This window comes from Bradyrhizobium sp. 87, assembly GCF_023073015.1.
Lineage (GTDB): Bacteria > Pseudomonadota > Alphaproteobacteria > Rhizobiales > Xanthobacteraceae > Bradyrhizobium > Bradyrhizobium canariense_D.
The window spans coordinates 111503-168675 of the sequence record NZ_JADPIQ010000018.1; the positions used below are offsets into that span (position 1 = coordinate 111503).

A 57173-nucleotide genomic window follows, 5' to 3' on the forward strand; every position below is an offset into this window, starting at 1 on the left:
ATGGCGTCAGTGTCATCACGCCGATGGCACGGCCGACCCAATCGTTGGCAACGCGGCCGCGGAAGAACGAGCCGTGTCCGCAATCGTGTTGGATCATGAAGAGGCGGACCAGCAAACCCGCCGCGGGCACCTCGAGCAGGAGGGCAAACCAATAGCCCTGGTCAAGAGCGACCCAGATCAGAGCCCAGATGACGACGAACGGGATCGCCGTGATCGCCAGTTCGAGGACACCCCGCGTATTGTCAGGCTCGCGATAGCGGGCAAGCAACTGCGCCGATGCGCGGATTTCCGGCGTTCCTTGGGTCATATCTGCTCTGCTCCCGACATGCCGCCCAAGAAGCACAGTTATGGCCACGGACGCAACAAAATCGCCCTCCGCCCTAGACCCGGGCGGCTGTGCGCTTCCGGTCGGAACCGAGCCATCGCCAGGCCAGGCGGCGCTTTCAGAGCTTCAGACGCTGAGGCCGAGCCTCGTCAGGCATCGCGGCTTAAACGCCCAGCGCCTTGCGGTTGAAGGTTCGCAGGAAACGCAGCGACAGCGTCCGGACGTTTGCGATGTTCAGCAACCACGCGGCAGCGGCATAAGCGAGCCCGCCGGCGAGGCTCACGAGCATGAGCGGGACGAGGCCGATGCCATTGACCTGGGATCGTGCCACGAGGATCGCAGCCGCCATCGCCGCGGCGGAGACCGCAACGCCGGCGAGGCGGTGGAGGTCGAACGGGACCGGATGGGCGCGATGCATCAGCACGACGGCAACGAGGAAACCGATCGCTTCGGTTGCAAGGGTCGCCAGCGCCGCGCCGTAGAGACCATGGCCGGCCACCAGCACGAACATCAACGCCACGCTGACGACCAGCGTCAGGAACGACTGCGCCGCCAGCATGAACGGTCGCTCGGCAAGCTGGAAGCTGATCTGCACATAGAACTGATTGGCGATGCCGAACAAGCGCGCGAGCACCAGGGTCGGCAGCAATACCGACACGCCGGCGCGGAAGTCGACGCCGACGAGCGTGCCGGCGACCTGGTCGGCTACGAGCGCGAGCCAGACCGCGACGGGCGCAACTACGACGAGCAGAAGTTCGAGGCTCTCGGTCAGCCGCTCCCGCGTCGTCTCGATGTTCTTGTCCGACAATGACCGGAACACCAACGGCACGGTCGCCGCGGCGACGCTGGAGGCGATCATGACCATGAACTGTCGCGGCAGATCGGCGGCGACGCCAAAGATTCCGGCGGCGTCCTTGCCGAGCAAATAAGCCACGATGAGGCGGTCGCAGGCCGAGTAGACCGCAACCGACAATCCGGCCAGCGTCAGCGGCAGGCCGTAGCGCGCGAGCTGCACGAACTGGCTGCGCTGAAAGCGCGCGATCCTGGTGCGGTCACCGAGAAGGTTCAGGATGATCCCGGCGAGCGAACCCAGGCCGAATGCGGCGAGCAGTCCCAGTCCACCCCAGCCGAGCCAGATGCCGAGCAGGCCGAAACCGACGCTCGACACGCTGCGCACGATCGAGATCGCCGCGAACCTGTAAGGGCGCAGTTTTGCGCGCTCGAACTCCTGGCCGACATCGACGGCATTCGCCATGATCGCGACGAACATGCTGGCAAGCAGCAGCCCAACGCTGAGATCATTGCGGAACAGGAAAACCAGCGGCGTGGTGGCGCAGAGGACGGCAACGGTGAGCGCGAAGGCGACAATCGCTGTGCCGCGAAAATCGACCTCGGCCGACATCGCCTGATAGCGCGACACCGACAGCTTGATCCAGGCGAAGAAGATTGCGCCTAGAATGCCAGCCAGGCTGATGCCGACGACATAAACGCCGTACTCCGCCGGCGTCAGCAGCCGCGTGTAGGCCGTGACGGCAAAGAAGCCCACCGCCGCAGGCAGGATGTAGGCGACGAGATAAATCGAGAAATGGCGGTTCAGCATGCGAGCACGGGACCGGCAACGTTGTTGCGAGTGTGACGGCCGTTCATCAATTGGACCATGGCGGGGCCAACGAATTGCGCCGCAACATCTCTCAAGAGTGTCACATAAGTCTGGAGATCGGGCGGCGAATCCGGTTTTGAAGCCGCTTTCGCGGGTTAGCGTTAAATTTGCCCTTCCCTGACGGCGCCACGGCCACCGAAAGGAACCGTGATTCGCACTGGCAAAGTTAACCCAACGAGGGAAATCCCCGGCGTTGCAAGGCGTCGCTTGGTACGGTGGCGCGTTGGCTCCGATAAGGAATGCCGTGACCAGGCTCGACAGACGCGAATTTCTCCTCGGCAGCGCCGCAGCACTCGCGGCAGCCGCATCGGCGTCCGCAGCGCCGGCGTCGAAACTCGCCCAGCGCTATCAGGGATTTGGTGCCGCGGCCACGCTCTGGGATCTGCAAGCGGATCCCAGGCTCGGCGAAGCCATCAGCACCTACTGCACACAAGTCGTGCCGGTGCTCGAGCTGAAATGGCCGATGCTGCGTCCGGACGCGCACACCTTTGCCTTCGAACGCGCCGACGCGATCCTGGATTTCGCCCGGCAGAACGACCTGACGATGCGCGGCCACGCGCTCGCCTGGTATCACGACATTCCGGACTGGACCAAGCAGATCAAGGATACCAAGGGCGTCGAGCGCGCTTATGTCGACCACATCGGCACCGTCGTCTCCTATTACAAGGACAAGCTGACGTCGTGGGACGTAGTCAACGAGCCGATCCCGGACAATCCGCACAGCCCGAAAGACCGACGCGAGTCGTTCTGGACGCAGCATCTGGGCAACCGCTGGATTCCGCTGGCGTTCCGCACGGCGGCCGCGGCCGATCCCTTCGTCAAGCTCGCGATCAACGAATACGACATCGAGTCGGCCAAGGACACGTTCGTCGCGAAGCGCGCTGCCTACCGCCATCTCATCATGGAGCTGCTCGACCAGGGCGTGCCGTTGCACGCCGTGGGACTGCAAGCGCATCTGCATGCCGAGCTCGAGATCGACACCCATGGGCTTGCCGAATTCGTCACCGAGCTGCGCGCCTGGGGCCTCGAGGTGCTCGTCACCGAGCTCGATGTCGACGACCAGAAGCTGACGGGGACGCCGGCGGAGCGCGATGCCATCGTCGCCAAGCGCGTCGATGATCTCTTGACCGCGATCTCGACCAGCGGACCGGTGCGCTCGATCCTGACCTGGGGCCTCTCGGACCGCTACAGCTGGATCAACGGCACCTTTGCCCGCGCCGACAAGCAGCCGAACCGTCCTTTGCCGCTCGACGGCGAGTTCAAGCCGAAGCCGTTCATGAACGTGATCAGCAAGTTCACGAGAGACGTGTAAGGTCTAGCGAGCTTTCGGCACTTCGAACTGAGCCTCGTCGCCCATGTGCTCGGGCGAAAGACTCGGACCGCGACGGTCGCGCGAGCTGAGGCGGAACACGTCGCGGATGTCGTCGATCGAGGTCGACGAATAGGACTGGATGCACAGCGCGACCTGGTCGGGCGAAGCGGCGCGCATCATCGCTTCGATGGCGGGACGGTCGAGGCGGGTGTCGTCCCAATGCGAGACCGCGATGCTGTCCTCGGTGACCCGATGAGTGGCCAGATGCGCGGGCGCGTTCGCGACGAAATGGCCGTACATGAGATATTCCGAGAACTTCTTCTTCCGGCACAGTGCCAGAACCCAGTTCAATCCCGTTGCCGACTTGATCGAATCGGTCATCGCGCGCGCGGTGTCCTTGTCCCAGACCAGCGCGTTGCCGACATAGTCGTCCGCGGGGAAGGACCGGTCCTTGATGCCAAGGAGCTGATCGACGGTGCGGAGCCACAGGACATGCAAGGGGTGGGCGGCGTCGATCCCGTTGCGCGTGACGAACAGCGGGGTCTTCTCGGCGCCGGCATACTCACCGACGTCGAATTCGCGGAAGAACAGATTGTCCGAATCCAGGATGCAAACGCGCTGCTCTGGCGCGTTGAGGACGCCGGCGATCTTGAGGATCTGCTGAATGTGCCAGCCATGAACAGGTGACGACAGCAGCGACAGCCAGACGCGCCGTTTGCTGATGAACTGCAGAGCCGGCGGCAACGCCCACAGCCATTTCGGCAAATAGCGCGAGGCCGGAACGATGACGCGTTTGTCGGAAGCGAACCGCGCGAACAGCGGCAGATCCTCATCGTTAACGAGAACATAATGCCGTGTGTAGCCCGTCAACCAGATGTCGATGCTCTCGCTGAGCAGCGAAAAGCGCTCGATATCCTTGGCGTAGCTGGCGGTCAGCAGGGCAACGGAATGCATGGCGCGCGCTCGTATGGCGATCAGGCCGCAGTCATAGCGGCGCCGAGACGCGTTGGATACTTACATTCGCAATCAAGGTAAAATGAAACGAAGCATTAGCCATCCGACGGCAACCCCTGCGCGATGCCGCGAAAGCGCAGCGGCGCCAGCGCGGAGGCGCGCTGCCACCAGTCGGCGACGCGGTCGTCGAGCGCGGTCAGACCGCGGCCTTGGCCGGGAAATATCCGGATCTGCTGCACCGCCTCGGCTTCGAACCCCCTGCCCTTGCGGGTGATCTTGAGGGCGGCGCCTTCGCGGTCCCGCTGGGTCAGCGGCACCAGAAGCCGGCCGCGCGGACGAAGCGACCGAAGCCAGAGCGGATGCGGCTGCGAGAAGCCGGCATGAACGATGATCACGTCGGCGGGTTCGCCGATGTCCTCGCATCCGTCGCCATGGACGACCGCGACGTTGCGATAGGCGCCAAGATAGGTTGCGGCGCGCGCCGCAAGCCGCTCGTCGCATTCGATTGCCTGCACCCTGCCCTTGGGCCCCACGATCTTCGACAGCACGGCTGAGAAATAGCCGAGCCCGCAGCCGATCTGGACCACACGGTCTTTTTCCCCGACGTCGAGCAAATCGATGAAATGCGCCCACAGGCTCGGAAGTCCGGTATCAAGCTTGCGGCGCGCATCGATCGCGACCAGCACATTGTCCTGGAGATGAACGGGATCAGCATCCGGCGTCAGCCGATAGTTGCGCGCCGCCTCGGTCTTGATGCGCCACGGCCCCTTCGCCAGAAACTTTTCGCGCGGAACAGTGCCGAGGGCTTCGAGCAGGCGCGTTGAAGAGATCCGCTCGCGTTTTGAGATCAGCTCCACGTAACGCGCACGCGCGGCGGCAAGATCGCTCATCTCACGGAATCGGCCTGTTTACGAACAAGCGCGTCCACGCCGAGCTCGTCGATCAGTTGCATCGCCTGTTTCAGGTCCGGCGTGGAAAAGCCCTCGCTGAACTTGGCCACAATCGGTACGAGCAGGAGACGAGCGTGCTCGCGCTTGCCGGCTTGGTGCGACAGGCGCGCGAGGCTGACGGCGGTGCGAAGCTCCCAGGACAGAGCGCCCTGCTTACGCGCGATCTCCAGCGACAGGTTGAACAGGTCCTCGGCCTCCTGCACCGAGGCCGGATTCTCATCCGACAGGGTGATCTCGCCTTGCAGGCGGTAGACTTCGGCGAGGTAGGAGTGGTCGCCGGTCCGTCTTGCGGTCGCGAGCGCACCGTCCAGCGCGCGCAAGGCGGCATCGCGCATTCCGACCTTGGCGTAGGCCTCCGCGAGCAGGCAGCGGAACCAGCAGCCGGCGAGCCAGGAATCCATCGCTTCGTATTCGTCGAGGCCGAACCGCATCTGGCTGAGGCCTTCGTCGGCCTCGCCGAGCTGCGCCAGCGCCCAGCCGCGCAGGATCGCCGCCTGCTGCTTCCAGTGCAGGAAATTGTGCTCCGTGGCGATGATCATGGCGCGGTTGGCATGGTCGCGCGTGCCCTCAACATCGCGCAAATGCTGGCAGAGATAGGCGCCGAACACGAGCGCGAAGGCGAGCGTGAATGGGTGGCGGATCTTCTCGGCGTTCGCGATCGCCTGTTCGCTGTGCTGGCGCGCCGCGTCGGGCCGGCCGAGGAACCACAGGAGGTAGCCGAGATAGGACAGCGAGACGACACCGGGATCGGTGCCGTGCCGCTCCATCAGATCGGAGTGCAGGTCGGGGCTGTAGAGGTTGATGCAGCGGTGCAGATGATGCTGGGACGCGGCAAAGCGCCCGCGATAGAGCATAGTCATCGCGATCGAGCGATGCGCCTCGATCAGATAGCCGGTCTGCTGCGCCGGTTGCGTCCCCTCGTTCAGCCGCTCGCGCTTGGCGAACTTCAACAGCTCGACGCTGAGATCGTGCGCGCGGGTCAGATCGGCGCGGATGAAATGACAGACCCAGAGCCCGCGCGTGGCGGCGAAGGCCTTTTCGTCGTCGTCGAGCTGCTGGCCGAGTTCGAGGGCGCGGACGTAGTTCTCCTCGACCTCCTGCACGGCATAGCCCTTGGCGGCGATCAGCGCGTTGCCGAGCGCGATGCGCAATTCGAGCTCCATCTCATCGGCGCCCTGCATGCGCGCATTGGCCTGCACGACGCCGAGGCCGCGGCCCAGATGCCCGATCGCCTCTAGATTGGCGCCACTCTTGGCCGCCTGCTTACCGGCCTTAAGCCAGAAGCTGGCGGCGCTCTCGCTCTGGCCGGATTCGGTCATATGATGGGCGAGCAGTTCCGGTTCGCGCTCGGTCTTCTCGGGATACATCTCGGCCAGCACCTGGGCGATCCGGGAATGCAGCTTGCGCCGCTCGCTGTGCAGCAAGCTCGCATGCGCGGCGTTCTGAATCATCACGTGCTTGAAGGAGTAGAGCGCATCGGGCGGATGGCCGCGGCGCATGATCAGTCCGGCCTCCTCCAAATGATTGAGCGCGGCCTCGATCTGTTCGGCGGGTGTGTTGGCGACCGCGTGCAGAGTCTCGTAGGAGAATTCGCGGCCGATGGTGGCACCGATTTGCGCGATCCGCTTGAACGGCCCCATCCGGTCCAGCCGCGCCATCAGCGAGTCCGTCAGCGTCGCCGGGATCGCAAGCTGCCGCCACGGACCCGACAGCACGTAGCGCCCGTGCCGTTCGGTCAGGAGGTTGGATTCGAGAACCGTCTTGGTCAGCTCCTCCAGGAACAGCGGCACGCCGTCGGTCTTGACGATGATCTCCTCGATGACCTCCTTGGGAAGCTCGCGTCCCGCCACGCGCTCGACCAGCGTCGCGCGCAACTGCCGGCTCAACCGGTTCAGCACCAGGGTCGTGATATGCGAATGGGCGTTCCAGCTCGGCTGGAATTCGGTGCGCGCGGTGATGATGACCAGGATTGCCCGGTTCTGTGCCCGGTCGACCAGGAGATCGATCACCTCACGGGACGTCGGGTCGATCCAGTGCAGATCCTCGAATGCGATCACCAGCGGCTGCTCGCGCGCAAGGCCGAGGAAATGATTGACCAGCGCCGCGACGGTCGCATCCTTTTGCTGCTGCGGCGACAGCTCGAGCGGCGGATAGCGGTCGCCGGTCGGAATGGACAACAGCACGGCAAACAGCGGCGCAACCTGCTCGATGTCGCCATGAGCGGCGGCGATCGCGGTCTCCAGGCTCGCCAGCGACTGAACGGACGCATCCTCGCGATCGAGACCGAGAGAGAATTTGAGCTGCTCGGCGAACGGATAGAACGCCGTGGAGGTGTAATAGGGCGAGCACTGGAACGAGACCTGTCCATGGCGATCGCCCGCGATCCGGTCGAAGATCTCCTGGATGATGCGCGACTTGCCGATGCCGGGCTCGCCGAACTTGACCACGACCTGGCCCTCGCCCTCCTTGGCCTGCTGCCAGCGCCCCATCAGCAGCGCAATCTCCTCCTCCCGGTTGACGAGCGGGGTCAGCCGCGTGCCCATGGCGGCGGCGAAGCGGGTCTCCACCCGCGAGGCGCGCATCACGTGCCAGGCCTGGGCTTTCTCCGAGATTCCCTTGAGCACGTGGACGCCGAGATCGCGGTAGTCGAACTTCCCCTTCAGCAGCGACTGGGTCGACGTGGAAATCACCACACCGTTGGGCGGCGCCAGGCCCTGCAGGCGCGCGGCGAGATTGACGGTTTCTCCGACCGCGGAGTCGCGCTCTTCGGTGCCCTGTCCGACGAGGTCGCCAACCACGACGAGACCGGTTGCGATGCCGATGCGGACGGCGGGTGAGTGGCTGAGCGCGCCACGCGGCTCGATCGCGCGAGCGGTCGACAGCACCCGGACGATTTCCAGCCCCGCACGCACGGCGCGCTCGGCGTCGTCCTCATGTGCGGTCGGATAGCCGAAATAGACCAAAATACCGTCTCCGACGAAGCGGGCAGCAAAACCTTCGTAATGCTTCACGACGCGGACACAGGTTTCGCGGAAGCTCGCGATCATGTCGCGCACGTCTTCCGGATCGAACTGCACCGAGAGCGAGGTGGAATCCACCATGTCGCAGAACATGGTGGTGAGCTGACGCCGCTCGGCGCCGACCTCCGTCCGGATTTGCGGGCGCGCCGTCGCGTCGGGCTTCTCCGCGGTTTCGGCCCGGAACAACGCGGTCATGGCGCGCTGGAGCCGCTTCCGATCGCCGAGCGGCAATCCGAGCTCGACCAGATCGGATTCGGTCAGGTCCGCCATGACGTCGAGATCGAGACGGTGCTGCGCGAAGAGATCGGTATAGTGGCTAAGACCGATACCCTCGAGCCAGCGCTTCAGCCCGCCTTCCGCTCCCGTGCCCGGCTCATTCTCCAGCATGGTGATTCCGCCCGACCAATCACTCCGTCGAAGGGCTTAGGGCCCCGCAACCACAGATTTTGGGGCCAAAACTTCACCTCAGACTGGACGCCTTTCCTAACTTCTTGGAAGAATAGCCCAATCGGATCAAAAGGGAACGGAATTGTCGGACGCCACACGCCCAGCCCCGCGGGAAGCGAGCACGACGGCCGAAGCGAAGATATTCGAGGATATCGGCGGTCTTCTCGATTTCCATGCCCGCAAGATGCCGGTGGCCCCCGCCCTCCTCGCCCCCGGCCAGCCGGTCCTCAACTACGGCGGGATTGGCGCGCGGACGCAGGATCTCGTCCGCACGCTGCGCGGGCTCGGCATCGCTCCTACCGACCGCATCGCGGTTGCGTTGCCGCGCGGTGCCGACAGCGCACTGGCCCTGATCGCGGTAGCCTCGAGCTGCGCTTGCGTTCCCGTCAATCCCGATCTGACGGCGGACGAGCTGCAACGCTATTTCAGCGAATTGAAGCTGACGGCGCTCGTCACCCGGGCCGACACGAACTCGGCGGCCCGCGATGTCGCCAAGGCGCTCGATATTGCGGTGATCGATTTCGTGCCGGGGCCGCAAGACGATCTCGGCGGCTGCGCGTTGGTCGGGCCGGCGGTCGGACCGGCGAGCAGCAGCGGCGCCTCGCGCGGCGACGACGACGCGTTCATCCTGCTGACCTCGGGCACGGCGGCGCGACCGAAGATGGTGCCGCTGACGCATCGCAATGTGTGCCTCTCCGCCTACAATGCCGGCCGCGTGCTCTCGCTCGCGTCCCACGATCGTCTGCTCAACGTCCTGCCGCTGTTTCACGCCCATGGTTTGATTTCCGGCCTGCTGACGGCGCTGGCCGCGGGCTCCAGCGTAGTCTGTACCGAGGGTTTCGACGCAGCCTCCTTCTTCGGCTGGATGCGGCAGCTGCGACCGACCTGGTACACGGCAGTGCCGACCATCCATCGCGCGCTGCTGACGGCGGCGGAAGCCAACCCGGATCTTGCCCGATCGTCGTCGCTGCGCGTGATCCGCTCCGCCTCGGCCTCGCTTACGCCTGCGATCCTCGACGGGTTGGAGGCGACGTTCGGCGTTCCCGTGCTCGAAACCTACGGCATGACGGAGGCGGCCTCGCAGATCGCGGCCAACCCGTTCGAGCTGCGCAAGGTCGGATCGGTCGGCCGCGCCGCGGGCCCCGAGATCACAATCATGGACGAGACGGGCCGCGCGCTCGCCAGCGGCCAGCACGGCGAGATCATGCTGCGCGGACCCAACATGAGCCGCGGCTACTATAATGACGAGGCGGCGACGCAGGCTGCCTTCCGCGACGGTTGGTTCCGGACCGGCGATCTCGGCTATCTCGATGCCGACGGCTATCTCTTCATCGTCGGCCGCATCAAGGACGTCATCAACCGCGGCGGGCAGAAGATCTCGCCTCTGGAGGTGGAAGAGGTTCTGCTCAGCCATCCGGCGGTGCTGGAGGCCGGCGTGTTTGCCGTCCCGCACCCGAAGCTCGGCGAGAACGTCGCCGCAATCGTGGTGCTGCGGCCGAATTCCGAGGCGACTTCGGACCAGTTGCGCCAGTTCGCCCGGAAACGGCTCGCGGCCTACAAGGTGCCGAGCCTGATCCGCAGCGTCGCGACGCTGCCGAAAGGCGCCAGCGGCAAGGTCAAGCGCAATGCGCTCGCCGAATTGATTGCAACGGACGGCGGCGAGGAGGAGGCCCGTCTGCCGCGCAACGCGCTGGAGACCGAGCTCGCCGGGATCTGGGCCAATCTGCTGGAGCTGCCGCAGGTCGGGGGCGATCAGGACGTCTTTGCGCTCGGTGCCGACTCGCTCGCGGTGACGCAGATGCGTTCGCGCCTGCGCGAACGCTTCAATGTCGATTTCTCGTTCGAGGACGTTTTTGATTGCGCCACGGCCGCCGCGCTTGCGGCCCGGATCGAGACCGCCGCAATCCATCGCGAAACGATGCTACCGGCCTGGCGCCAGGCCGGGGAAGCAGACGCGCCGCTGTCGTTCCAGCAGCAGCGGATGTACGTGCTCTCGCGGCTCGACCCCACGCGCTACAATTATAACGTCGTCGAAGTCGCGCTCCTCAAGGGTGGGCTCGACGTCGCCGCACTTTCTGCGAGCCTCACCGCCGTATCGGCGCGCCATGAGGCGTTGCGGTCGGTCATCGTCGAACGCGAGGGCGAGCCGGTGCAGCTTGTGCTGCAATCGCCACCGCGGTTCGAGCGGATCAAGCTCAAGCCCTGCCCCGCGAACAAGCGGGTCGCTGTTGTCAGGCGCGAAGCACTCCGGCTCGCGCAACATCCGTTCGACCTTGCGAACGAGGCACCGCTGAAGGTCACGCTGCTCTCGTTCGACAAGAGCAGCCATGTGCTGGTGGTCAACGTCCACCACCTCGTCACCGACGGCTGGTCGCAGCGGCTGTTCTGGGAAGAACTCGCCGCCCATTATTCGGCAGCGCGCAAGAACGACGTGGCAGCACTGCCTTCGCCCGCCTTCCAGTATCGCGACTTTGCGCTCTGGCAGCAGAGCTGGGCGCAGACGCCGGCGGCCAAGGAGCAGCTCGATTACTGGCGGGTGCAACTGGACGGCGTCATCACGCTGCCGCTGCGAACCGACCGCCCAAGGCCGGAGGTCTGGAGCGGCCACGGTGCCCGTCACTATCTCGAATTCTCCAAAACCCTGTCGGCCGACCTGCGCGCGCTGAGCCAGAACAAGGGCGTCACGCCCTTCATGACCCTGCTCGCCGTGTTGCAGTGCCTGCTGTTCCGTCACACCGGACAAGAAGATGTCGCGACCGGATCGCTGATCGCCAACCGCAATCAGATCGAGAGCGAGCGCCTGATCGGAGTGTTCGCCAACACCCTGATCCTGCGCAATGATTTTGGCGGCGATCCGAGCTTCGGCGACATGTTGCGCCGGGTACGGCAAGTCACGCTCGATGCCTATCGCAATCAGGATCTCCCGATCGAGGAAGTCCTGCGCTCGCTTCAGATCGCACGAAGGACGGACGGCAATCCGCTGTTCCGGATCATGTTCATCCTCCAGAATGCCTCGATCGAGGCGGCACGATTCTCCGGTCTGTCGACGCGGCGGATCGAGATCGATCCAAAAGTGGCGCGATTCGACATCACGCTCGAACTGGTCGAGGCCGACGGCCGTTTCACCGGCTTCTTCGAATACGCCACCGATCTGTTCGACGCGGCGACGATCGAGGGCATGGCCGCTCAGTTCAAAACCCTGCTCAAATCCGTCATCGCCGATCCGGAGCAGCGCATCTCCCGCCTGGCACTCCTGACTGAGGCCGAACGCCGGCAGCTGCTGGCGCAGGGCCGGGGCGTGCCGGCCAATTTCGTCGCGCGCGGCAATTTGAGCGAAGGTTTCGATCGCCAGGTCAAGAAGACGCCGAACGCGATCGCGGTGTCGGACGGCCGCACATCCCTGAGCTACCGCGAGCTGGCGCGCCGCAGCCAAGCGGCTGCGCGCTGGCTCACTCTCGAAGGCGTCGGCGCCGAGGCCGTGGTCGCCTTGCTTGCAGATCGCGGGCCCGACCTGCTCGCCGCGATGATCGCCGTACAACGCGTGGGCGCCGCCTTCCTCAATCTCGATCCCGACCAGCCGCGGGAACGGCTCGCAACCATCCTCGGATCGAGCGGGGCCCGCATGCTGCTGATCGAACGGGCGCAGTCATCCATGGCGGAGGCGCTGCTCGAACCGCTGGTCGAGCGCATCCAAATGGCCGAGCTCGAGGACGCGATCGCGCCAGCGTCGGCCAAGCCGGCCCCCGCAAAGCGGCGCGCGGCGTCGAGCCTTGCCTATCTCATCTACACCTCCGGGTCCTCCGGCGCGCCCAAGGGCGTCATGATCGAGCAGCGCGGGCTGTCAAACCATCTGGCGTCGCTCATCTCCGAGCTGAACCTCTCGTCCCGGGACGTGATCGCGCAGACCGCGCCACAGAGTTTTGTCATCTCGGTGTGGCAGTTCCTCGCGGGGCCCATGGTCGGCGCGCGCGTCCACATCTGCGGGACCGCGATCGTGCAGGACCCGATTTTGCTCGCGCGCGAGATCGAGCGCGAGGGCATCACGGTGCTCGAGATCGTCCCATCGCTGCTGCGCGTGATCCTCGATCGCATGGACGAGGCACAAATCCGACGCGCCTTTGCGAGGCTGCGCCTTCTGATCTCGACGGGCGAACCGCTGCCCGTCGATCTGTGCAAGGCCTGGTTCGCCCGCTGTCCGAAAGTGCCGCTGATCAACGCCTATGGTGCCTCGGAATGTTCCGACGACGTCTCGCTGCATCGCCTGACCAGGGCGCCCACGACCACGACGGGCAACGTCCCGGTCGGCGCGCCGCTGCCGAATACCCAGCTCTACGTGCTCGACGCAAGCCTGCAGCCGCAGCCGGTCGGCGTAACCGGCGAGCTCTGCATCGGCGGCGCCGGCGTCGGCCGCGGCTATGTCAACGATCCCGCGCAGAACCGGCAGCGCTTCCTGCCCGATCCGTTCTCGCGCAAAGCTAGCAGCCGGCTGTACCGGACCGGCGACCTCGCCCGTCGCCGTGCCGACGGCACGATCGAATGCCTCGGTCGCGCCGACCATCAGGTCAAGGTCCGCGGCTACCGTATCGAGCTCAAGGAGATCGAGAACGCGCTTACCGACCATCCCAGTGTGTGCGCCGGCATCGTCGAGCCGCGTCGCGAAGCAAGCGGCGATATCAGGCTGATTGCCCATATCGTCGCGAGATCCGGCAGCCGGAGCAGCGCCAGCGAGCTGCGCGATTTCCTGAAGAGCCGGCTGCCGGGCCATGCCATCCCGTCCGCGTTCCTGTTCCTGGGTCAGGTGCCGCTCAATGCCCATGGCAAAATCGATCGGGCCGCGCTGCTGGCGTCGGCGCAGCAGGAAACGTTCGGACCGGATGCGGCCGTGCCGGCGCGGCGCTTTACCGAAAAGGTGCTGTCCGACATCTGGATCGACCTGCTGAAGGTCGAAAGCCTCGGCGTCACCGACAATTTCTTCGACCTCGGCGGCCATTCGCTGCTGGCGGGCCAGGTCATGGCGCGCGTCGCTCGGGCGCTCGGCGCGTCGCTGCCGATCAAGACCATCTTCGAGGCACCGACGATCGACGAGCTTGCCCGGCGGGTCGACGAGGCCGTGGCGGCAAAGCCGCGCAAGCCGGCCCCAACTGTAGCGAGGTTGGCTAGTGCGAGCCTGGCCGAAGGCAGCCCTCTCTCGATCGCGCAGGACCAGATGCTGCGGATCGAGCAGAATCTTCGCGGACTGCCGCTGTTCAACCTGCCTTTCGCTTTCCGCCTCCAGGGGCCGCTGAATCCGGCCGCCCTGGCGCAGGCGATCGACGACATCGTGCGCCGGCACGAAGCGGACTCATTTCGGCTGGAGCGGCGGGGAGCCCGTCAGCCGCATCGCCGCGCCCGGCGCCCTCGGCCGTGTCCTGACTGTCGGGACGATCGGCGACGGTCAGCCCCACAACAACAAGCGGCGCAAGGCGCTGGAGCTCCGCAAGATCAATCTCCTGATCGAACAGGAGACCTATGTCCCGATCGACACCACGCGCGCGCCGCTGCTGCGCGCCCGGCTGTTGCGGCTCCACGATGGCGATCACGTGTTGCTGCTGACGCTGCACCACGCCGTCGTCGATGGCTGGTCGATCGGCGTGCTGTTCGAGGAATTGTCCTACCGCTATGCGGCGCTGGCCGGATATTCGTCGGTGCCGCTGCCGAAACCGCCGCCGGCCTTTTCGGACGTGGCGCGCTGGCAGCGCTGGTGGTGCGGCACCGATGCCGCCCGCCGTCAGGCGGCCGACTGGACCGAGAATTTGCGCGGGGCGGCTCCCCTCTTCGAGGGCGAATCAAGGCCGGGCCCGTCCAGGGGGCACCATCCGGTCAGTCTCAAGCGTGAGCTGATCGGCCGGCTCGCGGCTTTCGCCGGCCAGCACAATTGCACGCTGTTCATGTGCCTGCTGACCGGCTTGAAGGCCGTGCTGCTGGGCGCGGACCGGCCGCGACGACATCTCGATCGCCACCGCCATGGCCAATCGCGCCCAGCCGGACACCGACCGGATCGTCGGTCCGTTCGAGAACACGGTGATCGTTCGCACCAAAATCACGCCGGAGCTGTCGTTCGCGCAGGCCGTAGTCCGGGTCCGCCAGAGCGTGCTTGACGCGCATGCGCGCCAGGAGCTGCCTTTCAACATCCTGGCCGATCATTTGGAGCAGGAGGGGGTCAATCCAGCCTCGCTGCTCCAGGTCTATTTCACCCTGCAAAATCCGCTGCGCCAGCCGCTCGATCTGCCTGATCTCACGACAGGATCGATCGGCAACATCGCCCGCGAAGGCCAGCCGGTGCTGCCGATCGACCAGACATGGCTGTCGCTGATGCTCAAGGAGCGGCCGACGGGAATCACCGGTTCGTGCAATTACAAGAGCGAGCTGCTCGACGGCGCTACGGTCGGCCAGTGGATGGAGGATCTCCTCGCGCTGCTCGCGGCCGCCCTCGCCCAACCCAACACACCGCTCGGCCGATTGCTCAATCGCAGGGCGGCATGACCGGCCGTACATCACGGATGAATACGGGGTCACTCGTCAAAGCTGTGAATGACCAAGTTGCATCTTGATTATTTGGCGCCATCGCGCAAGATTATTCTCGCGTTTTGATTTGGACGAGTATTTTCAACCGGGGAGTTCGTTATGGGTTTCATCAAATTTACCAAGGGCACCTCGTTGAGCGACAAGGACCGCAAGGCCCTGCAGAAGTTGCTCGGCGCCGAGAAGAAGAAGCTGCAGTCCGCGCTGAAGGACGTCGACGCCAGCATTTCGATGTTGGGCAGCTCCAAGAAGTCCAAGAAGAAGAAGAAGACGTAAGACTCGTCGGCCGGGACGCCGCACGAATCTTCAGGCTTCAGTTTTCGGGCTTCATTTTTCACATTTGGCCGCTCGCGTGTCGAGTTGGGGTCTCGCACAAGCTTGCGCCCGTAAACCGGCCAGCAATCGACAAGGATTCGCCCGAGTGGACCGCTAGAAGCGGTCCGCTTAGTTGATTCTTGCTCAGTTGATTCTTCCGTCATGGCAGGGGATTTGGCCCCGGCCTGGCGCCATGGGCCCAATTGATGGCAGACGACAGAATTGAACTGTTTGTCGGATTGATCGAGAATTTTGACACGCCAGGTGCGATCGATACGTGCCGGCGCCTGCTCTCGGTCGACGAACGGGTACGAGCCGACCACTTCGTGTTCGAGCGGCACCAGCGACAGTATATTTTCGCGCACGCGATGTTGCGCCTTGCGCTCTCGCACGTCGCACCTGAGGTCGCACCGACCGACTGGTCATTTGCGGCCGGGCGTTACGGGCGGCCGTTTGTCGCATCACCCAGGACATCGAGCACGCTGCATTTCAGCCTGTCGCACGCCGACGGCTGCGTCGCCTGCGTCGTGTCGGGGCATGAGACCGTCGGCGTCGATGTCGAGACCGTGTCGCGTCGGGTGGCGCCGCTGTCGACCGCGCTTCGGTTCTTCGCGCCGGAAGAGGTCGAAACGCTGCGCAGGCTGCCGGAGCCCGCCGCGACCGAGCGCTTCTTCGACTACTGGACGCTGAAAGAAGCCTATCTGAAGGCCAGGGGTTTCGGCCTCAATTTGCCGCTCGACGCCTTCGCGATGCAGGTATCGCGCGAGGCCATCGAGATCAGCTTCAAGCCCGATATCCCCGACGATCCGCAAGGCTGGCGATTCCAGCTGATCTCGCCGTCGCCCTCGCATCGTCTCGCGATCGCGGACGGCTCCCGCGCCACCGGCGGCCTTCCCATCACCCGCAATGGATGGCCGCTACAGGAGGCGGCTGAATGACGCCGCGGCGGCTGCGCGTCTTTCCCGCGATTTCGCGCAACCGCGACCCCAAGAAATATGTCGACGAGCTGATGCGGGTGGCGCAGTTCGCCGATCGCAACGGCTTCGAAGGCATCCTGCTATTCGAAGGCAACGACGTGTTCGTCGAGCCCTGGGCGATGGCCCAGCACATCATCGGCGAGACGACCCGATCCTCGCCGCTGATCGCGGTCAATCCGGTCTACATGCACCCGTTCACGGCGGCAAAATTCGTCTCGTCCTTTGCGCAGCTCCACGGCCGCAAGGTCTATCTCAACATGATCACGGGGACGGCGGTCAGCGATCTGCAGGGGCTCGGCGACGAGCAGTCGCACGCCGATCGCTATGTCCGGCTCGGCGAATTCGTTGCGCTGATGCGCCAGCTGCTGGCAAGCCCGCGTCCGACGACTTTCGAGGGCCGGTTCTACCGCGCCAGCAACCTGCAACTTCGGCCGCGCCTGCCGCCGGAGCTGATGCCGGAATTTCTGGTCGCAGGCCAGTCCGAGCCGGCACAGCGCGTCGCAAAGGAGACCGGCTGCATCAAGATGCAGATGTTGCCGCCGGATCTCGACCGCGGCCTCGATGCGCCGGGCATGAATTTTGGAATTTTCGCCCGCGAGGGACGCGACGAGGCGCGGCAAGCGGCAAAGGCGCGTTTCCGCGATAATGCCGACGATCGCGAGCTGCTCGCGCTCACCGTGGAGAACAGCGATTCCGTGTGGAAACGGCGCCTCTACGAGAGCCAGAGCGGCGAGCTCGCGGACAATGGCTATTGGCTGCTGCCGTTCCTGACCTTCCAGGCCGACTGCCCCTACCTCGTCGGCAGCTACGCGGAGATCGGCGCGAAGCTGAAGGAGTTTGCCGCGAAGGGGCTGACCACGATCATGCTCGACATGGTCGCGGACGAGACCGAGATGCAGCACGTCTGCAAGGCGCTCGCGGCAAGCGGGATGTTTTGAGTTGTGGATGAAGTCGACCTAACCATCCACATCGTCATTGCGAGCGTAGCGAAGCAATCCAGAGTCCCTCCGCGGAAAGATTCTGGATTGCTTCGCTGCCCTCGCAATGACGGAGAATGATGGGCTACTCAGCGAGAATCAGCGCGCCTCTTCGAAGCCGGCCAGCACCGAGGTCAGGTTCGCGCCGAGGATGTCCGAGAGGTAGCCGCCCTCCTGCACGAACACGGTCGGCAGGCCCATCTTCGCGATGGCCTGTCCGATGCGGCGGAAGCCCGGCGTGGTGACGGCGAGACCCTTGAGCGGATCGTGCTCGGAGGCGTCGAGGCCGAGCGCGATGACGAGGGCGCCGGGCGCAAAGGACTCGATCGCCTTGCGCGCGACGTCCATCGCCTGGATGTAGCCGTCATCGCCGGTGCCGATCGCCAGGGGAATGTTGAGATTTGTGCCAAGGCCGGGACCTTCGCCGCGCTCATGCGCATAGCCCCACACGTAAGGATAATACGCGACGGGATCGGCATGGATCGAGACCGTGTAGACATCCGGCCGCGCGTAGAAGATTCCTTGCGTGCCGTTGCCGTGATGGACGTCGACGTCGAGGATCACGACACGCTCGTGCCTCTGCCGCAGATGCGCCGCCGCGATCCCGCTGTTGTTGAGGAAGCAGAAGCCGCCGGCCATGTCGCGATAGGCGTGATGGCCGGGCGGCCGGCAGAGCGCATAGGTCGCATCCTCGCCGTCCATCACCATCTGTGCCGCGGTGACCGCGACGTCGGTCGCAGCGCAGGCCGCAGCCCAGGTGCCCGGGCCGATCGGCGCCGCGGTGTCGGCGGTGTGCCAGCCGAGCTTGCCGGTGATATGGGTGGGATAAGTCGCGGCATGGCGCACCGGATGGATATTGCCGATCATCTCCGGGCCGGAATCGCCGAGCGCGGTCCAGGCCTCCCAGGCCTCGCTCAGGAACGACAGATATTCCGGACTGTGGATGCGCGCACGCGGTCCCTGCCCGAATGTGGTCGGCTCGACCAGTTGATGCTTGCCGTCCTTGAGCCCTTTGAGCAGGCGGTCGGCACGTTCGGGCTGCTCGGTGGTGCGCTTGACCACACCGCGAACCAGGAAGAATTGCGGATCGTGGCTGCGATGCAGCTCGGTATGGACGGCTTTCACTCGAACACTCCGTGGTCGCTTTGAGGGTGCCACAGATGTCTAAATCCCCGCGGCGGCGAGATGCAAGCAAGAAGAATGCCGCCCCTGTCGCACCGCCCTGCGCCGGAAGCAGATCCCTCGTGAAGCTCAGCAGCGCCCGCGCTGAAGGCAGTGCTCGCGGCCCTGCTGGTCGGTGCGGAAGGACTCGACGAAGCCGCCCTGACGCTGAGTGACGAAGATCGTCTTGCCGTCGTGGCCTCCGAAGGCGAGGTTGGTCGGCTCCTTGGCTCTCAGCGTGATCTCCCGCTCCACCGCGCCATTGGCCTTCATCAACGTGATCGTGCCCTTGAGGATGCGCGCAACATACAGGCGGCCAGCGATGTCGGTGCGCAGGCCGTCGACAGTGTCGGGCTGAAATGCCTTGACGAGTCTTGGACTGGTGAGCTCGTTGCCGGCGACCGTATAGGACCAGATCTGACCGCTGCTGGATTCCCCGACATAGAGCGTCTTGTCATCAGGGCTGAGATCTATGCCGTTGGTCGTGCCCATCGCGCGCGGCGCCGACATCAGCTGTCCCTGCACCGTTCCGTCGGCTCCCTTCGCGATGCGCCAGATGTGGCCTTCGCGACCTTTCCAGTTCGGATCGCTCGCGTAGATCGTGCCGTCGCGGGCGATGGTGATGTCGTTGGGCTGGTTCATCTCGTCGGAGTGAAACCAGATGGCGGGCTCGGTCGATCCCTTCGGGATCGCGAAGATGTTGTGCTTCTTGTAGTCGGCGATGAACATGGTGCCGTCGCGCGCGAAGCGGATGGCATTGCCGACGCTGCCCTCGGGCAGCGCCGTGAACGGCTCGGACGCCGTGCCGCCGACGGGCAGCTTGCCGATGGTGCCGGGCTTGCCGAAATTGACGACGAAGAGATTGCCGTCGAGATCGGCGGCCGGCCCTTCGATGCCGAACGTGTATTCGCCTGATGGCGTCACCTGCACGCTTTCGAACAGTTTCGTTTCCGCTCGGGCCGGTGCCGTCGCAAGGACGAGAACAACGCTACTGCACAGGCACCAGAAATTCCTGCCGGATGTAATAGCCATCGCCGTCGCTGCACTCGCCATTCAGATAGGCATCGGCCGGTCGGAAGAAGCGGCTGAAACCGGGTTTGTCTACAGCGTTCCTTTGTGTCACGACGACGACCTTGGCAGCCGGTATTTCGCCGCATTCCTTGTTCGTTTTGCCAAAGAACTTGCGCTGCGGCGGGCCGGACTTGATCCGCATCCGGATGCCTGGAACCATTCTTGACACCAGCAGATCCGCCGTGTCGAGCAGGCGCGTGTAACCGGGTTCGGCCTTCGGCAGGCCGTCGCCACCCGGCGGCATCAGTTTCTCCGCGCCCAACCCACGAAGCCGCGTGCGCAACTTTCCGGAATCGGGATCACCAGGATAGATCCAGCCATCCTGCGACAGCATGAAGCGAAGCACCGTCGCGTCCTTCTGAGCGTCCGATAGGCCCGGCTTCAGGCCGAAATCCGAGTGACAGCCGACGCAGTGCTTTTCGACGAGGCCCTTGCGCAAATTGGTGAGCCGGACGCTGTTCTGCGCGTCCCTGGCCACGAAGACCGCCAGTTGCTCGATCAGCGCCTGGCTACGCACGTCGCAGGGCAGCGGCGACGGCGCATCGCCCGCGGCGCGGTCGATCCGGATCACGGTCTGGTTTTTGTCCTCGACCAGCCAGATTGCGCCGTCCTCCGCGACCGTCATGCCGACCGGCGCACCTTGCGGCCGCGCGCCGTTGACGCGGTGCCAGCCTGCGATCAGCTCCTCGAACGGCGCGGCGGCGACGGCGCCGGCCTCGGTCTGAAAGCTGTGGGTCGGATCGGCCGCGCAACTGACATGATAGCGTACCGGCGCCGGGGCGGGCTTCGGGAAGCCGTGATCGTCGACGTCATAGACGATGACGCGGCTGCCGGTCGGGCGATAGCCATGCAGGCCGACCAGCAGCTTGCCCTCGAGCTCCGGAAATTTCGCGCCGCGATAATAGAGCATCGCGAGCGGCGCGCCGTGCGGCGGCAGCAGCGAGAACGGCGCCTTGTAGAGAGCGTTGGCGGTGCACAGCGATTTGTAGACCCCCGACCGCAATACGATCCTGAATTCTAGACTCGGCGTCGACAAATCGTAGCAATAGGGCCAGCCGTAATGCCTGCCCTGCTCGATCGCGTTGATCTCCTCGTTCGGCTTGAAAATGTCAGGCAGGTCGCGGCCGTTCTCGCCTTGCAGAAAGGCATAGCCCGCATCAGGGAAGTTCGGATGCAGCGCCAGCGCCATCGAGTTGCGCAGGCCGCGCGCATAGACACCGTGCGGCGGGTCGGGTTCGCCAGGCTTCAACGCCGGGAAGATACCGCCCGGGGGCGGCGTGAACAGCCAGATCGACGCCATTGCGGAAACGCCCTCGGCCGCCGCGCAAGGTCTCGTGATCGGCGCCGGCGTGATGCAGTCGTCGCTGTGCGAGCCGACATTGACGAACAGCCGGCCGTTCTTATCAAAGACAAACTGCTTGAATGGATGCGCGCTCTCGTCGAGCTTTTTGCCGTCGGGCAATGTGATCCGGCGGCCGGGCATGTGACGGACGACGGTCTCGACCGTGTCGCGCGGATTGTCGGCGAGCGGATCGAACCGGAAGATCGTCTCCGCGCTCGAGGCATAGAGCTTCTTGTCCGGGCCGATCGCGAGGCCGAACGGATATTCGATTGCAGTCAGCAACTCCTTGAACAGCTGTCCCTGGGGTGCCCGCGGGTCGAGCAACAGCAGCCGGCCAACGGTATGGCCCCAGCCCGCCATGTCGGCGACCACGAACAGGTCACGACCGGGCACCTGGATGATCGAGCGCGGGAATTTCAGCCGATCCTCCTCGCTGGCGACGAGGCCAGCGCAAAATCCCGCCTTCATGTCGATCTGGATTCTGGGAAAGGCGAGATCGGCGCTGCCGCAGGTCTCCGTGCCGATCGCATAGCCGCTCTTGCGGACCGGTTCTGATGAGCCTACCGAGGCGAGGGTCAGGAGGACCACCAAGGCGCCCGTGCATGCGCGCAGGCTTCGGCTTTCACGCCAAAATGTGAGGTGGTTCACGGCGCCTCCCGGACGTTCCGTCCAGGGTTGTTCCATGCCGCGGGAACGCCGTCCAGTTGATCAACACCCCCTTGTGATCAAACCAGCAGGGGGCTTGGCGCCGACCAATCTCCGTAGATTCCCTTACCGGGCTCGACCCGAATGTTTCGCGAAGGCTTGGAATGGTATCGGTTTGCCGTCCCAATCGCTCCCAATAGGAGACGCATATGGTCCAGGTCTATTTTCACTGCTCCAACTTGGACGGCACGCTGATCGATCGCAGCGGCACAGCCGTGACCAACCTGACCGAGGCGCGCGACCGTGCCGCCCAGATCATGAACGCGATGATCCTGACGCCCGGCGCTGAGGATTGGCGCGACTGGGTAATCCATGTCAGCGGCTCCGACGGCGAGGAGATCTTCGACCTCCCCTTCACTGCCATGCTCGGCAAGCCGCACTGAGGTGATGCCATGTTGCTCGCGTCACTGACCCTGCTCCGCCAGCCCCTGAACTTCATCGCCAGCAAATGGCTGACGCTGATCCGGATCGCGGGCAATCCCTACCGCCCCGAGCTCCACTACATGCGCGGGCCTGGCCCGAAATGGCACGCCAGGTATCAGGCCAGCCGGCTGGATCGCGCGCGCTGAGCCCTGCGGCTTCCGCTTCCCACTGATCGGTCTCATAACTCGTCATGCCCGGGCCTGTCCCGGGCTTTCTCGTCTTGGCATCTACGTCTTGCCGACTGCGCCACCCCCGCTGTTACACACCAGCCATGCCGCGTCGCCCTTTCGATGTTCTCGATGGGGGCGATGTGCCATTCTTCGCGGAGCTCAGCGCAACGAAGCCAAACCGAAGACAGCACACAGACATCATCATGCCGCACCAGTTCAGCCACACCCAAACCGTCCGCAAGCCCGCCGTCACATCCAAAGGCGGCATCGTCGCCGCGCAATCGCGGCGGGCGGCCGAAGTGGGGGCGCAAGTGCTGGCGGCGGGCGGCGACTGTGTGGACGCGATCGTCGCCACCACCTTCGCACTTAACGTGCTGGAGCCCTGGAACAGCGGCATGGGCGGCGGCGGCGCGATGGTGCTCTACCGTGCCGCGGAAAATCTCCACGAGGTGATCGACTACGGCATGTGCGCGCCGCAAAGCCTGCGCGCCGCCGACTATCCGCTCAGCGGCGAAGGCGCGGCTTCCGACCTGTTTCCCTGGCAGCGGGTGAAGGACGACCGCAACATCCACGGCCCCGGCTCGATCGCCGTGCCCGGCGTCGTCGCCGGCATGGAGGAGGCGCATCGCCGTCACGCCAGGCTGCCGTGGAAGGATCTGGTCGCGCCGGCCGTCGCCCTCGCCGGCGAAGGCCTGCTGGTCGATTGGTGGACCACGCTGACGATCGCGGCATCGGCGTCCGATCTTCGGCGCTATCCCGCGAGCGCGACAACGTTCCTGAAGGACGGCCTCCCGCCGAGCGCGCCGTGGGGCATCAAGTCCGAGACGCGACTGCCGCTGGACACGCTGAAGGCGACACTGGCGCACCTGGCCGACGCCGGTCCGCGCGATTTCTACCAGGGCGATCTCGCCAGGAGCATCGCATCCGACATCAAGGCCGACGGCGGCGCGCTGTCAGTGGAGGATCTCGCCGCGTTCCGAGCTCATCGGCGCGATCCGCTGGCGATCCCCTATCGTGGCGGCAACGTGTTTGCGACGCCGGAGCTCACAGCCGGACCGACAATGGCGCATGCGCTGCGCCTGTTGCAGCAGAACCTGAAGCCGGGAAGCGCGCCCGACGCGGCCGCCTATGCCGAATATGCCGCCGCGCTGCAATCGGCCTATCGCGAGCGACTCAAGGATATGGGCGATGCCGACGGCAAGCGCTCGCTCGGCGCGGAATATCTGGCGCCCGCCTGCACCACGCACTTCTCCGTGGTCGACCGCCACGGCAACATCGCGGCGGTGACGCAGACGCTGCTGTCGTCCTTCGGCTCGAAATACGTCACGCCGCACACCGGCATCGCCATGAACAACGGCATCATGTGGTTCGACCCGAAGCCAGGCACCACCAACTCGCTCGCCTCTGGCAAGCGCTGTCTCACCAACTACACGCCCGTCATCGCCGAGGCCGAGGACGGCAGACGGCTCGCGGTCGGTGCCTCCGGCGGTCGCCGCATCCTCCCGTCGGTGATGCAGATCGTGTCGTTTGCGATGGATTTTGGCATGGATCTCGATGCCGCAATCCATCAACCGCGCATCGACGCCAGCGAAGGCGCGATCGTGATCGGCGATACCAGGCTGCCGGCGGACACACGCGAGATGCTCGCGGCCCGATTCGACTACGAGGAAGCGCGGGTGCAGTACTTGCCGCAGAAGTTCGCCTGCCCGAGCGTCGTGATGCGCGACGGCGACACCAATTCCGGCGCGGTCGAGATTTTTCAGCCCTGGGCCGACGCAGTGGCGGAAGGCTGAGCTTAGATCCCCAACCGGTCCCGCACGCGGCCAGCGATCACTGCCGTCGTCACGCCAACCGGCCAGAAGGCGTGCATCGGGATCGGCTTGATGCCGGTGACGGGCATGTCGATCTCGGCCTTGGCGCCGCCGATCAGACGTCGTGCGAGCTGCGCGCCCATCGCGGTCGAGAGCGCGACGCCGCGGCCGTTGCAGCCGAGCGAGATCAGGATGTTGTCCGCGGGCTCGTGCACATGCGGGTAATGATCCGCGGTGATGGCAAGCCGGCTGTTCCAGCCATGGGTCCAGGCCACGCCCTTGAGCTGCGGCCATAGCCGTTCGGCGTATCGCATGAGATAGGCGACGTCGCGCGGCGAACTGATCCAGCGCATCGGGCCGCGGCCCCCCATCAAGAGGCGGTTCTGCTGATCGATGCGGTAATAGACGGTGATGTGGCCGCTCTCGTAAAGGACGGGACGCGTCGGCATGATCGAACGGGCCACGTCGTCAGAGAGCGGGGCCGTGGCCGCGATCGAGGAAAACACCGGCACGATGGTGCGGCGAAGCGCCGGCCAGAGATCGTCGGTAAAACCGTTGGTCGCGAGCAGCACCTTGTCGGCATGCACCACCGCGCGCGGCGTCTCGATGCGCCAGCGGCTGCCCTCGCGACGGAGTGATAGTGCGGGTGTTTCGCCATACACCTTCGCGCCCGCGGAGATCGCGGCGCGCGCGAGGCCGCGGGCATAGCTGAGCGGATGCAGATCGCCGCCGCGCGCATCCAGCATGGCGCCGATGTAGCGATCCGTGCCCGTCATCTCGCGCAATTGCTCGCGATTGAGGTACGACACCGGCATGCCACGGGCGATGCACTGCTGTGCGGTTGTCTCGATCGCGGCGGCGCTGGCCTCGTTATAGGCCGCGCGCAGCGTGCCGTTCTGCCGTGCTTCGCACGGGATCTGGTAGCGGCGGATCAAATCGTGGGTGAAGTTCGTCGTGCCGTAGGAGAACGCGACCATGCGGCGGCCGAGCTCAGCGCCGAAATCCGCCTCGATCTGATCGGGATCGTGCTTCAGTCCGGGATTGGTGTGACCGCCATTATTGCCGGATGCGCCCCAGCCCGGCTCCTGCGCCTCCAGCACCAGTGCCTCGACACCCTGCTCCGCCAGGTGCAACGCCGTGGACAGGCCGGTGTAGCCGCCGCCGACGATCGCGACCGAGACCGTCCTGTCGATTTCGAGCGGCGGCGTAGTCGGCGGCACGACGGCGGTGTCGGCGTAGAGGGACGGCGGCAGAGGCAGGCGCGTGGTCATGGCGAAGACCGGTCAGAGCCGATGCAGCACGCGGCGCAAAAAGTCCTGCGTGCGCGGATGCTGGGGTTGATTGAGCAGCGACTTGGCCGGCCCCTGCTCGACGATGACGCCGCCGTCGATGAACAGCACGCGGTCGGCGACGTCGCGGGCAAAGCCCATCTCATGGGTGACGACGACCATGGTCATGCCGTCGTCGGCGAGCTTGCGCATCACGCCGAGAACGTCGCCGACCAATTCAGGATCGAGCGCCGAGGTCGGTTCGTCGAACAGGATGGCCTTGGGCTGCATCGCCAGCGCCCGTGCGATCGCGACGCGCTGCTGCTGGCCGCCGGAGAGCTGGGGCGGATGCTCGTTGGCTTTCTCGGCAAGGCCCACCTGGGCGAGCAGCGCGCGGCCACGCTCGAATGCGGCAGCGCGTGGCTCCTGCTTCACATAGAGCGGACCTTCAACCACGTTCTCCAGCACCGTCCGGTGCGGAAACAGATTGAAGCGCTGGAACACCATCGAGACCTGGGTGCGGACTTTCACGATCGACGGCGCGTCGCTGTCGACCTTCAATCCCTCGACGCTGATCTCGCCGCGGTCGTAGCTTTCGAGACCGTTGATACAGCGCAAGATGGTGGACTTGCCGGAGCCGGAGGGGCCGACGATGCAGACCACCTCGCCCTTCTGGACGGACGCCGTGATGCCCTTGAGCACCTCGTTCGCACCGAAGCTCTTGTGGACGTCGGTCAACTCGATCATTTCTTGCCGGCCCGCTTCTCGAAGTGACGGACCAGCAGGATCAGCGGAATGCTCATGGTGAGATACATCAGCGCGACAAGCGTGAACACGTTGGTGTTCTTGAAGGTCGAGGACGCGATCAGCTTGCCCTGAAGGGCGAGCTCGGCGACCGTGATGGTCGAGGCCTGCGAAGAGTCCTTCAGCATCATGATCATGACGTTGCCATAGGGCGGCAGCACGATCCGCACCGCCTGCGGCAGCACGACCCGGCGCATGGTCAGCCACCAGCCCATGCCGATCGATTGCGCCGCCTCGATCTGCCCTTTGTCGATGGCCTCGATGCCGGCGCGGAAATTCTCCGCCTGATAGGCCGAGTAGGCGATGCCGAGCCCGAGGATCGCGGCCTGCAACGCGGACAGGGTAACGCCGAGATCGGGCATCACGAAATAGAGGTAGAACAACAGCACGATGATCGGAATGCCGCGGATCACGTTGATCAGGCTGGCGCTGAGCAGCGACAGGACGCGGATGCCGGAGACCCGCATCATCGCCCAGACGAGGCCAAGAACCGTCGAAAGCAGCAGCGAGCCGATGGTGACGACGATCGTCAGCGCGACGCCGCTCATCAGGATCGGGAAGAATTCGGCCGCGTCGTGCCAGAAGCCTTTCATCGATCAGCTTTCATCGATGGCCTCTGCCGATCAACCCTGTGCCTTCAGACCCCATTTATCGAGGATCTTGTCGATGGTGCCGTTGGCCTTCAGCTTGGCGAGCGAAGCGTTGATCTTGCCGAGCAGCGCGGCCTCGCCCTTGCGCACGCCGATGCCCACCGAGCCGACGGTGACGGGCTTGTAGCCATCGACCAGGCGCACCTCGGGGAAGCCGCCCTGCTTCAGATTGTAGGCGAGGATCGGATAGTCGGCGTAACCGGCCTTGAGGCGGCCGGTGTTCACGTCGCGCAGGATGTCGGGGATGGTGTCGTAGGCCTTGACGTCGGCGAACAGGCCGGACTTCTTCAGCGCGTCGACGAAGGCGGTGCCGACCTGAGCGCCGACCGTCTCGCCCTTCAGATCGTCCTGGGTGGCGTAGGCCTTGGTGTCGCTCTTGGGGACCACGAGGCCTTCGCCATAGGTGTAGATCGGGTCGGAGAAGTCGACGACCTCCTTGCGCGGCGCTGTGATGAACATCGCGGCCGCGATGATGTCGATCTTGCTTGATGTCAGCGACGGGATCAGGGCCGAGAACTGCATCGGCTCGATCTGCACGTTGAAGCCGGCATCCTTGCCCACTTCAGTGACGAGATCGACCATGATGCCCTGGATGCTATTGGTCTTGGTGTCGAGGAAGGTGAAGGGAATGCCTGTCGGCGTCGAGCCGACCTTCAGCACTTGCTGCGCCGAAGCCGGCGCTGCTGCGGCAATCGCGAGTGCCGCGAGCGCGGCCAGACCAAAACGCTTCATCGCATCCCCCTTGGGCCCGACCGATGGCGGCGCTCGCAAACCTCGTTCATCGCAGACGTTGCGGGCAAAGCCGTTTCGGCCTATTTTCACCAATATGAAAATTTGGTCACACTTCTGCGGCCGATGCAAGTGGTTTTCATGCACATGAAGGAAGCGGTTTGACGTGAGCGGTGGCAAGAGAATGCACAGGCCGGCCGCCGCAAAGCCGGTGAAGAAGGTGAAGGTGAAAGCCTCCGCCCGGGCTATCGCCAAAGCGGCCGAGCCGGCGATGGATGTTGCGGTCGGCCGCCGCATTCGCGATCTCAGGCGCATCAGGCAATTCTCGCTCGAGACGGTCGCCTCGCGCACGGAGCTGTCGATCGGTTTCCTCAGCCAGATCGAGCGCGGACTGTCGTCGCCGTCGCTGCGCGTGCTGGCCACGCTCGCCGACGTGCTCGGCGTCGGCATCGCCGCGCTGTTCGGCGCGAGCCCGAACGCCGACGGTGCACCAGATCAGGTGGTCACGCGCGGACTGCAGCGGCCCGAGCTGAAGCTCTGGCGCACCGGCGTGTCCAAGCAGTTGCTGAGCCCCGCCAGCCCCGACAACCGGCTCAACCTGTTCCTGGTGCATCTGGAGCCGGGCGGCTCCACCGGTGACGAGCTCTACACCCATGACGGCGAGGAAGCCGGCCTCGTTCTCGAAGGCGAGATGATGCTGACGGTGGACAGCGAGACGTGGTCGCTGAAGACGGGCGACAGTTTTCGGTTTGCAAGCCGTCGGCCGCACCGGTTTTTAAATCCAGCCAATGACGCGAAGGCGGTGGTGCTGTGGGTGAATTGCGTGACGGGGACGGCGTAGCGCAGCCGTCATTGCCAGCGAAGCGAAGCAATCCACATTCTCACCGCGGAGACACTCTGGATTCCTCGTCGCGAGAGCTCCTCGCAATGACGGGAGGATAGAGTCTTAGCCAAACCGGTACTTGTACCGGTCCACTGTCAGCGCACTCACATCAATGTCCGGCTTCTTGCCTGACAGCATGTCGGCGAGCACGCGGCCGGAGCCGCAGGACATGGTCCAGCCTAGCGTGCCATGGCCGGTGTTGAGGTGAAGGTTGGCGTATTGCGTCGGGCCGATCACGGGCGGGCCGTCCGGCGTCATCGGGCGCAGGCCGCTCCAGAACGTCGCCTTGGAGAGATCGCCGCCTCGCGGAAACAGATCGGTCAGCGAGTGATCGAGCGTGGCGCGCCGCGCACCATAGAGCTGGCTCGAGAAGCCGGAGATTTCGGCGGTGCCGCCGACGCGGATGCGATTGCCGAGGCGCGTGATGGCGACTTTATAGCTCTCGTCCATCACCGTCGATTCCGGCGCGCCGGAAGCGTCCTTGATCGGTACCGTGATCGAATAACCCTTCACGGGATAGACTGGCAGCGAAATATCGAGCGGCGCGACCAGCCGCGACGACCAGCTTCCGAGCGCGAGCACGTAAGCTTCTGCCTGCAACATCCCAGCGCTGGTCGCGACGCCGCTAACGCGCGCCCCGTCGGTGACGATGCGGTCGATGCCGGTATTGAACATGAAGCGCACGCCGAGCGCTTCGGCATGCTTGGCCAGTGCCTGCGTGAACATGTGGCAGTCGCCGGTCTCGTCCTGCGGCAAGCGTAGTCCGCCCGCGACCTTCTCTTTCACGCCCGCCAGAGCCGGCTCGGCCGCGATGCAGCCCTCGCGGCTCAACACCTCGAACGGCACGCCGTATTGCTTGAGCACGGCGATGTCCTCACCGGTGCCGTCGAGCTGGGCTTGGTAGCGAAACAGCTGCAGCGTGCCCTGCGAGCGCTCGTCATACTGGATGCCGATGTCGCGGCGCAGGTCGCGCAGGCAATCGCGGCTGTATTCCGCGATCGGAATCATCCGGCTCTTGTTGATCGCGTAGCGTTCGCTGGTGCAGTTGCGCAGCATCTTGAGCAGCCAGACCCACATCACGGGATCGAGCTTCGGCCGGATCACCAGCGGGCCGTGCTTCATCAGCAGCCATTTGACCGCCTTCACCGGCACGCCGGGACCGGCCCAGGGCGAGGAATAGCCGGGCGACACTTCGCCGGCATTGGCAAAGGAGGTCTCGAGCGCCGGTTCGGGCTGACGGTCGACGACCGTCACCTCATGGCCGGCACGCGCGAGGTAGTAGGCAGAGGTGACACCGATGACACCGCTGCCGAGGATCAGAACTTTCACGCTTGGTCAAACTCCTGCGGCATCACGCTCGCCGCTGCAAGAGGGAACTCCGCAACGGCGAGAGCAATTATCAGGCCACCCGCTTGATGGCATCGCCGAGGATCGACACGATATCGTCGATGTGGCTCTTCTCGACGATGAGCGGAGGCGACAGCGCAAAGCTATCGCCACTCATGCGGAAGTACAGCCCGCGATTGAAGCAGTCGACCATGACGTCGTAGCCACGCACGCCGACCGTACCGTCACGCGGCGACAGCTCGACCGCGCCCATCAGGCCGCAATTGCGGATATCGACGACGTTGGGCAGGCCCTTCAGCGAATGCAGCGCGTCGCGCCAGTATTCAGAGATCGAAGCACCGCGCGTCAGCAGGCCTTCATCCTTGTAGATGTCGAGCGTCGCGATGCCCGCGGCGCAGGCGACCGGGTGCGCCGAATAGGTGTAGCCGTGGAACAGCTCCATCGCGTTCTCCGGGCCGACCATCAGGCCGTCGTGAACCTTGCGGCTCGCAAACACGGCGCCGCAGGGAACGGTGCCGTTAGTGATGCCCTTGGCCGTCGTCATCATGTCAGGCGTGACGCCGAAGAAGTTGGCGGCGAACGGCGTGCCGAGGCGGCCGAAGCCGGTGATGACCTCGTCGAAGATCAGGAGAATACCGTGCTTATCGCAGATGTCGCGCAGGCGCTGGAGATAGCCCTTCGGCGGCGGCAACACCGCGGTCGATCCGGGCACTGGCTCGACGATGACGGCGGCGATGGTCTCGGCGCCATGCAGGGCCACCAACCGCTCGAGATCATCGGCGAGCTCGGCGCCATGCTCGGGCTGATCCTTGGCGAAGGCGTTGCGGGTGAGATCGTGGGTGTGACGGATGTGGTCGACGCCCGGCAGCAGGGTCGCGAAGGCGCGGCGGTTGGCGACCATGCCGCCGACCGAGGTGCCGCCGAAGCCGACGCCGTGATAGCCGCGCTCGCGGCCGATCAGACGGGTGCGGCTCGCCTGGCCGTTGGCGCGGTGATAGGCGAGCGCGATCTTCAGCGCGGTGTCGACCGACTCGGAGCCGGAATTGGTGAAGAAGATGCGATCGAGGCCCTTCGGCGCGATCTCGGCCAGACGCTCGGCGAAGTCGAATGCCAGCGGATGGCCCATCTGGAACGACGGTGCGAAATCCAGCGTCATCAGCTGGCGCTCGACGGCGGCGGCGATCTGCTTGCGGCCGTGGCCGGCATTGACGCACCAGAGGCCGGCGGAGGCGTCGATCACCTTGCGGCCGTCGACGGTGGTGTAGTGCATGCCCTCGGCCGAGGAGAACAGGCGCGGCGCCTTCTTGAATTGCCGGTTGGCCGTGAACGGCATCCAGAACGAGTCGGTCTTGATGGTGTTCGGAATCTGATGAAGGGTCACGGGCCACGCTCCTTTGCTGACCTGCTACCAGAGGCACGGCTTGAAAAGCGCAACAAGTCCTTTTCTGAGAGGCTGCAAGCCATTGATTTGACTGGGGCTGCCGGTCCATATTTGCGCGATCCGCAACACCTGCAACACGGGACAGGGACATGAGCGTCGATATCGGTGGACGGCTGCGATTCATCCGGGCGCGCCAGAAGCTGTCGCAGCGCGAACTCGCCAAGCGCGCCGGCGTCACCAATTCGACGATCTCGCTGATCGAATCCAACCAGATGAACCCGTCGGTCGGCGCCCTCAAGCGCATCCTCGACGGCATTCCGATGGGGCTCGCCGAATTCTTCGCGCTGGAGCCGGAGAGCCGGCGCAAGATATTTTACCGCGGCGAAGAGCTGACCGAGGTCGGCAAGAAGCCGATCTCCTATCGGCAGATCGGCGACAATCTGTTCGGTCGCAGCCTGCAGATCCTGAAGGAGCGCTACGAGCCCGGCAGCGACACCGGGCGCGTTCACCTCGTCCATGACGGGGAGGAAGGCGGCATCGTGATCTCGGGAAAGCTCGAAGTCACCGTCGAGGACGAGCGCCGCATCCTCAATCCGGGCGATGCCTATTACTTCGAGAGCCGGCGTCCGCATCGCTTCCGCTGCGTCGGCGGCAAGCCGTGCGAGGTGATCTCGGCCTGCACACCGCCGACATTTTAAAGTTATCCGCGATCCTACGGAGCCACCGGTATCTTACGGAGCTTGAGCCATCTCAATTTCCGCAGCCTGATCCTCTATATATTTCGAGCCATAGCCAAGCAGCCTCCGCTTTCCGGAGCCGCTTCGTAACAGGGCTCGCTATGAAGATCACGCTCGCAAATGCAGAGGCCGCACTCGATGAAGTGCAGCGCGACAACGACAAGCTCCATTCGGAGGAGCTGCGCAAGGCCATCGCGAACTACATCGAGTCGCCGCGAGAAGCGCTCAAGGCTCTTCGCAAGAAGCTGCACTAGCAGGCGGAGAGCGAGACAGCCTCGCCGGCCCGCGGCCTCAGGCTACGTCAGCAACTCCTCGATCCGGATCGGAAAACGGCGGACACGCACCCCAGTCGCATGCCACACCGCGTTGGCGACCGCGCCCGCACTGCCGGTGATGCCGATCTCGCCGACACCCTTGATACCGAGCGCGTTCACGTGCGGGTCGTGCTCATCGACCGTGATCACGTCGAGCGGCGGCACGTCGGCATTCACCGGGATATGGTACTCGCCGAGATTGGCGTTCATGATCCGGCCCGTGCGGCGGTCGGTGATGGCTTCCTCGTGCAACGCAAAGGACAGGCCCCAGATCATGCCACCGAACAGCTGGCTCTGCACCATACGCGGGTTGACGATGCGTCCCGCGGCGAAAGCGCCGACCATGCGGGTGACGCGGACCTGGCCGAGCTCGGGATCGACCTTCACCTCCGCGAACACCGCGCCGTGGGCGTGCATCGCATACTCCTCCATCGCCGCCGGATTCGGCGCGCCCGTGCCGCGCGCCTCGAGCTCGGCGACGCCGGCGCGCGCGAGAATCTCGGAATAGCTTTCGCCGCGGCTCTCGTCGTCGCGCCGGATCAACCTGCCATCGCGCGCGATCACGCCGGCATTGCCGGCGCCAAACAGCGGCGAGCGCTCATCGTTGGTGGCGAGATCGGCGAGTTTTGCAATCACGGCCGCGCCTGCGCTGTGGATCGCGGCACCCGCGGTTGCCGTGTGTGCCGAGCCGCCGGCGATGCCGGCATCGGGCAGGTCGGATGAACCCGCCTTGAACTCGACGCGGTCGATATCAAGCCCCAGTTCGTCGGCCGCAATCTGCGCCAGCGCCGTCCAGGCGCCCTGCCCCATGTCATGCGCGCCGATTTCCATGGCGCCGGAGCCGTCGCGGCGAAGCACTGCGCGTGCCTCGGCCTGGAACATCAGCGCCGGGAACGTCGCGGTGCCCATGCCCCAGCCGACCAGAAGGCCATCGTCGTCGCGCATCTGCCGCGGCTGGAGCGATCGCTTCGCCCAGCCGAAGCGCGCCGCTCCCTGCTCGTAGCAGGCGCGCAATGCCTTGGACGAGAACGGCTTGCCGGTGATGGGCTCGACCTCGGCATAGTTCTTCAGACGAAAGGCGAGCGGATCGATGCCGCAAGCCCACGCCATCTCGTCGATCGCGCTCTCTAGCGCGATCGAGCCGGTGGCCTCGCCCGGCGCGCGCATGAACAACGGCGTGCCGGTGTTGACGCGCACGGCATCATGCGAGGTGCGGATCGCGGGCGCCGCATAGAGCGTGTGCGAGGCATCAGCCGCGGGTTCGTAGAAATCGTCGAACGTGCTCGACACGGTCCTCGCATGGTGATCGAGCGCGGTCAGGCGCCCCTCGCCATCTGTGCCGATGCGCAGCCGCTGCCGCGTCGGCGCGCGATGGCCGACCGGGCCGTACATCTGCTCACGGCGCAGCACCAGCTTGACCGGTTTGCCGACGAGCTTTGCCGCCATGATGCCGAGCACCGGAGGGCCGGCCATGAGCCCCTTCGAGCCGAAGCCGCCGCCGAGGAACGGGCTGCGGATGTGGATCTTGTCGTGCGCGATGCCGAATAATTCGGCAACGCGCGCCAGCGACAGCATGAGACCCTGGGTCGGCATGTCGATCTGCAGACTGTCGCCGTCCCAGGCAGCCACGATCGCATGCGGCTCCATCGCATTGTGATATTGCGGCGGCGTCTCGTAGATCGCGTCGATCCGCTTGTCGGCGGAGGCAAGCCCCGCCTCGACATCGCCGCGGTGATTTTCCGTGGGGTTGCCGACACCGACGACCGGCGGCACGAAGCTTTCACCCGCATCGAGGCCGATGAGCGCGGGCAGCGTCTCGTAGCGCGGCGCCAGCAGCGCCGCGCCTTCGGTCGCAGCCTCCAGCGTCTCGGCGATCACGACGGCGATCGGCTGGTTGGCGTAGCGGACCTCATTGCTCTGCAACACCTCCATCCGGAACACGAAGGGATTGGTCTTGATCTCGGGATCGATCGCGAGCCCAGGCTTGTGGTCTGGCGTCATGACATCGACGACGCCGGGGTGGCGCTTGGCGGCGCTGACGTCGAGCGAAGTCACGCGGCCGTGCGCGATGCTGGAAACGGCCATCACTGCAAACAGCATACCGGGCGGATGATTGTCAGCGGCGTACGTCGCCTGGCCTTTGACCTTAAGCACGCCGTCGCGGCGGGTCAGCGGCTGGCCGATGTTCGAGCCGTGGCGCAGATGAGCGGGCGCGCTGGTGAGATTAACCTCAGGCATGAATGGCTCCGGACGTCGAGGCAAAGGGAGAGGCCGGCAGCGCGGGGATGCGCGCAGGCGTACCGGCAGCGGCGAGGCTCAGCGCGCGCACGACGATGCGGCGCGCGAGCTCGATCTTGAAGGCGTTGTCGCCGGACGGTTTTGCGTCGGCGAGCGCGCGCGAGGCGGCTTCCTGGAAAGCGTGCACCGTGGGCGCGACGTTCCTGAGCATGTCCTCCGCAGCGCGGGCGCGCCAGGGCTTTGCGGCGACGCCGCCGAGCGCAAGCCGCGCCTCCGCGATCTTGCCGTTCTCGATCCGCAGCGCAGCCGCAGCCGAGACGACGGCGAACGCGTAGGACGTTCTATCGCGGACCTTGAGATAGCGCGCATGAGCGGCAAAGCCGCGCGCCGCGGGCGGCAGACGCACCGCGACGATGAGATCCCCCGGTTCGAGCGCCGATTCACGCTCAGGCGTATCGCCGGGCAGGCGATGCAGTTCGTCGAGCGCGATCTCGCGCCGCCCGTTCCTGCCTTCGATCTCGACGATGGCGTCGAGCGCGACCAGCGGCACGCAGAAATCGGACGGATGCGTGGCGATGCAGTTTTCGCTCCAGCCGAGCACGGCGTGGGTGCGGTTCTCGCCGTCGCGGGCGTCGCAGCCGCTGCCGGCCTCGCGCTTGTTGCAGCGGCTTGCGGTGTCGTAGAAATACGCGCAGCGCGTCCGCTGCAGCAGATTGCCGCCGACGGTCGCGGCATTGCGCAGTTGCGCCGATGCGCCGGAGAGCAGCGCTTCGGCGACGGCCGGATAGGCCTTGGCAAAGTCTGCGTCATGCGCAAGATCGGCGTTGCTCACCAGTGCGCCGATGCGGATACCACCGTCGGCGAGGCGCTCGACCCGATCGAGTCCGTCGAGATGGGTAACGTCGACCAGACGATCCGGACGGCTGACGCCGCCCTTCATCAGATCGAGCAGATTGGTGCCGGCGGCGAGATAGACGGCGCCCGGCTGCGTCGCGGCCGCGACGGCTTCGGCGACCGTGGCGGGCCTGACATAATCAAATTGCTTCATGCGGAGCGCCTCTGATTGGATTCGTCCATGCCGGCCTGCGCGTCGAGCACGGCATCGACGATGCCGGCATAGGCGCCGCAGCGACACAGATTGCCGCTCATGCATTCGCGAATGCGCTCGGGATCGTTGCCGGCCTGTGCCTCGCTCATCATGCCGATCGCGCTCATGATCTGGCCGGGCGTGCAGAAGCCGCACTGAAATCCGTCGTGGGAGATGAAAGCGGCCTGCACGGGGTGAAGCTGGTCGCCGCGCGCCAGGCCCTCGATGGTGAGAATGTCGGCGCCATCATGACTGATGGCCAGCGCGAGACAGGAGTTGATGCGCTTGCCGTCGACGAGAATGGTGCAGGCGCCGCATTGGCCGCGGTCGCATCCCTTCTTGGTTCCGGTCAGGTGGAGGCGCTCACGCAGGAGATCGAGCAGCGTGACGCGCGGATCGTCGAGGACGAAGTCGCGCCGCGCACCGTTCACGGTGAGGCTGATGGAGTGGTTCATACAAGGCTCCGATCAGGAATAGACATGAGTGATCGCGCAGCGCGCCACCGCCGTGGCCGCCGTCGATATGCGCCCCCCGAACATCATCCGGGGCAACGACTTCAGCGAAGATACGGAGGCAGCCTCCGCTTAACAAGGGCCGGCGGGAAATATTTGGAATTCGTCAAAAGCCCGTGCGCATCAGCGCGATGCAGCCCCGTAAGGGTTCAATCTAACCAATTCGTGATCTACATTGCGTGGATGGACGACCACACCACCGACCAGACCCGCAAGCCCCGTGCCGATGCCGTGCGCAATCGCGAGCGCGTGCTCGAGGCGGCCAAGGCCGTGTTCAACGCGGGTGGTCCGGAGGCGAGCCTGGAGGCGGTGGCAAAACGCGCCGGCGTTGGCATCGGCACGCTCTATCGGCATTTCCCGACCCGCGAGGATTTGTTCGAGGCGGTGTACCGGCGCGAGGTCGAGCAGCTCAGCGAGCTCGCCGAGCAGTTGAAGAACGCCAGTGACCCGGTCGACGCGCTCAGGCGCTGGCTGCGCTCAGGAGTCGAATTCGTTGCCACCAAGAAGGGCATGGTGGCAGCCTTGGCACTCGCGGTGCAGAGCGGGTCGGAGTTGCATGCCTTTTCCTTTGAGCGCCTGACCAAGGCGATCGGCTCGCTGCTCGATCGCGCAGCCGCGGCCGGCGCGATGCGCGCGGACGTCAGTCCCGAGGACTTGCTGCGCGCGTTCTTTGGCATGTGCTACATGCACGACCAGCCCGGCTGGCAATCCTCGGTGCTGCGGATGCTCGACGTGTTCGTTGACGGTTTGCGGGTGCAGCCTGCCATGAAAGCCAAGGTCCGCGCGTCCGCCAAGCCTGCGAAGCCGGCTGCAAAGCGGAAGCGATAGCCCTCGAGATGTGCTAGGATCGGCGCCGCCGGGATTTCAACGCGGAGCTTGTCATGCGCATCGCCGCCTTGCTGGTCTTTCTCAGTGTCGCCTTCGGTCCCATCTCAGCGCGCGCCGACGATGTCGCGACGGCACAGAGTATCATCCGCGCCCAGGAGCAGGCATTCGGCCGTGACGACGCGCGCGGGGCCTATTCCTACGCCGCTCCTGCGATCCAGGAGATCTTCCCCGCGCCCGACATCTTCATGTCCATGGTGCAAAACGGCTATCCGCCGGTGTACCGGCACAAGAGCTTTGAATTTGGCGGCAGCAAGAGCGAGGGCAGCCGGATTGCCCAGCACGTCCATATCATCGATGCCAATGGCGAGGCCTGGGAAGCGCTCTACACGCTGGAGCAGCAACCGGACGGCAGCTACAAGATCACGGGTTGTTCGCTGCTGAAGGTGGGACAGGCAGTCTAGGTCGCAAAACCCGGACCGGTCCTGACTGCATTGATCCGCGAGCGGATCAGCAGCGTCAAGACGATGCCGATATTGAGCGCGTTCCACGCCACGCCGTTGGCGAACGCCGCCGCGTAGGAACCTGTCGCGTCGAAGATGACGCCCGAGACCCAGCCGCCGAAGGACATGCCGAACACGGACGCGAAGATCACGATGCCGACGCGGGTTGCGGCCTCGCTCGCCGGCATCGCCTCGCGTACGATGATGGCATAGCTCGGAACGATCCCGCCCTGGAACAGGCCGAACATCGCTGAGATCAAATAGAGCGAGGTCAGGCCGTCGAAGAACAGATAGAACACGAGTGCGAAGCCTTGCGCCACCGCACCGATCAGCAGTGTGGGGATGCCGCCGATCTTGTCGGCGAGGTAGCCCGAGCCGATCCGGCTGACGATGCCGCAGGCCATCATCAGCGACAGCATCTCGGCGCCGCGCGCCACGCCATATCCGAGATCGCCGCAATAGGCGACGATATGCACCTGCGGCATTGCCATGGCGACGCAGCAGGAAATGCTGGCGATCGAGAGCAGCACCGTCAGCGTGTTGGTCGAGAGCTTGAGGTCGACCCGCGGCGGCGCTGCATTGGCATGATCGTGAACCTTGTCGTCGCCCATCTGCGCGCGCAGGACCAGCACCAGGATGGTCATCAGGCTGACGCAGACGAGGCCGATGCCGATATGAGTGAAGCGCCAGCCGATCGTCTGCATGCCCGTGCTCACGAGCGGCGGCCACATCGTGCCGGCGACATAATTGCCGCTGGCGACGATCGTCACGGCCAGGCCGCGATAGCGCTCGAACCAGTGCGAGGCCTCCGCCATCAGCGGCGCAAAGGTCGCCGACGTGCCGAGCCCGATCAGGAAATACGCCGCCACGAACTGCCAGAGCTGGGTCGACAGACCCGCCAGCACATTGGCGACCCCGAGGAAGGCAATGCTGATCGCCATAGCCGCCACGATGCCGAAGCGGTCGGTGATCCTGCCGGCGATGACGCCGCCAAGCCCGAAACCGAACATCATCAGGGTGAAAGCCAGCGACACCGCGCCGCGCGTGGCGGAGAATTCGGCTTGCACCGCGGGAATCATGACGACGATCGCCCACATGCCGACGCCGCCGATCGAGCCGATCAGAAGCGCAATGACGAGGCGCATCCAGGCCTGACGCGAATCAGGGGTGAATGCTTCGGGTGTTTGTCCTGACTGATTTGGTGCGTGCACGGGCGGGACCATGGCCCGCGGATCACCACAGGGTCAACCATTGTGGCGCGATATTGGGCATGCACGGTGCACTGCGGTAAGATGGAGCTTGGCGAACGCGCGTTTTGTCATTATTTTGCAAATCAGCGCATGCAACACGGCGGCGCGGAGAGCATGTCGGCGGAATGTTGCTGCGATTGACACGATCGATGCGGATCAAGGTGGGGCGCTTCATTGCCTTCGCCTATCTGTTCTGCGTGATCGCGCCGGCCGCAAGCCTCGCCTGGGGTAGCGCTCCAGCACCGTGCCTCGACGACGCGCTTCTCGCCGACCGCGTGCCGGTGCATCACCAGATGCAGGCCGGCCACACGCATGACGGCGCCTCGCATGACCACGCCAGGCCGCATGCGCATCATCAGGGCGCCGCGCAGGACGCGCCCCCCACCCCTCATCATCACGGCGGCAAGGGTACGGCGGGACCGTGCTGCGCGATGATGTGCGTGAGCGCGCTGCCGGCCGACCTGCCCAGCGTCGCAAAGTCGCTTCAGCCGGTTTCCGCCTGCTCGCCCGAGATCGTGGCCAGCCTGCACAGCGCGGCGCCGCCCCTGCACTACCGCCCTCCGATCGCCTGATCTGACGCGCGACGACGTCAGGCCGAGCGCGCATCCGCGCGCGCGCACCTGTGGTCTCCAGACAGATCAGGGATGACTCATGCTTACGCTTTCCGGGGCGAAGTCCGCCGCTGCATCCGCGGCGCGGGGACGACACTTTCGATTCAATTGGCCGCTGCTGGCCGCGACGGCCTTGGCGTTGTCCGGCTGCATGCCGGCAACGATACAAGTCGCTGGCGCTGATCCTGCCGATCCCGCGGCCAAGATCGCGCGCGCCGGCTATCGTTCGACGATTGCGCCCTACACCAGCCTGCGGCCCGCGACGCCGGCACCATGGCGCGAGCGCAACGAGAGCGTCGCGCCGCAGCTCAAGCAAGACCGGTAGGAGCGCGCCATGACACATCGTCTCGCGCTAAGCCTGCTCGGTCTCACCTCGTTTGGACTTGCAGGCTGCGCCGCCTTCTCGCCCGACAGCGGCATGAAGGCCGTCTCGGAACTGACGAGCCAGACCATCAACAAGGATGTCGCCTTTGTGCGAACAACCGAAGGAGCCGGCGCGGTCGACGCGCGCGGTCGCCAGCTGCTGTCGCGAACACTCAGCATCGAGACCGCCGTGCAGATCGCACTGCTCAACAACAAGGGGCTTCAGGCCGCTTATAACGAGCTGGCGCTGGCCGAGACCGATCTCGTCGAGCAGAGCCTGCCGCCCAATCCCGTGTTCTCGGTCTCCCGGATCTCGGGCAACGGCGCCAGCGAAATCGAGCGTCAAATTGTCGGCGACATCCTCGCGCTCGCCACCCTGCCGTTCCGCTCGGAAATCGCCCGCGACCGTTTCCGCCAGGCGCAATTGCGCGCAAGCCTGGCGACGTTGCGGCTTGCCGCCGATGTCCGCCGCGCTTATTGGCGCGCCGTTGGCGGCAACGAGATGGTGGCGTTGCTGACGGATGCGAAGGCGACGGCGGAATCAACCGCGCAGCTCGCGGTCAAGCTCGGCGAAACTGGCTCGATCAACAAGCTCGATCAGGCCCGAGAACAGGTGTTTTACGCCGAAACCACCGCCGACCTCGCCACCGCGCGACAGACGGCGACGAGCGCGCGCGAAAAGCTGGCGCGCCTGATGGGGCTGTGGGACGGCGGCCTCGACTTCCGGCTGCCCAATCAACTGCCGCCGCTGCCACGCCGGCCGCAGGCTTTGCCGTCGATCGAAGCCGACGCGGTCGCCCATCGCATCGACCTGCAGATCGCGCGGCTCGAGCTGAGCGCGCTCGCAAAGTCGCTGAACCTCACGGAGGCGACGCGCTTCGTGACCCTGCTCGATCTCGCCGGCATCTCCCGCCGCACCCGGGATCCGGAAGGCGCGCCGTTCCGCGAGCGCGGCTTCGACGTGCAGTTCCAGATCCCGATCTTCGACGGCGGCGAGGTGCGGGTGCGGCAGGCGGCGGAGACCTACAATTTCGCCTTCAACCGGCTGACCGAGCGCGCCGTGAATGTACGCTCCGAGGCACGCGATGCTTATCGGGTCTATCGCTCCGGCTACGACATCGCCAGCCATTATCAGCGCGAGATCATCCCCTTGCGAAAAATCATCACCGAGGAGATGCAGCTCCGCTTCTCCAGCATGCAGGTCGATATCTTCGCGCTGCTCACCGAGGCGCGGCAGCGGCTCGCGTCGCTGCGCGGTGCAATCGATGCCAGGCAAAGATTTTTCCTTGCCCAATCCGACTTGCAGACCGCCGTCAATGGCGGCGGCGCGCCTGCTGACGGCGACAATTCAACCACTCTCGCCGCGGCAGCGCCTGCCGATGGCGGTCACTGACATGGAGGCCAACATGTTTTCCCGCCGAGGATTTTTGGGTAGCGCCGCGCTCGCCGGCGCATCCGTCGTCAGCGGCCGCGCCCAGGCCGCCTCGATTCCGGAAGCCCCGCACATGGACAAGGTCGTGATGCAGCCGCCGCTGCACCCCGTCAGCGGGCCGGACTATCGACCCGTCGTCACGCTGAACGGCTGGTCGCTGCCGTTCCGGATGAACGGCGACTGGAAGGAATTCCATCTCGTTGCCGAGCCCGTGGTGCGCGAATTCGCCGAGGGCATGAAGGTGAATTTGTGGGGCTATAACGGCCAGTCACCGGGCCCGACGATCGAGGCCGTCGAGGGCGACAAGGTCCGCATCTTCGTGACCAACAGGCTGCCCGAATACACCACCGTGCACTGGCACGGCATGATCATTCCCAGCGGCATGGACGGTGTCGGCGGACTTACCCAGCCGCACATCCAGCCGGGAAAAACCTTCGTCTACGAGTTCGAGATGAGGAAGAGCGGGACCTTCATGTACCATCCGCATTCGGACGAGATGGTGCAGATGGCGATGGGCATGATGGGCATGGTCGTCGTGCATCCGCGCGACCCGAGCTTTCGGGCCGTGGACCGCGACTTCGTCTTCGTCATGAGCACCTATCGCGTCGATCCCGGCACTTATCTGCCGAAGGTCAACGAGATGACCGACTTCAACATGTGGACCTGGAATGCGCGGGTGTTTCCCGGCATCGATCCGCTGCCGGTCAGGCTCGGCGACAAGGTGCGCGTGCGCATCGGCAATCTCAGCATGACCAACCATCCGATCCATTTGCACGGCCACAGCTTTGCGGTGACCTGCACCGACGGCGGCTGGATTCCGGAGAGCGCGCAATATCCGGAGACGACGACGGACGTACCGGTCGGCGCTGTCAGGGTGTTCGACGTGCTCGCCGACAACCCCGGCGACTGGGCGTTCCACTGCCACAAGTCGCATCACACCATGAATGCGATGGGACACGACATGCGCAATATGATCGGGGTGTCGCGCAAGGATCTCGTCAAGGCGGTCGGCAAGCTCGCGCCTGACGGCATGGCGATGGGCTCGACCGGCATGGCGATGGGCAACATGGAGATGCCCGCGCCCGACAACACGCTGCCGATGATGACCGGCACCGGTCAGTTCGGCCCGATCGAGATGGGCGGCATGTTCACGGTGATGAAGATCCGCGAAGGCCTCGCGCGGGACGATTATCGCGATCCCGGCCCCTACCAATTCCCGCAGGGCACCGTCGCCTACGAGGTCACGCCGCCGGCCCCGGAGCCCGTGCGGCAACAACCAGGCGGACCGCCGATGAAGAACATGAAGATGTGAGCGTTTCGATGAACCACCACCAACTGGAGCTACCAATGAAGACGACGATCAAGCTCGGTCTCGCGCTGGCCGCGCTTTCCACCGCGCCGGCCTTGGCCCACGACCAGCACGGGCACGGCACCTTTTCGGCCGGCGAGCCCGGCGATCCCAAAAAGCCCGCGCGCACCATCGAGATCCTGCTGAACGAGATGGACTATGCCCCCGCCAGGATCGAGGTCAAACGCGGCGAGCAGATTCGCTTCGTGCTGCGCAATGTCGGTAAGGAGGACCATGAATTCCTGCTCGCCACCACAAAGGAGAATCTCGCGCATGCGGTGGAGATGAAGAAGCACCCGCACATGGAGCATGACGATCCCAACGGGGTCAGGCTCGCGCCGAGCAAGACAGCCGAGATCCTCTGGAAGTTCAGCAAGGCCGGCACGTTCGAATTTTCCTGCCTGATTCCCGACCACCGCGACTACGGCATGGTCGGCCACGTCACCGTGAAGTAACGCAAGGGAGGCTCCCATGAACCGCATCATCCGTATCGCCGCCGCGCTGGCGCTGGCCGTCGGCCTTGCCACAGGTGCCCTGGCAGCCCAGGGCGCCGCGATCAGCGGCGAGGTCAAGAAGATCGACGAGGGCGCCGGCAAGATCACGCTCAAGCACGGGCCCGCGAAGAACCTCGGCATGGATGAACCCATGACCATGATCTACCGCGTCAAGGACCCGGCCGTGCTCAAGCAGGTGAAGGTCGGCGACAAGGTGACTTTCGAAGCCGAAGAGGCGACTTCGGGCTATACGGTGACCCGGATGGAGAAGGCGAAGTAGGGCCACTTCCTCCGTCCGCCGATATCGGCCCCAGACGCTTCCACAAATCATGGCCGGGCTCGTCCCGGCCATCCACGCCTTCGGCGGGACAAGCCGGGCATGACGACTGCTTGCCTGCCAGATGGCCGAAATACCCCGGTCAGCCCCCATGCCGCACCCTTTATTAACCCTTTGCTAACCATACACCCGGCAAGAATTGCCCAGTGGAGTCGAGTGTCGTCAGCCGCGTAGAACGGGAGCTCCCGTGGACGCCAGTGCGGTGCCTCACTTTCGGAACGGCGGCCCCTCGGCCGCCGCGCAGACATTTGGGGCGCGCGGACGGCAGTCGCGCGGAGGGGCAGCTACCATGGTCGACGTCACCGCAGGACAGGGCGTAGGCAGCACGAACGCCGGTTTCCCGACCCTTGCCGAAGTCGGCAACATCCTCAAGCGCGGCGATATCGCGCTCGCGCTCGGCGTTCTCACCATCCTGGTGGTGCTGATCCTTCCGCTGCCTGCGATAGTGCTGGACCTGTTCCTGGCGATTTCGATCACACTCTCGATCCTGATCCTGATGACGTCGCTGTTCATCCAGGCGCCGCTGGAATTCTCCGCTTTTCCGACCGTTCTGCTGATCTCGACCATGCTGCGGCTGTCGCTCAACATGGCCTCGACCCGCCTGATCCTGTCGCACGGGCACGAGGGCACGGATGCCGCCGGTCACGTCATCGAAGCCTTCGGCAGCTTCGTGATGGGCGGCAATTTCGTCATCGGCATCATCGTCTTCGCCATCCTGATCATCGTCAACTTCGTCGTCATCACCAAGGGTTCGGGCCGTATCGCCGAAGTCGCGGCACGCTTCCACCTCGACGCCATGCCCGGCAAGCAGATGGCGATCGACGCCGACCTCTCCGCCGGCCTGATCGACGAGACGGTCGCCAAGCAGCGGCGCAAGGATTTGGAGGACGAGAGCGGCTTCTTCGGCGCCATGGACGGTGCCTCCAAATTCGTCCGCGGCGATGCCATCGCCGGCCTCCTGATCGTCTTCATCAACGTCGTCGGCGGCATGATCATCGGCGTGGCGCAGCAGGGTCTGTCCTTTGCCGATGCCGGCCGCAGCTACACGCTGCTGACCGTCGGTGACGGCCTCGTCACCCAGGTGCCGGCGCTGATCGTTTCGACCGCGGCCGGCCTGCTCGTCTCCAAGGCCGGCGTGTCCGGCGCCGCCGACAAGGCGTTGATGAAGCAGTTCTCCGGATATCCGCAGGCGCTCGCGATGTCCGCGGCGGTCATGCTGGTGCTGGCGGCCCTGCCGGGCATCCCGACCCTTCCCTTCCTGGCGCTCGGCTCCGGCGCCGGTGCGCTCGCCTGGCACGCCCGCAACCGCAACCGGGCGACTGCCAGGGCTGAGGAAGTCGCGAAGACCGCACCTGCGCCGGGAACGCCGGGCGCAGCCGGCTCCGCTGCGGCGGAGGAGCCGATCTCCGCGGCGTTGAAGATCGACGATCTCAAGATCGAGCTCGGCTATGCCCTGCTGCCGCTGGTCAACGGCCCCGACGGCACCGATCGCCTCACCGAGCAGATCAAGGCGCTGCGCCGCTCGCTCGCGATCGAGATGGGTTTTGTGATGCCCGCCGTGCGCATCCTCGACAACGTCCAGCTCGAAGCCAACACCTACATCATCAAGATCAAGGAGGTCGACGCCGGCACCGGCAAGATCTGGCCGAACCAGTTCATGGTCATGGACCCCGGCGGCAGCCAGGTGCAGGTGCCCGGCATCCACACCACCGAGCCGACCTTCGGCCTGCCCGCGACCTGGGTCGATGCCAGCCTCAAGGAGGAGGCCTCGCTCAAGGGCTATACCGTCGTCGACGCCGCGACCGTGCTCTCGACCCACCTCACCGAGCTGCTCAAGGCCAACATGTCGGACCTGCTCTCCTATGGCGAGGTGCAGAAGCTGCTCAAGGAGCTGCCGAAGGAGCAGGGCGAGCTGGTCAAGGACATCGTGCCCGGACAGGTCACCGTCTCCGGCATCCAGCGCGTGCTGCAGCTGCTGCTCGCCGAGCGCATCTCGATCCGCGACCTCTCGACCATCCTCGAAGGCATCGCCGACTCGCTCGCCTTCTCGCGCAATCCGGCCACCATGGTCGAGCACGTCCGCGCCCGCCTGGCGCGGCAGATCTGTGCGCAGAACACCTCTTACAGCGGCTACCTGCCGCTGATCGCGCTGTCGGCCCGTTGGGAACAAGCCTTCGCCGAATCCATTATCGGCCAGGGCGAGGAGCGCAGCCTCGCGATGCAGCCCTCGAAGCTGTCGGAGTTCATGACCGGCGTGCGCGACGCCTTCGAGCGCGCGGCGCGTGAAGGCGAGGCCCCGGTGCTGGTCACCTCTGCGGCAATTCGTCCCTTCGTGCGTTCCCTGGTCGAGCGGTTCCGGGCCCAGACGACCGTGCTGTCGCAGGCTGAAATCCACCCCAGGGCGAGGTTGAAAACGGTCGGAAGCATCTGATTTGCCTTAAGAAGCCGTGTGTTTTTTGGCCACAGGCAAATGGTTTTTCAGGTTTTGGCGCCTTGCCGATCGACGGCGGGCAAGGCGCTTGGCAGACACATTACAGCTTTGAAACAATTGCTAAATTGCACGATCAAGGGTCGTTTTCTGATCGCGGCTTCTCACGTCCTGTCACGCCCTTGTGATCGCCTCTTGGGAACGAATCCCCCCAATACTAGGTTGTTGGGCACCGGAAGCATGAACCTGCCCAAGCACGCAGGCGACTACTTCGGGTAGATGGCGGCAGGAGCCTTCCATGAACCACTCGATTTACAGCGCAGATCGCTCGACCCACCTCAAGATCGTGGTTGTCGCGCTCGTTGCCGGCATCACGGTGGCGGGTCTCGGGATCACCGCGCGTACGAGTTCAGATGACGGCCTGACCCAGACCGCTCGCGTCATGAAGGCGGGCAAGCCGATCGCTATCACCAGCTCGAACGTTTCCCTCGTTCGCTAAGGAGATTTGAGTTTCAGGAATTCACGCGGCTCTTTATCAGCCCCCCAAAGTCGCCACGTGGATATGTAGACGACCCCAACCCCAAGTCGACTACAGAAAGCGCCCGCCCCCCACGGGCGCTTTCTCATGTCTGGGGTATGTCGTCACCGTGAGCGCACGCGCGTGCAGCTGCGTCATTGCGAGGAGCTCTTGCGACGAAGCAATCCAGAATCCCTCCGCGGAGACATTCTGGATTGCTTCGTTACGCTCGCAATGACGATGGAAAACGTACCGCCGTCATCCCGCAACAGGCACGGATACTACCGCGCCCCATACGTCGGCGGCGGCGCCTGCACGGTTGGGACTGCCGCAGCGAATAGCTCGTCCTTGCTGCCCGACAACGGCGGATAGATGCGCTTGCGGTTGATCGTCTGCTTGGTTGCCTTCGCGGCCGCGCCGGTGGCGCGGACTTCGCGGTCCCACCCTTCCGTATAGAGTGCGCCCCAGCCGCCGAGATCGAGCACGGTCACGTACCAGTCTATCCGCAGCGGCAGCATCGGCAGGCCCGCGAGATCGGCGACCACATTGTGGCCGGCGAAGCGGCCCATCGGACGCGCGAACTGGCAGGACATCACGGTCGGATGCAAGCCGTCGACCACGCTCGAGGCGACGTCGCCGGCCGCGAACACGCCGCCGGCATCCGCAACCCGCATCATGGGATCGACCAGAAGACGCCCGAGGCGATCGCGTGCGTCCGGAAAGCTTGCGGCCAAGGGGCTCGCGCGCATCCCGGCACACCAGATCACCGTCCGCGTCGGAATGAATTCGCCCGAGCTCAGACGCAGTCCGGCGGCCTCGACGGAGACGACGCGCACGCCGAGCCGCGTCTCGACGTCAAGCGAGGCCAACGCCGTCGCGATGACGGGACGCGCATGCGCGCCGATCGTGGCGCCCACCACCGGATTGGGATCGACCAGGATGATGCGGCGGCTGCCGGTAATGCCGGCGCGCGCCAGCCTGTCGGGCATCTCGGCCGCGACCTCGATGCCGGTGAAGCCGGCGCCGACCACGACGATCGTCGAGCGCCCCGGCGCGGGCACGCTGCGTCCGAGCGAGGTGAGATGATCCTCGAGGTGGCGCGCCGCTGAATAAGTGTCGACATCGAAAGCATGCTCGGCAATCCCGGGAATGTCGGGACGCATCACTTCGCTGCCGAGCGCCAGCACCAGCCGGTCATAAGCCAGCGTCTCGTCGCCGCCTCCCGTGACCAGCGAAATCTCGCGCCGTGCCGGATCGATGGCTTCGACCTCGCCGATCCCGTGACTGACGCCGATCGGATCGAGCAGCTGCGGCAGCGGAAGCGCGACCTCGCTGAGATCGGCCTCGTAATTGCGGACGCGGATGTTGTGGTAGGGATTGCGATCGATGACACGGATCTCGATGTCACGGCCGGCCGCGCCGATCTCCTCGCGCTTGCGTGCGGCACCGATGGCCGCCCACAGACCTGCAAACCCGGCGCCGAGCACGACGATACGCGCCATGTCCGTTGACTGCATTTCCCAAGAGAGCGACGACGAAGCGACGAACGATCAAGCTGTCTGACCGCGCAGACAAATATAGCTCATCCTGCCGGATGGACCAACTGCGGTGGTACCGGCGCGCCGCACAAATTCTCGGTCGGCTCAGGCCTCGCGCAGTTCCGACGGCGTCGCGGCAAAGCGCTTGCGGAAGGCGCGGTTGAAATAGGACAGATCGGAGAAGCCAGACGAATGCGCGATGTCGCTGATCTTGCGGGTCCTGGCGCGGGGATCGCTGAGCAGCTTGCGCGCCTGCAGCAGGCGCTGCTCCAACACGAATTCGGTGAAGGTCGTTCCGGCCTGCTCGAACAGGCGCTGTGCCTGACGCGGGCTCAGGCCGGAGCGCGTAGCAATCTCGGACAGGCAGAGATCGTTGCGGCCAAGCGCAGCCATCACGTCGGCGCGCATGAGATCGAGACGGGCCGCCGCATGACCTCGCCCGCGCGCGAGACTTGCATGTTCGGCGTCGGTGCCGAGCAGCAGGCCGACGAGATCGACCATGTGCTGCGCGGTGAGGCGCTGGCCGACGGCATCGAGATGCGGCGCATGATGGGCGGCAAGGGAGTGGTAGCGCAAGATCGTCTCGGCGAGCGCGCCGTCCGAGAGCACTTGCGACAGCTTGTCCTCGGCGCGCGGATGGATCTCGAGCAGCGCGCGGCGCGGCATGCGGATGGTGGTGAAGCGATCTTCCTCGGTGTGGCCGACGGTGCCGGTGATGCCCATGTCGACGAGCACCATTTGCGCGGGCGCAAGCTCCACGGCATGGCCGTTCTGCCCGACGCGGACGAGGCCCGCATGCGCGGCGATCAGGACGAGATCGTCGCTGCCGTCGGCAAGATGGCTCTGGGTGCGTGAATATTGCGCGGAGGCGCCTTCGGGAATGGCGAGCGCGATATTGTCGACCACGCTGACCTGGAGCCGGCAATCGATGCTATCGCCTCGGCTCGGCCCGATATCGAGGCCGCAGGCCCCGAAAGTCCGCTCGCGCCAATGCTCGAAGGCCGGGCCGTGTGGCAGCCCCGCATATTGGTGAATGAAGATGCCCGATGTTTTCGCTGCATCCATCTGATTTCTCGCCCCTCTCCGGCACCATGATTGGGGGGCGCCGACTGCAAATTCCGGGCATTTGACGCCGCGAAGCGCGGAGAGGTTCAAATCGAGGGCGGATTCGGCGGAATTTGTCGGAAGACGACGGCGGGACGGACCGTGGCGACAGAACCGATCAGGCATTGCCACCACGATGTTGAAGCGTCCAATGCCCCCGGTGTCGTCCTGGACAAGCGAACAGAGCGAGCGCCGATCCAGGACCCATTACCCCGAGATTGAGTGGTTGCTCACCCGTTGCAACAAGCTCTTGGGGCAATGGGTCCTGGCTTTCGCCAGGACGACAATGGAAACCTACTTCTTCGCGGGCGCCTGCGGCTGTGACGGCGGCACGGTTTCGATCAGCTTGCCGGAAAACACCGGCGCCGAGGTCGGCTGGCCGTTGGGCGAACCGCCCGCCTGCTCGAGCGTGACGGCGTAGGTCGCGCCGTTGACGACGTCGGCATCGTACGAGCCGAGCACCGGTCGTGCGGTGAAATCGCCGGCGCCGATCACGCCGAGCGAACGCGGACGCGGCAGCTTGTCGGAGATCAGCCAGAGCTCGAAACTCTTGCCGGGCTCCGGTGTCGCGCCCACTTTACGCACCGTAAAGTTCTTGGTCGCGCCGTCGATGGTGAGGATGAAGGCGGGACCTCCGCCCTGGCCCTGCAACAGGGCGACATATTGCGACGACGCCGGGAGCGGCGCCGGTGTCTTCACCTCGACGGTCTGGATGCGCGGTGCCGGTCGCAAGCCGCCCGGCAGCGCGTCGGGCAGGAAGATCTGAAGCGACAGCGTCACGAGCAGCGCGGCCGCGAGCGCGCCGACGGCGGATGCGATGGTGCGCCAGCGCTTCACGCGGCCCTCGAGCCGGATCACGTTGCTGTTGTCGGCAACCGGCGGCGGTGGCGCACGCGCGACCTCCGGGTCCGGCGCGTGGACCTGCGGCATGAATATCGGCACGACGTCGGGAATCGCATCGGTCTCAAGTCGCGCCGCGGCAGGCTGCTCCGCTTCAGGAGGCTGCGGCGCCGGCTGCATATTCTCCGACGGCACCTGCGGAGGCACGGTCTCGGGCGAGGAATATTCCGGCACAGGTGGCGGCGGCGCTGCGTCCGGCAGTGCTGGCGGATCCTGCGCAAAGCCCGTCCGCGCGAGCTCGGACCTGATGTTCTCCCACACGATCGGACGCGGCTCGATCGAGCCGACCATCTGGTTGAGGACGCCGAGCCGGAATGCCCACGCCTGCACGACATCGGCGAACGCCTTGTCCACCGCCATCATTGTCTCGACCTGCGCGCGCTCGCCGGCGTCGAGCGTGCCGAGCGCATATTCCGCGGCGAGCGCGATATGGTCCTCCGTATAGGCCATCACTTGCGGTCCAGACCCACCCTCACCGTATGAGCTCCCGTAGCCCGAATCTCATAGCCCGAGACATTCGCGAATATCCATCATGCTGCGCCGAAGCCACGTCTTCACCGTGTTGACGGGCGCCGCGAATTTCTCCGCCAATTGCTCGCGGCTCCAGCCGTTGTAATAGGCGAGAAGCACGAGCCTCTGACGGTCCGGCTCGAGCCGGCCGATACATTCCAGCAGCCGCTTCAATTCCTCGGTCATCTCCCTCCGCGCCAGCGGATCGGGGCTGTCGCTTGCGACTTCCATCGCCTGGGGCTCTTCCTCGATGGAGACTTCCGTCTTCTTGCGCACGATGTCGATGGCGCGGTTGCGCGCGATCGACGCCATCCATGTGATCGGCGACGCGAGAGCGGGATTGAACTGGCCGGCGCTGTTCCAGATCTTGACGTAGGTCTCCTGAATGACCTCCTCTGCGAGATCCTGTCGGCGCAAGATACGGAGCACGACGCCATAGAGTTTCGCGCGCGTGGCGACGTAGAGGCGCTCGAACGCGGCCTGATCGCCCTGCGCCATCGCCCCAATCAGCCCGACCAGCTCTGCTGGCGTCAGCATTCAGCCCCCCAATGCGCGGCCCGTCGCATTCCGCGCAGGCGCTGGCATTCCGCCACCATAGCGCGCGACAAAGCCGACCACCAAGGGGGCGCGGCGCCACACTGTGGACAGGGCATGCGAAAACCCGGACCTTGGGGTCCGGGTTCTGCAAATTCTCGCAGGTCTGGCGGCTAGCGTCTCAGGCGACGGCGCCCATGCGGGCACGCATCAGGCCGATGCTGTCGAGATCGGCCTGCTCGCGGGCGTTTTCCTCGGCGCGTTCGCGGGCCTGATCGCGCTCGTCAAGGAGCTCGACCTTCTTCAGCTCCTCGAAGGCTTCGGCCAGCGCAGCCTTGGCTTCGTCGAGCTGGCCCTTCAGCTCGTCGGCCGAGCGGGTCAGGTTCTCGCGACGCTGGATGGCAGCCTTGGCGTAGGTCGGATAGGCGAAGTGCGAGGGATCGTTGATCCCGGCGCGCTCCTGCTCGGTCGAGATCTCGCGTTCAAGATCGGTCGACATCCGCTGGAAGTCGGCGATCATGGTCTCGATCTGGGTGACCCGGCGGCGCTTCTCGTCGACCTGAAATTTCTTCAGGCGGATGAGTGTATCACGTGACTTCATCGACTCGTACTCCCCAGAAGTCCCTTGGCTGCACGTGGGACAACACCGGTCTCCCCACAGGCCCGACGGGGGCCAAGACCGGCTCTACTACTCTGTGGGATGGGATGATGACGGGACAAAGTTAGCGTTCCGTTTCCAAATCACCAAGGATTTGCGCCAACTGGCGGTAGCCGTCCGCCAGCGATGCATTTTCATCCTTGCGCTGGCGCAGGAAGGCCTCCAGCGGCTCGTGCAGGCGGATCGCCTCGTCGACCTCGGGGCTGGAGCCGGCGCGGTAGGCGCCCAGACGGATCAATTCTTCCATGTCGGCATAGGTCGCCATCACCGCCCGCGCCTTCTGGATGGTCGGCCAGAACTGCGGGTCGGCCGATTTCGGCATGGTGCGGGAGATGGATTTGAGGATGTTGATGGCGGGGTAGCGGCCGCGCTCGGCGATCGAGCGCTGCATCACGATGTGTCCGTCGAGGATGCCGCGGACGGCATCCGCAATCGGCTCGTTATGGTCATCGCCATCGACCAGCACCGTGAAGATCGCGGTGATGGCGCCCTCCCCGAGGCCCGGACCGGCGCGCTCCAGAAGCTTCGGCAGCTCGGTGAACACGGTCGGCGTGTAGCCCTTGGCGGTCGGCGGCTCGCCAGCGGACAGGCCGATCTCGCGCTGGGCCATGGCAAAGCGCGTCACCGAATCCATCAGGCAGAGGACGTCCTGCTCCTCGTCGCGAAAATACTCGGCGACCGCAAGCGTCAGATAGGCGGCCTGGCGGCGCATCAGCGCCGGCTCGTCGGAGGTCGCGACCACGACCACGGAACGGGCCAGGCCCTCCTCGCCAAGGTCGTCCTGCAAGAATTCCTGCACCTCACGGCCGCGTTCGCCGATCAGCCCGATGACGCTGACGGCGGCATCGACGTTGCGCGCAAGCATCGACAGCAGCACCGACTTGCCGACGCCGGAGCCTGCGAAGATGCCCATGCGCTGGCCGCGGCAACAGGTCAGAAAGGTGTTCATCGCGCGCACGCCGAGATCGAGCGGCGCGCCGACGCGCTTGCGCGAGTGCGCCGGCGGCGGCGAATTGCGGTACGGCATCGGCGCCGGGCCCTGCGGCAGCGGCCCCTTGCCGTCGATCGGCTCCCCCAGCGCATTGACGACGCGGCCGAGCCAGGCCGCGCAAGGCCGCACCTGATTTGCGGCATTGGCGATGACGGCCTTGCAGCCGCGCCGTACGCCGTCCAGACCGGCGAACGGCATCACGACGGCGTTGTTGCCGGAGAAGCCGATCACCTCGCAGGGGATGGAACGGTTGCCGCCGGTCTCGATCACGAGCCGCGCGCCGACCGACATCGCATGGATCGGACCGGCGACCTCGACCATCAGGCCGCGCACGCCGACCACACGGCCATAAATATTGATGCCGTCAATGTCGCCGATCTGTTCGGCAAGAGCCTTCACAAGAGGGCCTTCATGAGGTGATCGCCTTCATAATCCGGGGTTTCGTGGCGAGAACCTTAAGTTTCGCCATATTTCTGAACGGCGCTTAACTTCGTGTTTACCCGCATCGTTAATCATTGCGTCACTGTCTTTGTGACTGAGCGTGGCTCCCCTTCAGAAGAAGGCTGAGTCGCGGGAGTCGGTTAGGCCCGTCTCTTAAAGTGGAACTTGAACGCAACCGGATAACGAAAGCTGCTTCGCACACAAGACCTTAGGGCGATTCGACGAAAATTGCATCTACAGGGCTTGCGTTCCAGAATCAGAATTTGTTAACCATCTGTTGTCAGGATCCGAATCAGTTGTTCAAAGGCGTTTTGTTGTGTGCCGCGAATGCGGCCGACCTGACGCCCAGGAGCGGCGACTATGGGGAACTGGCATGCGCGTTTTGCTGATTGAAGATGACAGCGCCGTCGCGCAGTCGATCGAGCTGATGTTGAAGTCTGAGAGCTTCAACGTCTACACGACCGATTTGGGGGAAGAAGGCGTCGATCTCGGTAAATTATACGATTACGACATTATCCTTCTCGACCTCAACCTGCCCGACATGTCCGGCTACGACGTGCTCAAGCAGCTTCGGGTCTCCAAGATCAAGACACCCATTCTGATCCTCTCCGGCCTCGCCGGCATCGAGGACAAGGTCAAGGGTCTCGGCGTCGGCGCCGACGACTACATGACCAAGCCCTTCCACAAGGACGAGCTGGTTGCCCGCATCCACGCGATCGTGCGCCGCTCCAAGGGCCATGCCCAGTCGGTGATCCAGACCGGCGACCTCGTCGTCAACCTCGACACCAAGACCGTGGAAGTCGGCGGCCAGCGCGTGCATCTGACCGGCAAGGAATACCAGATGCTGGAGCTGCTCTCGCTCCGCAAGGGCACGACCCTCACCAAGGAAATGTTCCTCAACCACCTCTATGGCGGCATGGACGAGCCCGAGCTGAAGATCATCGACGTCTTCATCTGCAAGCTCCGCAAGAAGCTCGCGAATGCCTCCGAAGGCCGCAACTTCATCGAGACCGTGTGGGGCCGCGGCTACGTGCTGCGCGAGCCGCATGAGGTCGAAGAGCGCATCCCCGCCTGATCCTGGGTTTTACCCGCGAGCCCTTCGGGGCTTGCTCCTCCCAGCCTGGACCCCGCCGCAAATGGCGGGGTTTTGTTTTTTGGGGACGCGAACGGGGCCTCATCGTCCTTGCGCCGTTGAACCGCTATCCTTCCCCCGCCGACGAATGGTCGCTGCACGATGGGGGAACGATGATCCTGCAATCACTGACCGGCCTGCCCGCCTTCCTGGTCTATTTCTGCACCGGGCTGATCGCGATCGTGGCGTACCTGTTCGTCTACACCCGCATCACGACGCATAACGAATTCCAGCTGATCCGCGACAACGATCCGGCTGCGGCGATCGCACTCGGCCTCAGCCTGCTCGGCTTCGTGGCGCCGCTGGTCAGCGCGATCGCGCATTCGGCCAATGTGCTGGACTGCCTGATCTGGGCGATGATCGCGCTGATCGTCCAGATCGTCGTGTTCTTCCTGGTGAGAGTGCCGGTGCCGAACCTGTCGGCGCGGATTGCCGCCGGCGAACTTGCAGCTGCCATCTGGCTCGGGCTGTCCTCGCTCGCCGCAGGCCTGCTCAATGCCGCCTGCATGATCTACTGACATGGCCGGCAAGCCCTCCAAAAAGGAGTTCGGCAAGCGCCGGCCGGCGGCCGGACCGCCGCCTGCACAACAGCCGGTGAAGCGCTCCCGCCATGTCGCGCTGCTGGTGATGGGCACGATCGCGGTCGGCACCACCGCCTACACGCTGATGCCGCGGCAGAATTGCGAGCCCTCTCCTGCCGGCACGGACCCGGCGGTGCAAGCGAGCACCTCGTGCAGCAGCAGCCGCAGCTCCTCCAGCGGCGGCGGCAGTTCGTCGCGATCGAGTTTCTTCAGCAGCGACTCCTCGAGCCATTCCTCGTCCGGAACGTCGTCCGATTCAGGCTCCGGCGGCGTGAGCCGCGGCGGCTTCGGCTCGTTTGGCCATGGCTTCTCCGGCGGCGGCTGACCCATGCAACGCATCGTCTGCCCCGAGCGCGACGACTGGCGGCAGACCGCCGAACAATGCGGCTTCGCCTTCCACACCATCGACGGTGAGCGCTATTGGGACGAGCGCGCCTATTACGCCTTCACGCTCGACGAGATCGAGCGTGGCATCGAGGCGCCGACCGGCGAGATCGACGCGATGTGCCTGGAGCTCGCCGGCCGCGTGATCGGCGACGAGCGCCATCTGCAGCGCTTGAAGATACCGGAGGCGTTCTGGAGCCTGATCGCCGAGAGCTGGGCACGAGACGACCGCAGCCTCTATGGCCGGCTCGATCTGAAATTCGACGGCAAGGGACCGGCAAAGCTGCTCGAATACAACGCGGATACGCCGACCTCGATTTTCGAAGCCGCGGTCTTTCAATGGACCTGGCTCGAACAGGCGATCGAACGGCGCATCATCCCGTCGCGGGCCGACCAGTTCAACTCCATCCACGAACGATTGATCGAAGCCTGGAAGCAGATTGCCGCTAGCCGCCACGTCCATCTCACCGGCACCACGGGCAATGAGGAGGACGCCGGCACGCTCGCTTATCTCGAAGATACCGCGCGCCAGGCGGGACTGACGACCACGCTACTCGACATCGAGGCGATCGGCTGGCGCAATGATACCGGCGGCTTCGTCGATCTCGGCGACCGCGACATCACGCTCGCCTTCAAGCTCTATCCCTGGGAATGGATGTTCCACGACAGCTTCGGCGCAAAGCTCAGGGACGCACAGACACGCTGGATCGAACCGCCGTGGAAGGCGGTGCTCTCCAACAAGGGCATCCTGCCGCTGCTATGGGAGATGTTTCCGAACCATCCCAATCTGCTACCGGCGTTCTTCGAGGACGATCCGCAGGCAGCCGAGCTCGGCAGCTCCTATGTGCGCAAGCCGCTGCTGTCGCGCGAAGGGGCCAATGTCACGCTGGTGTCTGGTGGAATGCCGCTCGACGAGCAGGCAGGCCCCTACGGCGCCGAAGGATTCGTGCGGCAGGCGCTCGCGCCGCTGCCGAATTTTTCCGGCTTCTATCCCGTGATCGGAAGCTGGCTGGTGGATCACGAACCCTGCGGCCTGTCGATCCGCGAGGACGAAAGCCCGATCACCGGCAACGGCTCGCGGTTTCTGCCGCATGCGATCTTGTGAGGTGCGCTCTTCATTCCTTCTCCCGTTGTGGGAGAAGGTGGCGCGAAGCGCCGGATGAGGGGTTCTATCCGCGAGTTCAAGTGTCGGTGGGCTCGCGGATAGAACCCCTCACCCGTCTCGCCGCTACGCGGCGAGCCACCCTCTCCCGCAAGGGGAGAGGGGAAGAACGCATCTCAACGCGCCGCTGCTACCTTCAATGACGGCGGCATCAGTCCACCCATCGGGCGGCCGGAACGCGTCGGATTGAGCTGATAGAGGCCACGACGATCGGCGATCGGGCGGAACGCGTCGGTAATTCCGACGACGGATTCGGCGGCGCCCAACAGCAGCGTGCCGTCGGCTTCCAAAACCTTCGCCATGCGCTCGAAGATCACGGCCTTGGTGTCCTGGTCGAAATAGATCAGCACATTGCGGCAGAAGATCACGTCGAACGTGCCGAGATGGGAGAAGTCCTGCAACAGATTGAGCTGGCGGAACTGCACCATCGCGCGAATGTCGGCATTGAGCTGCCAGACTTCGCCCGCTTGCGTGAAGTATTTCATCAGGTGCTGGATCGGCAGGCCGCGCTGCACCTCGAACTGGCTGTAGACGCCGGCCTTGGATTTCTCCAGCACCTCCTGCGACAGATCGGTGGCGACGATCTCGATGCGCCAGCCGGCGAAGGCTGCGCCCATCTCCTTCACGCACATTGCAATCGAATACGGCTCCTGTCCCGTCGACGACGCCGCCGACCAGATGCGCAGCGACTTGCGCGCCGCGCGCGCCCGAAGCAGTCCCGGCAGGATCGTTTCGCGCAAGTGATCGAACGGGATCTTGTCGCGGTAGAAGAAAGTCTCGTTGGTGGTCATCGCCTCGACCACGTCGCTTGCAAGCCGTCCGTCGCCATTCCTGATCTTCAGCACGAGATCGGGAATCCCGGCGAGGCTCGCCTTGCGGGCCAGCGGCAGCAGCCGGCTCTCGACCAGATACTGCTTGTCCGGGGAGAGATCGAGGCCGGAGCGCTCTTTCAGGAATTTGCGCAGATAGTCGTAGTCAACCGGCGTCACGAGCGGTCTC

50 protein-coding genes and 1 pseudogene (2 of these 51 running past the window's edge) are annotated in these 57173 nt (G+C 65.0%); 25 read left to right on the forward strand and 26 right to left on the reverse strand.

What is annotated here, in order from left to right:
- Positions 1-307, reverse strand: the beginning of a protein-coding gene (locus tag IVB50_RS04060) for a fatty acid desaturase (protein WP_018455677.1). 743 nt of this gene lie to the left of the window's left edge; the window shows 307 of its 1050 coding nt (coding positions 1-307); the start codon lies at positions 305-307; its stop codon lies off the left edge, out of view.
- Between the two features lie 181 nt (positions 308-488).
- Positions 489-1925, reverse strand: a complete 1437-nt coding sequence (locus IVB50_RS04065) for an oligosaccharide flippase family protein (protein WP_247294652.1) — start codon at positions 1923-1925, stop codon at positions 489-491.
- A 304-nt stretch (positions 1926-2229) separates the two neighbouring features.
- Between IVB50_RS04065 and IVB50_RS04070 the strand changes: the two genes are divergently transcribed.
- On the forward strand, positions 2230-3297 hold the full coding sequence (locus tag IVB50_RS04070) for an endo-1,4-beta-xylanase (protein ID WP_018455679.1): 1068 nt from the start codon (positions 2230-2232) through the stop codon (positions 3295-3297).
- Positions 3298-3300: 3 nt separating this feature from the next.
- Here the strand turns inward: IVB50_RS04070 and IVB50_RS04075 are convergent, their stop codons facing one another.
- The 3 genes from IVB50_RS04075 to IVB50_RS04085 form a co-directional block, all read right to left on the reverse strand.
- Entirely contained in the window at positions 3301-4251 is a 951-nt protein-coding gene (locus IVB50_RS04075) for a DUF6492 family protein (RefSeq protein WP_247294657.1), read from the reverse strand.
- A gap of 95 nt (positions 4252-4346) precedes the next feature.
- On the reverse strand, positions 4347-5141 hold the full coding sequence (locus IVB50_RS04080) for an rRNA adenine N-6-methyltransferase family protein (RefSeq protein WP_018455681.1): 795 nt from the start codon (positions 5139-5141) through the stop codon (positions 4347-4349).
- Complete coding sequence (locus IVB50_RS04085) at positions 5138-8608, reverse strand: AAA family ATPase (protein WP_085350333.1); 3471 nt, start codon at positions 8606-8608, stop codon at positions 5138-5140. Before IVB50_RS04085 ends, IVB50_RS04080 begins: the two co-directional genes overlap by 4 nt.
- A gap of 142 nt (positions 8609-8750) precedes the next feature.
- On the opposite strand from IVB50_RS04085, the pseudogene IVB50_RS04090 reads away from it, so the two are divergent.
- From IVB50_RS04090 to IVB50_RS04105, 4 genes and pseudogenes are all read left to right on the forward strand, one after another.
- Positions 8751-15190 (forward strand): annotated as a pseudogene (locus IVB50_RS04090) (amino acid adenylation domain-containing protein).
- A 141-nt stretch (positions 15191-15331) separates the two neighbouring features.
- Positions 15332-15505 (forward strand): hypothetical protein, encoded by a 174-nt coding sequence (locus tag IVB50_RS04095; RefSeq protein ID WP_247294660.1) that lies wholly within the window; start codon positions 15332-15334, stop codon positions 15503-15505.
- A gap of 245 nt (positions 15506-15750) precedes the next feature.
- Positions 15751-16482 carry a 4'-phosphopantetheinyl transferase superfamily protein gene (locus IVB50_RS04100; protein WP_018455684.1) on the forward strand — a complete coding sequence of 244 codons (732 nt, stop codon included), beginning with the start codon at positions 15751-15753 and terminating at the stop codon, positions 16480-16482.
- A complete protein-coding gene (locus IVB50_RS04105) occupies positions 16479-17459 on the forward strand; it encodes an LLM class flavin-dependent oxidoreductase (protein ID WP_018455685.1) in 981 nt (326 codons plus the stop codon). The genes IVB50_RS04100 and IVB50_RS04105 overlap by 4 nt, the downstream gene beginning before the upstream one ends.
- A 138-nt stretch (positions 17460-17597) precedes the next feature.
- Here IVB50_RS04105 and IVB50_RS04110 read toward each other — a convergent pair whose 3' ends face one another.
- From IVB50_RS04110 to IVB50_RS04120, 3 genes are all read right to left on the reverse strand, one after another.
- Entirely contained in the window at positions 17598-18623 is a 1026-nt protein-coding gene (locus IVB50_RS04110) for a histone deacetylase family protein (RefSeq protein WP_018455686.1), read from the reverse strand.
- A 126-nt stretch (positions 18624-18749) separates the two neighbouring features.
- Positions 18750-19691 carry an SMP-30/gluconolactonase/LRE family protein gene (locus IVB50_RS04115; protein WP_026233001.1) on the reverse strand — a complete coding sequence of 314 codons (942 nt, stop codon included), beginning with the start codon at positions 19689-19691 and terminating at the stop codon, positions 18750-18752.
- Positions 19648-21720, reverse strand: a complete 2073-nt coding sequence (locus IVB50_RS04120; protein WP_247294662.1) for a PQQ-dependent sugar dehydrogenase — start codon at positions 21718-21720, stop codon at positions 19648-19650. The genes IVB50_RS04115 and IVB50_RS04120 overlap by 44 nt, the downstream gene beginning before the upstream one ends.
- A 206-nt stretch (positions 21721-21926) precedes the next feature.
- Here IVB50_RS04120 and IVB50_RS04125 point away from each other — a divergent pair, with 206 nt between their 5' ends.
- From IVB50_RS04125 to IVB50_RS04135, 3 genes are all read left to right on the forward strand, one after another.
- Positions 21927-22160 (forward strand): hypothetical protein, encoded by a 234-nt coding sequence (locus tag IVB50_RS04125; RefSeq protein WP_007606355.1) that lies wholly within the window; start codon positions 21927-21929, stop codon positions 22158-22160.
- 9 nt (positions 22161-22169) lie between these two features.
- On the forward strand, positions 22170-22346 hold the full coding sequence (locus IVB50_RS04130; protein ID WP_018455689.1) for a hypothetical protein: 177 nt from the start codon (positions 22170-22172) through the stop codon (positions 22344-22346).
- 227 nt (positions 22347-22573) lie between these two features.
- Positions 22574-24163 (forward strand): gamma-glutamyltransferase, encoded by a 1590-nt coding sequence (locus IVB50_RS04135; protein WP_247294664.1) that lies wholly within the window; start codon positions 22574-22576, stop codon positions 24161-24163.
- A 2-nt stretch (positions 24164-24165) separates the two neighbouring features.
- Here the strand turns inward: IVB50_RS04135 and IVB50_RS04140 are convergent, their stop codons facing one another.
- From IVB50_RS04140 to IVB50_RS04155, 4 genes are read right to left on the reverse strand one after another with little or no spacing between them, the layout of a single operon-like run.
- On the reverse strand, positions 24166-25452 hold the full coding sequence (locus tag IVB50_RS04140; RefSeq protein ID WP_247294666.1) for an FAD-binding oxidoreductase: 1287 nt from the start codon (positions 25450-25452) through the stop codon (positions 24166-24168).
- A gap of 12 nt (positions 25453-25464) precedes the next feature.
- Positions 25465-26196: an amino acid ABC transporter ATP-binding protein gene (locus IVB50_RS04145; RefSeq protein WP_247294669.1), complete on the reverse strand. Its 732-nt coding sequence runs from the start codon at positions 26194-26196 to the stop codon at positions 25465-25467.
- Complete coding sequence (locus IVB50_RS04150; protein ID WP_018455693.1) at positions 26193-26846, reverse strand: amino acid ABC transporter permease; 654 nt, start codon at positions 26844-26846, stop codon at positions 26193-26195. The genes IVB50_RS04145 and IVB50_RS04150 overlap by 4 nt, the downstream gene beginning before the upstream one ends.
- 30 nt (positions 26847-26876) lie before the next feature.
- On the reverse strand, positions 26877-27635 hold the full coding sequence (locus IVB50_RS04155) for an ABC transporter substrate-binding protein (RefSeq protein ID WP_018455694.1): 759 nt from the start codon (positions 27633-27635) through the stop codon (positions 26877-26879).
- A 181-nt stretch (positions 27636-27816) separates the two neighbouring features.
- On the opposite strand from IVB50_RS04155, the gene IVB50_RS04160 reads away from it, so the two are divergent.
- Positions 27817-28473, forward strand: a complete 657-nt coding sequence (locus IVB50_RS04160; protein WP_247294672.1) for an XRE family transcriptional regulator — start codon at positions 27817-27819, stop codon at positions 28471-28473.
- 105 nt (positions 28474-28578) lie between these two features.
- Here IVB50_RS04160 and IVB50_RS04165 read toward each other — a convergent pair whose 3' ends face one another.
- Positions 28579-29844, reverse strand: a complete 1266-nt coding sequence (locus tag IVB50_RS04165; protein WP_247294675.1) for a D-amino acid dehydrogenase — start codon at positions 29842-29844, stop codon at positions 28579-28581.
- A gap of 70 nt (positions 29845-29914) precedes the next feature.
- Positions 29915-31243, reverse strand: a complete 1329-nt coding sequence (locus IVB50_RS04170) for an aspartate aminotransferase family protein (protein ID WP_085350327.1) — start codon at positions 31241-31243, stop codon at positions 29915-29917.
- Positions 31244-31392: 149 nt separating this feature from the next.
- On the opposite strand from IVB50_RS04170, the gene IVB50_RS04175 reads away from it, so the two are divergent.
- Positions 31393-31941, forward strand: coding sequence for a cupin domain-containing protein (locus IVB50_RS04175; protein ID WP_007600574.1), 549 nt, complete (start codon positions 31393-31395; stop codon positions 31939-31941).
- Positions 31942-32081: 140 nt separating this feature from the next.
- Positions 32082-32234 carry an Atg1 family protein gene (locus IVB50_RS04180; RefSeq protein WP_247294678.1) on the forward strand — a complete coding sequence of 51 codons (153 nt, stop codon included), beginning with the start codon at positions 32082-32084 and terminating at the stop codon, positions 32232-32234.
- Positions 32235-32276: 42 nt separating this feature from the next.
- Here IVB50_RS04180 and IVB50_RS04185 read toward each other — a convergent pair whose 3' ends face one another.
- The 3 genes from IVB50_RS04185 to IVB50_RS04195 are packed head-to-tail and all read right to left on the reverse strand — an operon-like array spanning position 32277 to position 36074.
- The gene (locus IVB50_RS04185; protein ID WP_018455700.1) at positions 32277-34532 is read right to left on the reverse strand and encodes a xanthine dehydrogenase family protein molybdopterin-binding subunit; all 2256 of its coding nucleotides are present in this window, start codon (positions 34530-34532) and stop codon (positions 32277-32279) included.
- Positions 34525-35580 carry a xanthine dehydrogenase family protein subunit M gene (locus IVB50_RS04190; RefSeq protein ID WP_247294681.1) on the reverse strand — a complete coding sequence of 352 codons (1056 nt, stop codon included), beginning with the start codon at positions 35578-35580 and terminating at the stop codon, positions 34525-34527. The genes IVB50_RS04185 and IVB50_RS04190 overlap by 8 nt, the downstream gene beginning before the upstream one ends.
- On the reverse strand, positions 35577-36074 hold the full coding sequence (locus IVB50_RS04195; RefSeq protein WP_018455702.1) for a 2Fe-2S iron-sulfur cluster-binding protein: 498 nt from the start codon (positions 36072-36074) through the stop codon (positions 35577-35579). Before IVB50_RS04195 ends, IVB50_RS04190 begins: the two co-directional genes overlap by 4 nt.
- Positions 36075-36314: 240 nt before the next feature.
- Here IVB50_RS04195 and IVB50_RS04200 point away from each other — a divergent pair, with 240 nt between their 5' ends.
- Positions 36315-36959, forward strand: a complete 645-nt coding sequence (locus tag IVB50_RS04200; RefSeq protein WP_247294712.1) for a TetR/AcrR family transcriptional regulator — start codon at positions 36315-36317, stop codon at positions 36957-36959.
- A gap of 53 nt (positions 36960-37012) precedes the next feature.
- Positions 37013-37420: a DUF4864 domain-containing protein gene (locus tag IVB50_RS04205; RefSeq protein WP_247294684.1), complete on the forward strand. Its 408-nt coding sequence runs from the start codon at positions 37013-37015 to the stop codon at positions 37418-37420.
- On the opposite strand, the gene IVB50_RS04210 is transcribed toward IVB50_RS04205, so the two are convergent.
- Positions 37417-38682 carry an MFS transporter gene (locus IVB50_RS04210; protein WP_026233006.1) on the reverse strand — a complete coding sequence of 422 codons (1266 nt, stop codon included), beginning with the start codon at positions 38680-38682 and terminating at the stop codon, positions 37417-37419. The two genes, IVB50_RS04205 and IVB50_RS04210, sit on opposite strands and share 4 nt — an antisense overlap.
- A 176-nt stretch (positions 38683-38858) precedes the next feature.
- On the opposite strand from IVB50_RS04210, the gene IVB50_RS04215 reads away from it, so the two are divergent.
- The 8 genes from IVB50_RS04215 (at position 38859) to IVB50_RS04250 (ending at position 46221) form a co-directional block, all read left to right on the forward strand.
- Positions 38859-39281, forward strand: coding sequence for a hypothetical protein (locus IVB50_RS04215; protein WP_018455707.1), 423 nt, complete (start codon positions 38859-38861; stop codon positions 39279-39281).
- A gap of 79 nt (positions 39282-39360) precedes the next feature.
- Positions 39361-39645 carry a hypothetical protein gene (locus IVB50_RS04220; RefSeq protein ID WP_018455708.1) on the forward strand — a complete coding sequence of 95 codons (285 nt, stop codon included), beginning with the start codon at positions 39361-39363 and terminating at the stop codon, positions 39643-39645.
- A 9-nt stretch (positions 39646-39654) separates the two neighbouring features.
- A complete protein-coding gene (locus tag IVB50_RS04225) occupies positions 39655-41076 on the forward strand; it encodes a TolC family protein (RefSeq protein WP_247294686.1) in 1422 nt (473 codons plus the stop codon).
- A 13-nt stretch (positions 41077-41089) separates the two neighbouring features.
- On the forward strand, positions 41090-42427 hold the full coding sequence (locus tag IVB50_RS04230) for a copper oxidase (RefSeq protein WP_247294688.1): 1338 nt from the start codon (positions 41090-41092) through the stop codon (positions 42425-42427).
- A gap of 35 nt (positions 42428-42462) precedes the next feature.
- Positions 42463-42918: a cupredoxin family protein gene (locus IVB50_RS04235; protein ID WP_085383679.1), complete on the forward strand. Its 456-nt coding sequence runs from the start codon at positions 42463-42465 to the stop codon at positions 42916-42918.
- 16 nt (positions 42919-42934) lie between these two features.
- Positions 42935-43237: a copper-binding protein gene (locus IVB50_RS04240; RefSeq protein WP_085357864.1), complete on the forward strand. Its 303-nt coding sequence runs from the start codon at positions 42935-42937 to the stop codon at positions 43235-43237.
- A gap of 346 nt (positions 43238-43583) precedes the next feature.
- Positions 43584-45725 (forward strand): flagellar biosynthesis protein FlhA, encoded by a 2142-nt coding sequence (gene flhA / locus IVB50_RS04245; RefSeq protein ID WP_085383680.1) that lies wholly within the window; start codon positions 43584-43586, stop codon positions 45723-45725.
- A gap of 295 nt (positions 45726-46020) precedes the next feature.
- On the forward strand, positions 46021-46221 hold the full coding sequence (locus IVB50_RS04250) for a hypothetical protein (protein ID WP_247294690.1): 201 nt from the start codon (positions 46021-46023) through the stop codon (positions 46219-46221).
- Positions 46222-46520: 299 nt separating this feature from the next.
- Here the strand turns inward: IVB50_RS04250 and IVB50_RS04255 are convergent, their stop codons facing one another.
- From IVB50_RS04255 to fliI, 6 genes are all read right to left on the reverse strand, one after another.
- On the reverse strand, positions 46521-47741 hold the full coding sequence (locus IVB50_RS04255) for an FAD-dependent oxidoreductase (RefSeq protein ID WP_247294692.1): 1221 nt from the start codon (positions 47739-47741) through the stop codon (positions 46521-46523).
- A 141-nt stretch (positions 47742-47882) separates the two neighbouring features.
- Positions 47883-48842 (reverse strand): AraC family transcriptional regulator, encoded by a 960-nt coding sequence (locus IVB50_RS04260; protein ID WP_247294694.1) that lies wholly within the window; start codon positions 48840-48842, stop codon positions 47883-47885.
- 333 nt (positions 48843-49175) lie between these two features.
- Positions 49176-50231 (reverse strand): anti-sigma factor, encoded by a 1056-nt coding sequence (locus tag IVB50_RS04265; RefSeq protein ID WP_247294696.1) that lies wholly within the window; start codon positions 50229-50231, stop codon positions 49176-49178.
- A 51-nt stretch (positions 50232-50282) separates the two neighbouring features.
- Positions 50283-50828, reverse strand: a complete 546-nt coding sequence (locus tag IVB50_RS04270) for a sigma-70 family RNA polymerase sigma factor (RefSeq protein WP_018455718.1) — start codon at positions 50826-50828, stop codon at positions 50283-50285.
- Between the two features lie 178 nt (positions 50829-51006).
- A complete protein-coding gene (gene fliJ / locus IVB50_RS04275) occupies positions 51007-51426 on the reverse strand; it encodes a flagellar export protein FliJ (RefSeq protein ID WP_007606301.1) in 420 nt (139 codons plus the stop codon).
- A gap of 121 nt (positions 51427-51547) precedes the next feature.
- Positions 51548-52873 carry a flagellar protein export ATPase FliI gene (fliI, locus tag IVB50_RS04280; RefSeq protein WP_018455719.1) on the reverse strand — a complete coding sequence of 442 codons (1326 nt, stop codon included), beginning with the start codon at positions 52871-52873 and terminating at the stop codon, positions 51548-51550.
- Between the two features lie 415 nt (positions 52874-53288).
- Between fliI and IVB50_RS04285 the strand changes: the two genes are divergently transcribed.
- From IVB50_RS04285 to IVB50_RS04300, 4 genes are all read left to right on the forward strand, one after another.
- Positions 53289-53990, forward strand: coding sequence for a response regulator transcription factor (locus tag IVB50_RS04285; RefSeq protein ID WP_007600544.1), 702 nt, complete (start codon positions 53289-53291; stop codon positions 53988-53990).
- Positions 53991-54160: 170 nt separating this feature from the next.
- Positions 54161-54565 (forward strand): DUF350 domain-containing protein, encoded by a 405-nt coding sequence (locus IVB50_RS04290; RefSeq protein ID WP_247294700.1) that lies wholly within the window; start codon positions 54161-54163, stop codon positions 54563-54565.
- 1 nt (position 54566) lies between these two features.
- Complete coding sequence (locus IVB50_RS04295; protein WP_247294702.1) at positions 54567-54953, forward strand: hypothetical protein; 387 nt, start codon at positions 54567-54569, stop codon at positions 54951-54953.
- A gap of 3 nt (positions 54954-54956) precedes the next feature.
- On the forward strand, positions 54957-56117 hold the full coding sequence (locus IVB50_RS04300; RefSeq protein ID WP_247294704.1) for a glutathionylspermidine synthase family protein: 1161 nt from the start codon (positions 54957-54959) through the stop codon (positions 56115-56117).
- A 173-nt stretch (positions 56118-56290) separates the two neighbouring features.
- Here IVB50_RS04300 and IVB50_RS04305 read toward each other — a convergent pair whose 3' ends face one another.
- Positions 56291-57163, reverse strand: coding sequence for a protein-glutamate O-methyltransferase CheR (locus IVB50_RS04305; protein WP_085357855.1), 873 nt, complete (start codon positions 57161-57163; stop codon positions 56291-56293).
- On the reverse strand, positions 57160-57173 hold the final stretch of the coding sequence (locus IVB50_RS04310) for a chemotaxis response regulator protein-glutamate methylesterase (RefSeq protein WP_247294705.1). The gene runs 1186 nt beyond the window's last position; only the last 14 of its 1200 coding nucleotides appear in the window; its start codon lies off the right edge, out of view — the gene reads right to left on this strand; the stop codon is at positions 57160-57162. Before IVB50_RS04310 ends, IVB50_RS04305 begins: the two co-directional genes overlap by 4 nt.

Bases quoted from the DNA above. Each gene is read 5' to 3' on its own strand.
- IVB50_RS04065 (WP_247294652.1), bottom strand. From the start codon at position 1,925: ATGCTGAACCGCCATTTCTCGATTTATCTCGTCGCCTACATCCTGCCT.
- IVB50_RS04075 (WP_247294657.1), bottom strand. From the start codon at position 4,251: ATGCATTCCGTTGCCCTGCTGACCGCCAGCTACGCCAAGGATATCGAG.
- IVB50_RS04080 (WP_018455681.1), bottom strand. From the start codon at position 5,141: ATGAGCGATCTTGCCGCCGCGCGTGCGCGTTACGTGGAGCTGATCTCA.
- IVB50_RS04085 (WP_085350333.1), bottom strand. From the start codon at position 8,608: ATGCTGGAGAATGAGCCGGGCACGGGAGCGGAAGGCGGGCTGAAGCGC.
- IVB50_RS04095 (WP_247294660.1), top strand. From the start codon at position 15,332: ATGGGTTTCATCAAATTTACCAAGGGCACCTCGTTGAGCGACAAGGAC.
- IVB50_RS04100 (WP_018455684.1), top strand. From the start codon at position 15,751: ATGGCAGACGACAGAATTGAACTGTTTGTCGGATTGATCGAGAATTTT.
- IVB50_RS04105 (WP_018455685.1), top strand. From the start codon at position 16,479: ATGACGCCGCGGCGGCTGCGCGTCTTTCCCGCGATTTCGCGCAACCGC.
- IVB50_RS04115 (WP_026233001.1), bottom strand. From the start codon at position 19,691: ATGGCTATTACATCCGGCAGGAATTTCTGGTGCCTGTGCAGTAGCGTT.
- IVB50_RS04125 (WP_007606355.1), top strand. From the start codon at position 21,927: ATGGTCCAGGTCTATTTTCACTGCTCCAACTTGGACGGCACGCTGATC.
- IVB50_RS04130 (WP_018455689.1), top strand. From the start codon at position 22,170: ATGTTGCTCGCGTCACTGACCCTGCTCCGCCAGCCCCTGAACTTCATC.
- IVB50_RS04135 (WP_247294664.1), top strand. From the start codon at position 22,574: ATGCCGCACCAGTTCAGCCACACCCAAACCGTCCGCAAGCCCGCCGTC.
- IVB50_RS04140 (WP_247294666.1), bottom strand. From the start codon at position 25,452: ATGACCACGCGCCTGCCTCTGCCGCCGTCCCTCTACGCCGACACCGCC.
- IVB50_RS04145 (WP_247294669.1), bottom strand. From the start codon at position 26,196: ATGATCGAGTTGACCGACGTCCACAAGAGCTTCGGTGCGAACGAGGTG.
- IVB50_RS04150 (WP_018455693.1), bottom strand. From the start codon at position 26,846: ATGAAAGGCTTCTGGCACGACGCGGCCGAATTCTTCCCGATCCTGATG.
- IVB50_RS04155 (WP_018455694.1), bottom strand. From the start codon at position 27,635: ATGAAGCGTTTTGGTCTGGCCGCGCTCGCGGCACTCGCGATTGCCGCA.
- IVB50_RS04160 (WP_247294672.1), top strand. From the start codon at position 27,817: ATGCACAGGCCGGCCGCCGCAAAGCCGGTGAAGAAGGTGAAGGTGAAA.
- IVB50_RS04175 (WP_007600574.1), top strand. From the start codon at position 31,393: ATGAGCGTCGATATCGGTGGACGGCTGCGATTCATCCGGGCGCGCCAG.
- IVB50_RS04180 (WP_247294678.1), top strand. From the start codon at position 32,082: ATGAAGATCACGCTCGCAAATGCAGAGGCCGCACTCGATGAAGTGCAG.
- IVB50_RS04185 (WP_018455700.1), bottom strand. From the start codon at position 34,532: ATGCCTGAGGTTAATCTCACCAGCGCGCCCGCTCATCTGCGCCACGGC.
- IVB50_RS04190 (WP_247294681.1), bottom strand. From the start codon at position 35,580: ATGAAGCAATTTGATTATGTCAGGCCCGCCACGGTCGCCGAAGCCGTC.
- IVB50_RS04195 (WP_018455702.1), bottom strand. From the start codon at position 36,074: ATGAACCACTCCATCAGCCTCACCGTGAACGGTGCGCGGCGCGACTTC.
- IVB50_RS04200 (WP_247294712.1), top strand. From the start codon at position 36,315: ATGGACGACCACACCACCGACCAGACCCGCAAGCCCCGTGCCGATGCC.
- IVB50_RS04205 (WP_247294684.1), top strand. From the start codon at position 37,013: ATGCGCATCGCCGCCTTGCTGGTCTTTCTCAGTGTCGCCTTCGGTCCC.
- IVB50_RS04210 (WP_026233006.1), bottom strand. From the start codon at position 38,682: ATGGTCCCGCCCGTGCACGCACCAAATCAGTCAGGACAAACACCCGAA.
- IVB50_RS04215 (WP_018455707.1), top strand. From the start codon at position 38,859: ATGCGGATCAAGGTGGGGCGCTTCATTGCCTTCGCCTATCTGTTCTGC.
- IVB50_RS04220 (WP_018455708.1), top strand. From the start codon at position 39,361: ATGCTTACGCTTTCCGGGGCGAAGTCCGCCGCTGCATCCGCGGCGCGG.
- IVB50_RS04225 (WP_247294686.1), top strand. From the start codon at position 39,655: ATGACACATCGTCTCGCGCTAAGCCTGCTCGGTCTCACCTCGTTTGGA.
- IVB50_RS04230 (WP_247294688.1), top strand. From the start codon at position 41,090: ATGTTTTCCCGCCGAGGATTTTTGGGTAGCGCCGCGCTCGCCGGCGCA.
- IVB50_RS04235 (WP_085383679.1), top strand. From the start codon at position 42,463: ATGAAGACGACGATCAAGCTCGGTCTCGCGCTGGCCGCGCTTTCCACC.
- IVB50_RS04240 (WP_085357864.1), top strand. From the start codon at position 42,935: ATGAACCGCATCATCCGTATCGCCGCCGCGCTGGCGCTGGCCGTCGGC.
- flhA (WP_085383680.1), top strand. From the start codon at position 43,584: ATGGTCGACGTCACCGCAGGACAGGGCGTAGGCAGCACGAACGCCGGT.
- IVB50_RS04250 (WP_247294690.1), top strand. From the start codon at position 46,021: ATGAACCACTCGATTTACAGCGCAGATCGCTCGACCCACCTCAAGATC.
- IVB50_RS04255 (WP_247294692.1), bottom strand. From the start codon at position 47,741: ATGGCGCGTATCGTCGTGCTCGGCGCCGGGTTTGCAGGTCTGTGGGCG.
- IVB50_RS04260 (WP_247294694.1), bottom strand. From the start codon at position 48,842: ATGGATGCAGCGAAAACATCGGGCATCTTCATTCACCAATATGCGGGG.
- IVB50_RS04265 (WP_247294696.1), bottom strand. From the start codon at position 50,231: ATGGCCTATACGGAGGACCATATCGCGCTCGCCGCGGAATATGCGCTC.
- IVB50_RS04270 (WP_018455718.1), bottom strand. From the start codon at position 50,828: ATGCTGACGCCAGCAGAGCTGGTCGGGCTGATTGGGGCGATGGCGCAG.
- fliJ (WP_007606301.1), bottom strand. From the start codon at position 51,426: ATGAAGTCACGTGATACACTCATCCGCCTGAAGAAATTTCAGGTCGAC.
- IVB50_RS04285 (WP_007600544.1), top strand. From the start codon at position 53,289: ATGCGCGTTTTGCTGATTGAAGATGACAGCGCCGTCGCGCAGTCGATC.
- IVB50_RS04290 (WP_247294700.1), top strand. From the start codon at position 54,161: ATGATCCTGCAATCACTGACCGGCCTGCCCGCCTTCCTGGTCTATTTC.
- IVB50_RS04295 (WP_247294702.1), top strand. From the start codon at position 54,567: ATGGCCGGCAAGCCCTCCAAAAAGGAGTTCGGCAAGCGCCGGCCGGCG.
- IVB50_RS04300 (WP_247294704.1), top strand. From the start codon at position 54,957: ATGCAACGCATCGTCTGCCCCGAGCGCGACGACTGGCGGCAGACCGCC.